This window comes from Brevibacillus sp. FW301-21C12A (assembly GCF_058788915.1).
Genome location: NZ_JBYTBG010000026.1, coordinates 1 through 56,181, shown reverse-complemented (window position 1 = coordinate 56,181; position 56,181 = coordinate 1). Strand labels below are relative to the sequence as shown.

Sequence of the window (56,181 nt, the reverse complement as noted above, 5' to 3'; positions counted from 1 at the left end):
CCAGCGAAGCGGACACCGAAATCATGCCTTGCTTGATGAGATAGCCCATGTGCTGGCCGATGACCTCTTCCTCGCGAATGCCCGTAATGCGCTGGTACGCCTGGTTGACAAACAGCGTGACGCCTGCCCCGTCCGTAATATAGACGCCGTCGTACAGCGCATTGAAAACAATCTGGCAGACCGGGCTTTCAAAAAAAGCGCGAAGCTGCGCCTGCGAGCTGGCCTGCCTCTGGCGGTCCGGCAGGTTCACCTCGGGCACGACGTACTCGACAATCGGGCGCGTCAGTTCCCCGCGATGAATGGCGTGGGCGATCGCTTCCACCGTCAAATAGCCGAGAAACTCCCCCTCTTCGCTGTACACTTCCTGCACTTCATTTTGATCTGGCGAAAAATGCGCGACTGCTTCCTCAACCGTCATCGTAGGACGCAATGAATACATGGGCTACTCTCTCCTGGATGTCATGACCTGATAAATGAACGAAAAGCTTTCTCTATCATTTTACACGCTCCGCCCTCGAATCAAATATCCCTTCGATCGCGATTCCATTTTTACGTTTGAGCAGAAACATAAAAGGAAAATAAGAAATAAGGCTGAAATTCAACGCCCCAAACGTGTACGCCAAGATCGTGCCTGCCAGCGCGAGCAGACTGTCCGGGATACTCGTCGCGGCCGCAGTGCTCGTGTGGTCCACCGCGCGCATCAAAAGCAGGACAACCAGTTGGAAAAGCCCGACCAGCAGGCCGAGAGAAAAGCCGGCCCCTACACACAGCTTGAGATAAGAAGAAATTTTCAAATATTTCACAGTCAACGACGTGTACATGCAAGCCCTCCTTTGCCTTCATCCAATATTTTACACGTCAACCTGAATGGAGTCCTGTCTTTTCTCGAAAGTTTTTGCGATTACATACAAATAGCGAGGTCGCTCATGAAAACTTTTCACGTCAGCCATGCCCGAAAACTGACCATCCTCATCCTGTTAATCATCGTCGTCGCCTTCTCTCTGTCCGGCTACATCATGCGCTCCCAGACCAATCGGATCATGAAAGTCGAGATCGAGAGCAAGCTGACTCTGCAAAGCCAGGCGCTGGCGGAGCGAATGAACGCATTTTTCGCCCAGAAAAGCTTTCTCATCAAGCAGATGAGCACCAACCAGTCGATCGTTCGCTACTTGCAAACCGTCAAAACGCGGGACGATGCGTTTTCCAACCCGTATTACCCGGATGTGGCCGCCGCACTGGACGGCATCCAAAAGCTGGACCGCAACCTGGGACTCGTCTGGATTTCCAGCCAGGCGGGCAACTTCACATTCGGCAACACAGACGAGCTTACGGGGACAGACTGGTCGCTCCAGCAACGCCCGTGGTACCAGGACGCCGTTCGCACAGACGAAGTCGTTTTTTCTGAGCCGTACGAAGATTACTTGACCAAAAAAATGGTCACCAGCGGCACCATGAAGCTGAAAGAGGACGGGAAGCTCTTGGGCTTCGTCGCCATTGATATTTTGCTCGACGACATTCCGGAAATGCTCGGCAGCTATCCCATCGGCGAATCCGGCTATGCCATCCTACTCTCCAGGGACGGGACGATCATGTATCACCCGAACCCCGCGCTTGTCAGTCGGCAAAAGCTGACGGAGCAGCCCGGGGACATGGGAAAAATCGCCCACAGCATGATCGCGGGCCAAAAAGGGCTGCAACGCATCACCATCGACAACAACAGCTACTACATCGGCTATGCGCCCGTCGCTTCTACAGGCTGGTCCGTCGCAGCGGTTTTGCCTTCGAGCGAAGCTCTCGGCCAGTTGAACTCCGTACAGGAGCTGTCCAGCCTGATTACCGGGCTGTCGATTTTTATTCTGGTCGGCATGCTTTCGCTTTTGCTGCACATTATGCTTCGGGAGCAGCGGCGTATCCAGGCGGAGCTGTTGGCCGCGAAGGAAGAGGCGGAAGAAGCGAGCAAAGCCAAAACCGATTTTCTGGCGCGAATGAGCCACGAAATCCGCACTCCGCTAAACGGGATCATCGGACTGTCGCAACTGATGCAAAAAACGGTCATGACGCTGGTGCAAAAAGATTACCTGGACAAAATTCTCTCTTCCTCGCAGGTGTTGCTGCGGCTCATCAACGAGATTCTCGACTTTTCCAAGATCGAAGCCGGAAAGCTGGAGCTGGAAAAAGCCAGCTTTGACCTCGACGACTTTGTCCGCCGGCTCTCGCACATGCTGAGCATTTACCTTGGGACGAAGCAAATCGAGATCATCGTCGAGCTGCCGCCGAAAATGCTGCCCAAGCTGATCGGGGACCAGCATCGGCTGGAGCAGGTTTTGCTCAACCTGTGCCACAACGCGATCAAATTTACCGAGCAGGGCTACGTCGCCATGCGCGTCACGCTGGTGCAGGAAGACGAAAAGAGCCTGCTTTTGCACTTTGCCGTGGAGGATACGGGCATCGGCATGTCTGCGGAGCAGATGGACAAGCTGTTCGAGCCGTTCACCCAGGCGGACGGCACGACGAGCAGAAAATACGGCGGCACCGGACTGGGCCTCGTCATTTCGCGCAGCCTCGTGGAAATGATGGGCGCCACTCTCGAAGTCACGAGCACGATTGGCAAAGGAAGCTGCTTCTCCTTTACCCTCGCGTTCGAGCACGCGCCCTGGCAGGAGAACGAAAGCCCCGGCTCACTGCTTCCTCCCGGCTACGCCAACCAGCGCGTCCTGGTCGTGGAGGACCATGACAAAATGCGGAGCAGCCTGGCGGACATGCTGGTGAGCCTGCGCTTTGCTCCGACCTGCGCCGCCTCGTGGCGAGAGGCGTTTGCGCTGCTGGAAGAGGCGGACGAATCCAACCCGTTTTGCTTTGTCTTCGTCGACATGGAGGCGGAAGACATGTACGGCGTCGAGTCGCTCTGGCGCCTGCACACGCTCGCCGAAGCATGCGATGCGGCGACCATCGCCATGACGACCGAGTACGGACGCGACGAGCTGGCCTCGCTGGAGGAAGCTGTCCAGCCTGACGCCGTTCTCATCAAGCCGATTAATCGCATGGACGTGACGCGCGCCCTGCTGGGAGCGCAGGAGCATAAAGAACTGCACACCGCCCACGTCGCGGCTCCCGCGCAGAGCGCTTCTTTCGAAAACGTCATGTTTCCCGGACATCGCGGCACCATCATGCTGGCGGAAGACAACGAGATCAACCAGCTCGTGGCTGTCGAATTTTTGCGCCGGGAAGGCTATGCCGTCACGATTGCCAAAAACGGCCTGGAAGTGCTGGAGCTTTTGGACACGAAAAAATGGGATCTGATCCTGATGGACGTCCACATGCCGGAAATGGACGGCTGCGAAGCGACGCTGCGCATTCGCCAGCACAAGCAGTACGCGAGCCTGCCGATCATCGCGATGACGGCGAGCGTCATCAAAGCCGAGCACGACAACTGCTACCGCTCAGGCATGAATGGCGTCATCACGAAGCCGATTCATCTGGGAGAGATGAAAGAAACGTTGAAGCGGGCCATTCCTGTGCCTTGTCTGGATGTGTCGCTCGCGCTGGAGCGGCTGGATGGAAAACTCCCGATCTACACGCAAATTCTCCGGACGTTCACCCGCGAGTACGCGAATTTTGCCGAACGGCTGCAAAAGACGCTTCGCGCAGGCGATACCGAGGAAGCCCGACGCATGGTGCACACGCTGAGCGGCGTAGCCGGGAATCTCTCTGCCCAGCGATTGCTGCTCGTAGCAAGAAAGGTTGAGAGTCTGCTCTCCCCATCGGCAAACCGGAGCGATTATGAAGAATGTATGAGCGAGCTTGCGTGGCAACTGGACGAAGTATTAGCTCTCGCAACCGAGTGGCTGGAAACTCTGGCGAACTCCTAACAAATTTTTAGCATTTTTCGTGAAATTAGGTCCATTCTCCTCATTTTTTTGCTAAAATATGAGAAAAGTATTAGGAAATCATGAACCATTGCTAGCTCTTTCCCATCTTTATGAATAACTTTCTCCCAGAAAGAGTGAGGAATCTGATGTACAAACTATTGATTATCGAAGACGATCAGATTATGAGTGAAATGCTGGCCATGTATTTAACCGAGGAAGGTTATTCTGTGAAAATAGCAGATCATGGACAAAAAGGTCTGGATCTGGCCCGATCGTTTGCACCGGATGTCATCCTTCTCGACATGATTCTGCCGGATATGAGCGGTACCCGGTTGTGCGGCGAGCTGCGCAGCTTTTCGCTCGCTCCCATTCTCGTCGTCTCGATGAAGACAGACGTATCCGATCGGGTGGAAGCCTTGCAAGCAGGAGCGGACGATTACATTTGCAAGCCGTTTTCACTGCGAGAGATTTCAGCAAAAATCGGAGCCATAATCAGACGAACTCACCAATACCAACAGCAGGCCGCCTCCGTGGAGAACGCCGAGCAGGCGGATACGACGATCACTTGCCCGGAAAATACGTTTCTGCTCGACCTGGAGCGCAGGGCGATCTACGTCAACCAGTTCCACGTCGAGACGACTTTTTCCGAATTTGAAATCATGCGCCTGTTCATTACAAACGAAGGCAAGGTGTTCAGCCGAGAGGAGCTGCTCTACGAGCTTCGCGGTTTTGATTCTTTTGTCACAGACCGGGCGATTGACGTCCACATCGCCAACTTGCGCAAAAAAATCGAAGACAATCCGAAAGAACCGAAATACATTCGAACCGTCTGGGGTGTGGGGTATAAATTCGTCTCTAGGAACTAGCAGACAAACGCATGGGATGGTGCTCTTTTTTTGAGATTATTTCACACTCTCCTAATACATAGACAGAAACTTATCTAATACATCAGGTGCATAATCAATCCCAGAAGACTTGGACTGCATATGGAGGGTAAAAAATGGAGTTTACACCGCATGCGACATGCGAGGACCTGGAGCACAAGCTGAGATTGGCCAATGATCTGCAAGAGGCATTGCCTCTTCAACAACTATCCTTGCACTACCAACCCCAATTCGAGACCGGATCTGGCAATGTGCGCGGCTTTGAGGCTTTGCTCAGATGGAATCATCCGCACTTTGGACCGATCTCCCCCACAGAATTTATCCCGCTCGCCGAGGAGACAGGACTGATTTATTCCATCGGAGACTGGGTGATCCAGACCGCTTGTCAAAAGAACAAGCAAATTCAGGAAAAATACATGCCCAACTCCGTCATGTCCGTCAATTTGTCTGGCTTGCAATTGCAAGATTCCTTATTCTTTGACCGGGTGTGCGGCATTTTGCAGCAAACCGCTCTCTCCCCGCAATCGCTGGAGCTGGAACTGACCGAACGGGACCGCATCTCGCTCAAAGACAGACGGATCGACTCACTGAAAAGATTTGCCCATCACGGTATCAAAATCGTATTGGACGATTTCGGGACGGAATACTCCTCGCTTGAATACATCACGACTCTCCCCCTTTCTACGATCAAAATCGACCGCTCGTTTGTCACACATATCAACAATCATTACGAAGGGACCGTTCTCGTCGAATGGATCATCTCGCTGGCGCGAAAGCTGGGATTCACCGTCGTCGCGGAAGGCATCGAAACATACGAGCAGCTTCATACCTTGCAAAAGTGGAAGTGCGATTTTGTGCAAGGCTATTTGCTGAGCAAGCCGCTGCATGAACAGGAGCTGCCGCTGTTTTTTCGCAAGGTGGAATGGAAGCAGGAAAACAAATTCTAGCATCCAGGTGTCCTGGAATCATCCCCCTTGCCCGACCAGCTTCAGCACACGGCACAGGTCGTACAGAGCGTGGACGCCGCGCATTTGCCAGCCATTGACCTGATGCAAATAACGCAAGGTGTCCATGGCGATTTTTCGCGCCTCCTGCACATCTTCTTCCTTCATCTCGGCGACGGCGTTTTTCAGCTCTACGACGGAGGGCGAGTACACCTGCGCACGCAACGCTCGCAACAGCATGATTTTGTGAATGTGCGAACGGTTGAACAACTGATAGCCGTTTTTCGGATCGCGCGCGGTCGTAATCAGCCCGGTTTTTTCCCAGTGGCGAATCGTAGAGCTGGGAAGTCCTGTCTCGCTGGCGGCTTGCTTGATTCGCGATTGCCACACCCTCCGATTGGCGCTGCCTGATAACCTTCCGCTGTGAGGCTGCTGCCTCCAAATTTTATCGATAGGGCGGGATGACCAACTTCCCGGTATAATCTAAATAGCCATCGAGACCCCAATTGATGGCGTACAGACCGTTACGATCCATAAGAGAGCCATATGGACTTTGATAGGTACCAAAATAACGTGGACTTACAAGATACTCTCCTTTGCGATTGATAAAGCCCTCCCTGCCGTCGTGCAGGCGAACCATGGCTATACCGTTATAAAATCTGCCTATAGCTGAGTATTTGGGTTCGAGAATGACCTCTCCTGTCAGGGTAACAGCACCCGCGTAAGATTGACCGTCTTCTTTGTTAGTGTAGTACCTGTAAATGCCTTCCTCTACATCCGATGATCCTGCAAAAGGAGTAAATTCGCCTGGCGGGATGATCCATTCGCCTTTTTTATTGATCAATCCTCCTCCAAGCGATTTTCCGTCCGCTTTCCAGCTCGAAGCATAGGCTATTCCGTTCCGGAAGGGAACGGTAAAATAATAGATCGGTGCGATGATGTACTCGCCTTTGCTGTTAATAAACCCAATCTGCTTATCCTTTTCTTGGACAGCGGCTAATCCGTCAGAAAATTCTTTTGCCAAGACGTACTTAGGGGGGACCAAAACGGTTCCTTTCGCATCCATATATCCGTAGTAAGGACCTTGCTTAATGAGGATCGGATCATTGGAATACTGCTGCCGTTCGGGAATGTAGCCTACGTAATCAAAGGTAGGCTGCACGATCCAATTCCCCTTCGTGTCGATGAGTCCCCATTTTTTATTCACAGAAGCAGCTGATCGTCCAAAACGGAAACCTACTATTCGCTCATACTTTGGAGGGATGACTTCCTTTCCTGTACGGTCGATCACCCCGCTTCTTTCCCCTATCTGAAAGCTTGCAAGCCCTTCGGAGAAACTGGAAATATAGTTGTATTTATAGGGAACAATGAGCTTGCCAGTATGATCTATCACTCCCCACTTTTCTATGCTCGTGTTTCGTACAAGGCCGAGGCCATCTTTGAATTCCTGTATCGTACCGTATTTGGGCAAAGTAAATCTCGCATGAATCTTGCCGTTACGATCACTCAAAGCCCATTGATTCCCGGTAGGTTTTCTTAGTGGGTACAGTTGCTGGTTTGGTTCGCCTGCACCTTGTGCGGATACACCAGCAAGGCTGAGACACGCCAGAATCATAGCTAGGATCGTTACCAAAAATTTCTGCATAGTAGTACATCCTCCGAGAGTCTAATGAGTTAGTTGCCCTAATTATAGGGTAATTTGGAATTAAAACCAATAAGGGGGGTTGGCTACACGGGGACAAGGAACTGTTCTTTTGCGTGCGTGTCGGTATTTCGAAAAATTTACCATCTCAGTAAATACTGATATCAATAGATTCTAAACATTTATTCGGAATCTTTATTAACGATAACGATTTAATGGAGGTGTATCCATTCATGCAATCTCTGACAGCCGTTTGTTAATGAATGACATTCTCTCCGTTCCATATCGATTTGATTTCAATCTACTAGACATCCATGCTTCTTTACAAAAACATCCCCATTCTTATTATCATCAAAAAAGATCCGTCTAAGTATGTTCGTATCCATATTCTAATCCTACCCTAAAGAAAGAAAACAGGACAGCCTTTCGACTATCCCAAAACTTATAAATTCCTATCTGTTGAAAAAAACCTTGAAGCTTTCTTCAAGGTTTTTTTCGCCGCGAGCCACTAACCGTTTTCCTTCAACGCAACCCCGTTGATTCGCAAATGGGCGCGGAACATTTCCATGATCGACGGCATGTCCGCTTTGTCCGCCCACGAGTCCGTATTCCACACGCCAGCCTGCTTGAATGCGCGCGGGCAGTGAATGAAACACTCTTCCACCTCGACGACGACACCGAGCCCGAGTGTTTTGCCCTTCCAGTTCTGCGCGGCGAGCAGCTCGGCGTTTTTCGTAATCGTCGCTTTTCCGTTGATGCGCAGCACTTCTTCCAGCCCGGGAATGAGAAAAATCATGCCGACCTGCGGATTCGCCAAAATGTTCAGCAAAGAATCGACCCGCCGGTTTCCCATTCTTTCCGGAAAAATAACGTGCCGCTCGTCCAGCACTTTGACAAAGCCCGGCTCATCGCCGCGCGGAGAAACATCGCAGCGTCCATCGGCATCTGCTGTCGCCAGGAAAAACAGCGGCGACATGGACAAGTAATGAATGACATGCGACTCTACCTGCGCAATGCTTTTGTTCGCAACCGTCTCGTGCGGAACCCCTACCAGACTTCTCAGTTCATCCGCGCTGGCAACACGGTCCTTTTGCCACTTTTCTTCCCACATCTTTGTCTCTCCTCCAGGCCCTGTATTTTGGATGACAAACGCCAAGAGCGATCGGGAACCGTTCTCATCCATTTTTCCCATCTTATCGGCTGCGCAGGCGGATTGCAAGACTGCTGAGCGAACGACGTACCGTCTGCTCGCCTTTTTTCCCCGCGCACAATAGAGGATAGCTCACGCGCTATCGCGCAAAGATGCGACTGCCCGTCGCACGCCAAAAGGGATGCCGCCTGTGCATCCCTCTTCGTGCGTGTTTCCCGCTCTTTGTCCGTTGCCTTTGCGCGGTTACACCATAATTTTGCAAATGTCGTTCGTAAACTCGACCGGGTCTTCGATCGGCAATCCTTCGATCAGCAATGCCTGATTGTAGAGCAGGGCGGTGTACAAGTTCACCTTTTCCTTGTCCTCGGCAAAAGCTGTCTTGAGCGACTGGAACACGTTGTGGTTGACGTTGATTTCCAGCACCTTTTGCGCTTTGACGCCCTGGCTGTTCGGCATAGCGTTCAACACTTTTTCCATCTCAATGGTGACATCGCCCTCGGTGGACAGGCAAACCGGATGGGATTTCAGCCGCTTGGACGCTTTTACGCTGGTGACTTTTCCTTCGAGCAGGCTCTTCATGTACGAGAACAGCTCCTGGTTGTCTGCGTTTTCTGCGTCTGCCGCCTTGTCCTGGTCGTCCGCTTCGATGCCCAAATCTGCGCTGGATACGGAGCGGAACTCTTTCTCCTTGTAGGTGCGCATCATTTTGATCGCAAACTCGTCGATGTCTTCCGTGAAGTACAAGATTTCATAGCCTTTGTCGGCAACCAGCTCGGTCTGCGGCAGCTTTTCGATGCGCTCGTTGGATTCTCCGGTTGCGTAGTAAATGTATTTTTGGTCTTCCGGCATTCTCTCCACGTACTCGGCGAGCGTCACCAGCTTTTTCTCCTTCGAGGAGTAGAACATCAGGAGGTCTTGCAGCGTGTCCTTATGCGTGCCGAAGTCGCTGTACACGCCGTATTTGAGCTGGCGGCCAAACGCCTGATAAAACTTCTCGTACTTCTCCCGCTCGTTTTTTTGCATGCTTTGCAGTTGGCCCTTGATTTTGCTGGCGATGTTTTTCGCGATCAGCTTCAACTGGCGATCGTGCTGCAGCATCTCGCGGGAAATGTTGAGGGACAGGCTTTCCGAATCAACCATCCCTTTGACGAAGCTGAAGTAGTCTGGCAGCAGGTCTGCGCACTTGTTCATGATGAGTACGCCATTGGCATACAGCTCCAGACCTTTTTCGTACTCTTTGGAGTAATAGTCGAACGGAATGCTTTCCGGGATGTACAAAATCGCCTGATAGACGACGGCTCCGTCCGCGCTGACGTGGATGTGCGCCAGCGGCTTGTCAAAGCCGTAGTGCTTGCTTGCGTAAAACTGCTCGTAATCTTCATCCTTCAGCTCGCTTTTGTTTTTGCGCCAGATCGGCACCATGCTGTTGATGACCTGTTCTTCGCGCGCTTCCTCAAACTCGTTGTCGCTGCCCTCTTTTGGCTTGTGGGTAGTGACGTCCATTTTGATCGGGTAGCGGATGAAGTCGGAGTATTTTTTGATGATCGCTCTTAAGCGATACTCTTCCAGAAACTCGTCGTAGCGCTCTTCTTCGGTGTTCTCCTTGATTTTGAGGATGATCGTGGTACCGACCGTCTCTTTTTCATACGGCTCGATCGTATAGCCATCTGCGCCGCTGGATTGCCATTTGTAGCCTGTCTCTGCCCCGAGCGCCTTGCTGATAACGGTCACGACATCGGCGACCATGAAAGCGGAGTAGAAGCCCACCCCGAATTGCCCGATGATGTTGTAGCCATCCTTCGCTTCGATTTCTTTTTTGAAGGCGAGCGAGCCGCTTTTCGCGATCACGCCCAGGTTGGTTTCCAGCTCTTCAGCGGTCATGCCGATCCCCGTATCGGTAATCGTCAGCTCGCGGGCGTCTTTGTCGATGGTGATTTTAATGAAGTAATTGTCTTTATCAAAAACTAGCTGCGGATCGGTCAGCGATTTGTAATAAATTTTATCAATCGCATCGCTCGCATTGGAAATCAGCTCACGCAGAAAAATCTCTTTTTGCGTGTAAATGGAATGGATCATCATTTCCAACAGTCGCGTCGATTCCGCCTGAAACTGCTTCTTTTCCATCGGACATTCTCCCTTCTTCTTTTGCACGACACACTTGTTAGCACTCTAGCATGGTGAGTGCTATCCACTATTTTTTATAGCAGTCCTAGATTTTTCTGTCAATATATCGGCCTTGTTTTTTCCAAATTCTGCCGACTGTTGGAAGCTTTTTTTCCATAAAAAAAGACCATGCGAAAATGGTCCTCTTCCTCGTCGCTATGCTCCTTTTTCACTGGCCGCATACGCTTCTGCGGCGATCGCCAAAAGCGTGCCCATGATTTTTTCCAGTCGTTTTTGCCAGGCCAGCAAAAGCCGTTCCTGCTCTTGCAAAAGAAGTTCCCGCTCCGGCTCGCCGTCGAGCAACTCGCGAATTTTTTGCAGCGGAAAATCCAGCTCGCGATAAAACAAAATTTGCTGCAGGCGCTCCAGCTCTTTTGTGCCGTACAGCCGATAGCCCGCTTCGCTGATCTCGCTCGGCACGAGCAAGCCGATCTTGTGGTAATGGTGCAACGTTTTGATCGTCACCCCGGAAAGCTCCGATACTTCCTTGACCGTGTACAGCACGTGTCCGCCCTCCTTTCCCCTTTAGTGTAAAGACTCCCCCAAGCGGAGAGTCCAGCGTTTTTGCCCAAAAAAATCCCTCGCTGGCTAGGGCGAGGGTTGAAAAAGGTGGTTAACAGTGTATGGGACTCAGTGTGTCCCGATTTTGCCATTATATACGTCCGTTTTCCCGGCGAAGCCAAAGGGGCAGGCGGCGCGGGCAGCGTCTGCATGCTATGCTGTTCGAGTCGCTTCCGCACCGCTCCATGGCAGCCTTTTTACCCGACCGCGACCAGATCGAGCACCACTGCGTTGATCCCGTTCAAAAAAGCAAGTGCGCTCGCTTTGATAATGTCCGTATCCATGGCGCGGCCCGAGTACGTTTTTCCCATGTACTCGATACGGATATTGACGCGGCCGACAGCGTCCTTGCCGCGGGTTTCGTCCCATTCAGTTTGCGCGTTCACGCGGGAACGCGTCCGTGCCGTCGCCAAACAGCCATTTCAACGCATTCATGAAGCGAAACGCGAAGAAAAAAGAATCGTGCGTCCCGAGCGGGTCCGTCTCGAACTTCAGATGTTCCGGCGGAAAGCCTTTTTCGAGCAGGAGACGGTGCGCCGCTTTGGTCTGCGCGACCATTCCCGACTGGATCGTCTTTTTGTAGACGCCTTCCAGCTCGCCGACGTACATATAGACGCGATGCTTCTCAGCAGGCAAAGCCCTCTCCTGCATGTACGAGATGAAGCCTTCGTACCAGAACGAAGCGGATATCCAGGCGCTTTTGCCAAACGTCTCCGGGCGATTGAAGTACGCGTACGCACTGACCAGTCCGCCGAGCGAGCAGCCTGCAATCGCGGTGTGCTCCGGTTCCGGCATGGTCAAATAATTCGCGTCGATGTGCGGCTTGATCTCGTCTGCGACCGCTTGCACGTAGCGGCTCGCTCCGCCGCCAAACGACGGCCTGTCCGCCACAAGCGCCCCTTCTGGCCACGGCGTGTAGTCGTGATTCCGGTCGTGCGGCTTGATGCCGACGAGAATCAGCTCCGGAAGCTGCTTGCTGTTAAACAAATGATCGAGGTAATTGTACCCATCCATCGCGACTTTGCCTGCGTCCTGCAAGTAGACGACAGGATAGCGTTTGTTTTCTTCTGTATAGCTGCTCGGCAAATGGATGGACAGTTCAAAGCCCGCCACTTTCTCCGTAATGAATCGCTTCCGCATGCTCGGACCTCTTTTCCTCGGTTTTGATGGAGTCTCCCCAAAATTATAAGGACAGTCCGCGCAAGTAGCCATGCACAAAATCCAGATTCGCCGATGAAGCTTTTCCTGTGCGGCAAAGGTCACGGCGTAGCTGGCCGTTTTCATCCAGTGAATGGAGAGGATCGGCCCGACGCTCGTTCCGGCAAACAGGATAAACGTATAGACGGATACCGCAAGCCCGCGCAGCTTCCCGGCCAACTGACCGATCAGCAAGATGAGAGAAGGAACGGCGAGAGCGATACCGCTGACGTACACAAGTGTCATCCCGATGAGCACCGGCAAGGAGGCGCCCACGCCCAGCAGCGCAAGCCCGGCAACGGCGAGCAGCAAGGAGAAGCGCAGAACGCCACGGACGCCAAAGCGTTTGGACAGGCGCCCGGCGAGCGGCGACAAAACCATCCCGCCAATGCCTGCCGCACGGACCCACACAATTTGTTGCGCATCAAGACCATAGGCTGGCCCGCTCAAGTATGCGCCGAGAACCGTGTACATGCTCACAAAAGACAGCAACAGCACAAAGGCAATCACGTAGCCGAGCAGCAAGTTTTTGGCCCGAAAAACGTGCCTGATCTGCCGGAACGGTTCCCAGACGCTGGCGTCCGGATACAGGCGCTCGCCTTTTGGCAGGAACAACCAAATCAACAAAAACGTGATGACGTATGCGACAGCCAGTACGTCAAACAAAAATCGCCAGTCGTACAGTTGGCTGAGCCAGCCGCCAACCACCTGCCCGACAATCCCGGCCACGAGAAATCCGGTACTGATGAAGCCAATGGCAGTCACTCGTTTTTCGAGCGGAAACATTTCGACGGCGTAAGCCAGCGCGACCGGGGAAAAACTGGCGGCCGCCGCTCCCTGCAAGCCTCGCAGCACGATCAGCCAGCCAAAGCTGTCCACTGTGCCCAGCAGGAAGGAAAGCACAATCAACACAAATAGCCCGCTCAAAATCACCTGTTTTCGCCCGTATTTGTCTGACAGCGCCCCGTACACCAGGCAGCCCAGCGCAAAACCGAGCGAAAACACACTTCCTGTCGCCGCCGCTTCCGCCAGGGACACTCCGTAGTTTTCCGCAAACAGAGGCAAGAGGGGAATCGTGACATACAGGCTGGTCATGACAGCCATTCCCGCCCAGCTTAATACGGCTGTCATGAGCGCGTAGCTTTTTTGGTGGATCAATTCGGTTTTCATGAGCAAATGCCACCTCTTTTTGATTATTGTTTTCGTCAAGCGTGAATCATGGAGAGATTTTTTCAACCCAGATGGCTAGCGGAACGAATTTCCATCCAGGATGAACCTACGGAAAGAGATGTAGTTAGATAATCTAATTATTTGTCGAAAAAAATTTACCTCCCCACTCCCAGCCTGTTCTCCATCGTCCGGTTCAGCTTGACCAGCACGTTTTCCAACACATGCAGTTCCTCCGGCTCCAGCTCATGGAACAGCGAGGAGCAAACTGACCAATAGGCAGGCAACACTTTTTCTACGAGCGCGCGCCCTTCTGCCGTAATTTTCACATGCACCCGCCGACGATCTGCGGAGTTTTGCTCGCGGACGATCCAGTTTCTTTTTTCGAGCCAATCGAGCAGCGCCGTCGCTGAAGCCCGCCGAATCCCCAATCGTTCCGCAATCGCAGACGGGGTAATCAGTTCTTTTCCGTCGTGCAGCGTGAGCAAAAGCAGCAGATCAAGCTTGCTCTCTGTAATGTCGTACGGAGCCAGCTCCTGGTCCATGACATCCAGTACGTGGTCGGACAGCCACAGCATCAACAGCCCCATGTACGCAGTATGCTGGTTGGTTTCGCTGGCAGCCGTCTTCGCCAGCAAATCGGCATACGGCTTTACGCCCAGCTTTGGCAATGAGTGATCCGGCGTGTGATCTTGCTGATTTTTTTTGCGCATCAGGCACCTCAACAAAACAAATTAGATTATCTAACAATATGCTCACTATATGGGATTTCTCCGTTTTGCGCAAGTGGCTTGTGCGTCAATTTTTCCTAGCGTTTAATTCCCTTGTTGACACTTGGAATTATAACGCCTAAAGTAGTTTGTATAACAAATCCTTCCAACTGCCTGATTGCGAGAAACCGCCAGCCTGCGAATAATCGTGGCCTCACCCGTTCCGCACGCGTTGCTCGCTTCATGAAAGGGGTACGTCTTGTGATCCGGCGGCTTGCTGCGGAAGGATTGGAGCGAACATTCCAAAAACGTTGACGAGGTGGGCACATGGCAAACGATTTGATTCAGGCAATCACGCTGCTGAAAGAAAAGGAATGGGTCGATCTGACGCACACGTTCGGCCCGGAGTCGCCGCATTTTGCCGCTTTCGACTCAGCCGAATTCAAGACGCTGTTCACGCATGACGACGGCTTTTTTTCGCAGAGCTTTACTTTTGCCGGACAATACGGCACACACCTGGATGCGCCAATCCACTTTGTGCGCAACAAACGCTACCTGGACGAGCTGGAGCTGAAAGAGCTCGTCTTGCCGCTCGTCGTGATCGACAAATCAAAAGAAGCAGAAGCAAACAACGACTACGTGCTGACCGTGGAGGACATTTTGCAGTTCGAAGCCGAGCACGGCCGAATCGAGAGCGGCAGCTTCGTCGCCCTGCGCACCGATTGGAGCAAGCGCTGGCCCGATGCGGAGGCGTTCAACAACAAGGACGCCGACGGCAACAACCACGCTCCCGGCTGGGGACTGGACGCCTTGAAGTTTTTGTTTGAGGAAAGGCAGATCAAAGCGATCGGGCATGAGACGTTTGACACCGACGCCAGCGTCGACTTCCAGAAAAACGGCGCGCTATTGGGCGAGTATTACGTGCTGGCCCAGGACACCTATCAGGTCGAGCTGCTGAAAAACTTGGACAAGCTGCCTGCCAAGGGTGCCGTAATCGTCAACATTACGCCGAAGCCGGAAAAAGCCTCCGGGTTCCCTGTGCGTTCGTTTGCGATTTTGCCGTAGCCATCGTTACAAAATCCGTCTTGCACTGAAAAAGAAAGTTCCCAAGCCAACTGACCTGGGAACTTTCTTTTTTTAAGTGAAACGATCGTTGTCCACTTTCTTTATCTCTAAATAACTGCCCAGAAACCATGCCATAAAGCCGAATAAGCACCAAACCCCCGGTCATCCGCCCGGGGGTCATGCTCGTTACCCTTGCTGTCTCGTCGGCGCCAGCACAATCTCGCGAATATTGACACTCTGCGGCTGGCTGAACGCAAAGTAGATCGTCTCCGCTATCGTTCTCGGATCGAGGCCGCCTGCGATCGAGTGCTTCCAATCCGTGTAGCTCGCTTTGATCGCCTCGTCGGTCGTATGGCTCAACAACTCTGTCTCGACGACGCCAGGGGCAATCGTCATGACGCGGACGTTGTGCTTCGCCACTTCTTCGCGCACGTTTGATCGAGTGAACGGCGAATTTCGTGCCTACGTAAGCCGCATGGTCGGCAAACGTCTTTTTGCCCGCAATCGAGCTGATGTTGATAATCGTGCCCGTCTTACGCTCGATCATCGACGGCAGCACGGCCTGCATGCCGTTTAGCACGCCGATGACATTGACCGCGTACATGTCTTTCCATTCGCTGCTGTCCTGCTTGCTGATATCGCCGAGGAGCATCCGCCCCGCATTGTTGACGATCGCCTCCACCGGGCCGAACTGCGCCTCCGCTTCCGCGATCGCTTTTTCAGCGCCTGCTCGTCCGTCACGTCGACCTGCGCCTTGCGGACCGTAGCGCCCTGAAATTCCTCCAGCCGCTCCACGCGCCGCGCGAGCAAAAGCACGTTGTGTCCTTTTTCGATAAACAGAGCGGCTGTCGCTTTGCCGATGCCAGACGAAGCCCCTGTAATGACGACGAATCCCTTCTTCATCCTCGGTCCCCTCTTTCCCGATTGATTCATGGTAAAGTGAGTATATATGGAGCGCCCGCGACTCCGCCAGTAAGCACTTTGAAGTGAGCTACTAACCTGCACGTAAGAAAGGACAGCGCCATGACGAAGAAAAAGTACTTGAACGAATTTGACGCCACTTTGCAAATCATCCAGGGCAAGTGGAAAGTGATGATATTGTACGAGCTGTACGAACACGCGCCCAGGCGCTTCGGCGAGCTGCATCGCTACATCCGCGACATCTCCCACAAAACGTTGACCAACCAGTTGCGCGAGTTGGAAGAAGACGGCCTCGTGTCGAGAACCGTCTATCCCGAGGTGCCGCCCCGCGTCGAGTACGCGCTGACGGAAAAAGGACTCTCGCTCATCCCGCTGCTGGAAATGATCTGCGACTGGGGACTCGCACACGTGGACCGCGAGCAGATGGAGCGTTTGCTCTGCGAGGAAGACGAGATCGAAGAAGCAGGGTGGTAGCACGGGCCGCCTGCTACGCTGCGCCGCCCCCCCTGCGTATGCTGCAAGATTGCGCCGATAATAACGTCCCAGTCGCCTTGCGGAAGCTCATGCCCGGTTCCTTCCAGCGTCACCAGCGCGGCGCCGGGAATCGTCCGCGCCAGCGCGACACCGTGCGGATACGGAATGATCGGGTCTTCTGTGCCGTGAATGACCAGGGCAGGGACCGCGATTTCTGCCGTCCGGGCCAAATACGGTTCGCTGCCGGGAATCAGGGCGTGATTGTTGATGTTTGCCATCTTGCGGCTGCGTTTTACTTCCGCTGTCACCAGCTCATACGTCCGCTGCTCGTCAAGCGGGTGCCGGGAGCCGACGAGCACTTTCCACTTCGCGACGGAAAAGTCGATCACGTCCTGCTCCTTTTCCCAGTCTAGCTCTTCTACATTGCTGAAAAATTGCACGATCTTCTCCTCCATTGGCGGCAAATCCGGGGCGAAATTGGACGTTGCCAGCAAGCCGATCGTCCGCACTCTTTCCGGATGCCGCAAAGCGATGATCTGCGTGATGATCCCGCCCATCGACATGCCGACGATGTGCGCCCGCTCGATCTTGTAGGCATCGAGTATGTGAATCGCGTCGTCTGCCATGTCCTCGAACGTATAGCCCGGATTGCCCAGCTCAAAAGTGGTAGAGCGGCCGACATCGCGATTGTCGTAGCGAATGACAAAGCGGCCCGCGTCCGCCAGCCGCTGGCAAAATGGTTCCTCCCACCAGACGAGCGACGCCTGCGCCCCCATAATCAGCAAAATAGCCGGATCGGCCGGATTGCCGAAGCTTTCCGTGCAAAGCTCCACGCCATTTCGATTCACCATTTGTTCGGTCATTCGTTTCTCCTCCTTCAACATGCGGTCTTTTCATGAAACGACTGGACTTTTGCCAGGCCGTTTGCGCGCGGACAGTCAAGGCTGCCCGAGTGAAAACTTGGCTGCGCCAAGCCGTTGGCGCAGCCTTAGTTGCACTTATAAATCTTACAGTACAAAAAAACACAGGCTGGCTGCCTGTGCTGGTGTAATCGAAAAAGCAGAGAAAAAGAACCGCGCCAAACGCCGCAGACTTGCCGCGTTGAAGCACGCCGCGCAAAAAGCAGAGCCGCTTTTGCAGCGCGCAATGGCAAACGGCAGCGGGCGAAACCGTGAAAATGACCGTTCCATTCGCTTCCTTCTCTTCTTTTGTTTTTCAGGGCAAGCGGGGCCGTCGCTTGAAAAACTTCCCCTACCTGTCCTGCAAACCGGTTACCATGCAGGCAAACCATTTTTCGATTACCGTACGCACACGACTTAGCCTTTTTCGTGCTATTTCCAATCATTGTGCCACGAATGAAACCGAAAAATTAGTTTGCCACACGTAACCCTCCGTTCCTCTCAATTGCGTCCATCCTACCATGAGCCGCTGTGAACTGTCAATGACTGGATAATCGTCCAACACGCGCGCCCGTTGTCCCTCATGGCCTTCATGCAGACGCTACGCCGTAATTTTCCACCCGCTCGTTCTTCGCTGCAGCTCCCACAGCCGGGCGTACAGCCCGCCTTTTTCCAACAGCTCCTGGTGCCGCCCCTGTTCCACGACCTTGCCTTTTTCCAGCACGATGATGTTGTCGGCGTTCACGACCGTTTTCAGCCGATGGGCGATCATGATAACCGTCCGGCCTTTGACCAGCCGCCCGATCGCCTGCTGCATGTCGGCTTCGTTTTCCGGGTCGAGCGAGGAAGTCGCTTCGTCCAGGAGCAGCACCGGAGCGTTTTTCAAAATCGCCCGGGCGATGGAAATGCGCTGCTTTTCGCCGCCGGACAAAGTGGAGCCGCCCTCGCCGACCATCGTGTCGTAGCCGTTCGGCAACTTCATGATGAAGTCGTGGCAGCACGCTTCCTTGGCTGCGGCCTCAATCTCTTCCTGCGTCGCATCTTCCCGCCCGTAGCGAATATTGTTGCGGATCGTGTCCTGGAACAAGTACACATCCTGGAATACCATCGAAATTTTTTGCATGAGCTTCTCCGGGTCTATCTCGCGTTCATCTTTTCCGCCGAACAGCACCCGTCCCCCGACCGGATCGTAAAAGCGCGCGATCAGCCGCAGCAGCGTGCTTTTTCCGCTGCCGGACGGCCCGACGATAGCCGTCAGCGTGCCTTTTTTCATCTCGACAGACACGCCGTCCAGTACGAGCGTGCCGTCGTCATAGCCAAAGCTCACCTCTTCCAAGCGGATGTCGTGCTCCTCAGGCGCTGCCTGCTCGCCTTGCATGATCGGCTCGGCCAGCAGATTGACGATGCGCTCTCCCGCCATCGCATCGTACTTGAACGCAGGCAGGCGCATGATCGCGACAGACAGCGGGTCGAAAATGCGCGCCCCGACCAACAGGAACATTGCGAACAGCGGAACCGTCAACTCGCCGCCGAGCACGAGATAGACGCCGACAATCGTCAACAGCGATACGCCCATCTGCATGAATGCCATGGCAACGAGGAAAAACGGGCCGAGCACTCCCTCCAGCCTGATGCTCTCTTGCATGTAGCGGTAAAACGACTGCTTCAGCCTTTGGAAGTTGTCGATGCGCAAATTGTACGCCTTGATGACCTTCATGCCGTACAAATATTCTTGCAGGCAGTTCGCGAGGGCGACTTTGGCCCGGGAATGGCTCGTGCCGAGCCTGCGTTCCAGTCGGGAGACGCCCCACAAAATGAGGATCGTGACCGGGAATCCGGCCAGCATCGCCACGGCCATGCGCCAGTCCCAGAACAGCAGGCCGAAAAACGCGAGAAACGGGATCAGCACACCGCTAATCAACTGCGGCAAAATCGACGTTCCGGCATTTTCAATCTGGGTAAAATCGTTCATGATCGCATGACCCAGCTCGCCTGCGTCCTTGCGCATGAGAAAGCCAAGCGGCAGCTTGCGCAAGTGCTCGGCCAGATTCGTCCGGCCCTCGACAGACGCTTCGTACGCGCCGCGATAGATCGCGCGATACGCTTTTCGCTCACAGTAGAACACGACGATCAGAAATACGGCCATGCCTCCCCACGCCAGCCATAAGCTTTGCGTATCGAGCGCAGCCTGCTCTTTGGCATAGTAGGCGTAAACGAGGCTCACGGCCCAGGCCAGACAGCCAAACGGCAGCATGTTGGCGAGATTCGCCAGCACGGCCCAAAGGATCGGCTTCCACATTTTCCCGGGGTTGCCGGCCGTAATGTCGTACAGCAGCTTGCGCATCAGCCGTACACCTCCTTCTCCTGCCTGAGATCAATCGTCCAGTCAGCCGAGCTCGTATAGGCAGCCCACATGTTTTTGTACAATCCGCCGCGGGCGAGCAGCTCGCGATGCGTGCCGCTGTCCTCGATTTTGCCGTTTTTCAGCACGATGATCTGATCGGCTTCGCAAATCGTCGTCAGCCGATGGGCGATAATCAACACCGTCTTGCCGCGGATCAGCTCTCCCAAGGCAAGCTGCATCTCGTATTCGTTTTCCGGGTCGGCGTACGCTGTCGCCTCGTCGAGAATCAAAATCGGCGCGTTTTTCAAAATCGCGCGAGCAACCGACACCCGCTGCTGCTCCCCGCCCGACAGGTGCACGCCGCCCTCGCCGATCAGCGTATCGTAGCCATGCGGCAACCGCTCAATGAACCCGTGACATTGCGCCGCCTTCGCCGCAGCGTACACTTCCTCTCTCGTCGCACTCGGCCGACCGGACAAAATGTTGTTGTAAAGCGTGTCCGTAAACAGGAAGCTGTCCTGAAAAACAAAGGACATGGCGTCCATCAGCTCCGCCGTCTTCATCTCGCGGATGTCTACGCCGCCGATGAAAATCGTCCCTTTTTGCACGTCCCAGAAGCGTGGAATCAACTGCGCAACGGTCGATTTGCCCGAGCCTGACGGACCGACGAGCGCCGTAATTTTTCCCTGTGCCGCGACAAAGCTGATTCCCTGCAGCACCTCGTTGCCGCCCTCGCCCTCGTACGAAAAGGAGACGTCGCGAAACTCGATGTCATAGCCCGTCGGCTTCGCACCGTGCTCCGGCTCCGGGATCGCTTTTTCTTGCAGCATCTCGTCAATGCGTTTTACGCCCTCGGCAATCGTCGTCATCGCCGAGGCGAAGTTGTTCAGCTTGAAAATCGGCGTGGATATCCCCGGAGCGAGCACGAGAAACAGCATCAGCGTAGCAGCAAAAGCGACGTGATCCGGGTCCTGGCTGATGAAAAACAGGCCGACCGGAAAGAAAAACGTCGCCAGCGAGAGCATGACTACCTTGAAGGACACGTAGCCCAGCTCGAAATTGTCCGTGTAGCGCAGGCTGAAATCGCGGTAATGCAGCATGTCCTGGTAAAACTTGCGGAACGAATGCACCGTCTGGCCGAAAATTTTGATCGCCGGCATCCCGCGCACGTATTGCACCGAGGACGTGCTGATCGCCTCCAGCGCGTCAAAGTATTCCTTCAGCCCCGCCTTCGCCTTTTTCCCAGCCATCATCGAATATTGGGCGGCGAAGCCGAGCACCATCGGGATGATGCAGGCCAGCGCCAGCCATACATCGAGCGAAAACATCGCGACCACGATGACGACGAGCATCACCGCCGTATTAATCAGGTCAGGCAACTGGTGGGCGATGAACAGCTCGATTCGCTCCACGTCCAGGTCCACGACTTTTTTGATTTTGCCTGTGGCATTTTTGTTGAAGTAGCCGAGCGGTAGCGCACCGATATGGTCGGCCAACCGCACCCGGATGCCGTACAAAATGCGAAAGGCGGCAATGTGCGAGCACATCCCGCCGACGTACATAAACAAATAGCCGAGCAAAAGCCCTGCCACGCCCCGGACGGCCCAGGCAATGACATAGCTCGCATCGACGGCCGAAATGTCTGCGGCATGCCGCAAAAGCTCAGCCAGGACGTAGTAAATCGACAAGTACGGGACGAGCAGCAAAAAGACGCTTACGGTAGACAAAACTGCCGAGCAGACCATCAGCGTCTTTTTTTCACCTGCCAGCTCCAGCAGTCGAGCCATTCCTGTTTTTGGCTTACGTTTCAACGGTTCTCACTCCTTGTTCCGTGAAAATCGTCTCCACATCGTGCGTTGCTTTCAATTCCACAATCTGATCGCTGGCCAGCCCGGACAAAATCTGGTCGTGCGTGACGATGACTACCGTTTTGCCAGCCTGGGCGAGCTTTTTCACCCACGCTGCCACCTTGAGGACGCCATCCCCATCGAGTCCGCTCGTCGGTTCGTCGAGAATGATCCACTCTGCGTCCGAGCAGTAGGCGGCCGCCATCGTGACCCGCTGCTTTTCTCCGCCCGACAAGGACGCCGGATGCCTGTCGCGCAAATTTTCGATGCCAAACGCCTCCATCGCCGCATAGGCGCGCTGGCGCAGCTCCTCGTCCAGCCGTCTGCCCATCACGATCTCGTTGCCCACGCTGTCGGCGTAGAGCTGATAGTCTGCGTCCTGCATGACCAGGTAGCTCGCTGCGCGCCTTTTGCTCGCAAAATAGCGGGCGGAGCCGTAGTGGACCGTGCCCTTTTGCTCGCGCAGCAGCCCGCACAAAATTTTGCTCAACGTCGTCTTTCCGGCCCCGTTTTCTCCCGTTAGCGCCGTGACAGTTCCTTTTGGCAGCGTAATGTCGACCTCCGAGACTCCGTCGCCTTTTCTGCGGTAAAAATACGAAAGCCCTCGCCCTTCCAGCGCGATTTCGGACGGTGTGGCCTTCTTCGCCTGATCCTCCGCCTTGCTGGCACAAGCCATGTCCGGGTGGCGCAGCCCGTACGGCCGCACCGCTTCCATCGGCAGTTCGGCAAACTCATCCCTCGTCCACGTCTGCGCGATTTTGCCGTTTTCCATGCACACATACCGATCCGCTACAGGCAAAAACGGCGTCAGCCGATGCTCGCAAATGAGCAGAGTCGTGCCGTTTTGCTTGAGCCTTCCCAAAATTTCGATCAGATTTCGCGTCGAGGACTGGTCCAGATTGGCCGTAGGCTCGTCTAGCAGCAGCAGCGGCGGGGCCAGGACCGATGCAGCCGCAATCGCTACGCGCTGCTTTTGGCCGCTGGACAGCCTGTGCAGCGAACGGTCGAGCAGATGGTACACACCGAGCTGCTTCGCTACTTTGTCGATCCGCTCCCTGATTTCTTGCGGGTCCATCCCGATGTTTTCCGCTGAAAACGCCAGTTCGTCGCGGACGTTTTCCATAAAAAACTGGCTTCGGGGGTCCTGGAACACGACGCCCATCAGCCGCGTTCTCTCCTGCGGCAAAAGCTCCGCGGGACTTTTCCCGCCCACGCGGACCGTGCCGCTGAGCTTGCCTGCGTAAAAGCCGGGGGCGAGGCCGTTGACCAGCCGCATCATCGTGCTTTTGCCGCTGCCCGAACGCCCGCACAGCACGACACACTGCCCGGCTTTTACCGACAGGTTGATCTGGTTGACCCCCGTCTCACTGCCGGGAGTCCCGTCTTCGCTCTCATAATGGAAGGTGACATCTGTCAGCTCGATCATGCCATCATCCCTCCCGCTCCGTAAATAGCTGTCGCCGCTATAATGTAGATGACCAGCGCCACTGCGTCCGCTGTCCGGAAATGAAACGCATGGATCGACGTCCTCGCGCAGTCGCTCTCGATCCCGCGCAGCTCGGCCGACGAAGCCAGCTCGGCGGAGAGCTTCAGGCAGCGCACGACCAGCGGCATGAAATAGCATTCGTAAGCCATGGCCGGATGGAGCAGCGTGCTGTACCAGTGCGGAAAAATCCCCCTCGCGCGAATGCCGTCGCGAATCGCCTTCATCTCCAACAGCACCACCGGGAAAAAGCGGATCAGAATGCAAATCATCACGGTAATCGGCCGCGGCACTGACATCCGCTCCAGGACGCACATGATGCTGCCGGGGGGCGAGTACATCAGCGTCGCCCCGATCATGACCAGCGGCATCATTCTGGCAAACGAATAAAAAACAAGCTTCATCGTCCCGAGCGTCTCCGGCATGGCAAAAGAAACAGCCAGAGACAGGACATAAACGAGAATAAAGGGAAGTACCTTTCTGGACAGCCGATTTAAGACCAAGTACACTACACTTAAAGCCACCATCATATGTACCTGCAGGTCGTCCTTGATGAGGATCGTCAGGATGCTCGCCAGAAGAAGCACCAGCAGGTGTGTCTTTGGACCTGGCTGCCTCATGCCAGCTTGGCCTTTTTCACATGTTTTCTGAACAGCATGTTCCCGATCATGACACCGACAAGGCCGCCCGCTGCCGAAATCAGGCACATGGTGATCGCCATGCTCGGAGTCCCGTAGTAGTAGAGCATTTCATCCAGCGCCACTTTGGAGTAGCTTTTGGACAGAGTCGCAATGTACTCGTCGCGGAAGAAAATGAGCGGAACCATCCCGCACAGCGAGTAGCCTACATAGAACAAGGCGTAGGCGATGGCGTTGCGCACAGGGTTTTTATAGCCTTCCTGGCCCCACAGAACCAGTTCGCAAATGATCCCCATGACGCCGAGCACCAGCAGGAAATACGCATAGCCATAAGCGACAAAATACAGGCCCGTAATGATAGCGGATAAGAACAGTACGCCTCTTTTGTTGATTTTATTCGCCATGACCACATAGAGCGGTCCGTTGAGCAGAGCGGTGATCCCGCCGACAATCAGGTAAGAGGCGAAGGTAAAAATCGGGCAGAACGTAATGATGATGAGCATGACGACATTGAAGATGGCGAGTGTGATGAAATCCCGCAACGTCCATCTGTTTTGCAGGGGTGAGACTTGAGCTTCCATGATCGTTCCTCCTTATGTCCTATTGCAAAAATGTAGAGAACTGTAAATGAGATCAATTTTCATTTGCAGTGACTTGGTTCCATTTTATTTTTATCCAACTTGGAGGGTCAATGAGCTGGGCGCAGGTGCGTCTTTTCGTGGTATGTTTTCGTCCGATCACGGTATTTGGAGGTGAAAGCAAATGAAGGACATCGTGACCGAAATGCATGTGCCTTGCTTGATGCAATGCGGTTTTTACCAGGATGACAGCCAGGTGCCCTACAGTCAGGCAGGGACGTGCTTTTCCGTCTCGCCCGAAAAAGGCTCCGGTCACTACTGGACGTACTCCCGGGAGAACCTGTTTGCCATCTCGATTCTCGACTTCGTTTTTTATGAGGATTTGTTCCTGGAATTTCAGCAGCCGAAGTATTTGAGCCTGAACTACTACGACTCTGTCTCGGGCGAAGAGCTGCACCCGTACAAGCGCCTGTCCTCCGGCTGCATCCGCGTGCATTTTGGCTGCAACAACGTGTATCGGGCGCGCTACCATAAAAATATCCCGATCCGTTCGACGGGGATCGAGATTACGCCGGAGTATTACGAAGATTATTTGAAAACAAAATACCCGGATGAGTACACGGACCCGCGCTCGTCTTTTCTCAGCGTGGACGGACTGACGAATTTTCCCGAGCTCGTCTTTCTGTTCCGACAGATCAGACAGTTTCGCGGCACCGGCATCGCGGCCAAGCTGTACTACGAGGGCAAGGTGGCGGAGGCAGTCTCGCTGATCGTCGAAAAAGCCCAGCAGCAAAAAAAGACGTATCCGAGCAAATACGTGTCCAAAGCGGATTTGGACAGTCTGCAGGCTGTGACCGCCTATATCGACGACCACTTTGCCGAGGACATCCACCTGGAGTCGCTCGCCCGGATCGCCTGCATGGGGACGACCAAGCTCAAGAGCACGTTCAAGCTCGTTTACAAATGCACGATCACGGAATATATCCAGAACAAGCGGATGAGCCGGGCGGAGCAGTTGCTCAGCAGCACGGACATGCCGATCAACCAGATTGCGCAGCTCGTGGGCTACCACAACTCCAGCCGTTTCTCCGAGCTGTTTCGCAAAATTACCGGGATGCTGCCGAACGAGTACCGGAGATACTGCGCTACGCTCTTGTAGGTCAGACGGTCGGGGGAAGCTGGTCAGAAGCTGGTCAAGCGTGTTGACGGCGTTTGCGGTCCCGCCTGAACGCTGTGCCTGGTCTTTTTTGCGCGGTGCTGCTGCATGGCGCAAGTCGAAGCGTTTGCGCTCCGCTGACGTCCATAAAGCCGGGCTTTCCCTGCCGCATGCCGATCCGCTAGGTACAAAAAAAGCTGTAGCCGCTCACACGTACGGCTACAGCTTCTTCGTTTAATTCAGGCGATGCACGATCTCGTACCGGTTGCCGCACGGGTCCTGGAAATAGACTGCGTAGTAGGTGGGGCTGATGGGAAAAAACTGCGGCCCGCTGTGAATGGTCCCCCCGGACTGCTCCACGAGCGCGGCCATCCGGTCTACCTCGTCCCGGTCGCTCGCCCAGAAGCCGATCAGATTGCCGTTCGGACGTGCTCCGGGTCTTCGGTGATCGCAAAGTACGGCACACTCGGCAGCTCGCCTTCCGCTGCAAACACGCGCCGGTTCACACTGTGAAACGTGCGCGTAAACCCGAGCGCAGGCAGCAGCTTTTCGTAAAAGGGCAACGATTTTTCCTAACTTTTCACTCGCAAATCCATATGGCTGAACTTGTTCATTGGACACTGCTCCCCTCGTTTTCCTCCGCGCTCAGGCAAGCTTTTTCCTTCAGTTTTTCCAGCGCTTCCTCCCACTGCTGCTTCATCTGTTCGCGCGCCGCTGCGTCCGGGAGGTTTTCCTGGTGAAAGCTGATCGTCGTTTTCCCGTTTTTGGCGGCTAACAAGCGGATTTGCAAAGTCGACGGCTTTTCCCACTCCGGCTTGTTCCACCTCAGGCGAAGCTGCTGAAACGGCTTGACGACCTTGAACTCCCCGGAAATCCCTTCTGCACAAGCAAAAGCTTCTCCCACCTGAAAGGCAGGCGGCGGCAATTCGCCCAGCCACAGCTTCAAGCCCTCTTGTGACGTCAAAAAAGTCCAGGCCCCTTCGCTCGATATCGGCAGCGTTCTGCGCACGCCGATCTGGAACCCGGTCGCGGCGGTTTGTCCAACCATTTTCGGTAATGCCAAAGACGGTTTGCTGTTCACTTTCCCACCTCACCATTTGCGTACATTTGTTAGCGCTAACTGCCAGCATGCTTGCAAAAAAATTACGGAGTCAACGCCTTGACGAACAAGTCGATGCTCGATTCCATGAACCGCTGCCTCGTGACGTTTGTGATCGTCTCTGCCCCGTACAAATGCGTCATGAACGCCCCGTAGTTCATCCACATGAAGGTGATCGCCTGCGCTTCGGCATCTGTGGCGACCAGCTTGTTTTTCTCCTGCATGAGTTGAAAATATTGCGTCAAAAGCTCCAGCAGCTTGCGCGGATGCTTTTGCGCCTTTTCGCGGATGGCCAAGAGATCGTCATCTTTGAGCACGATGAGAAACAGCTTGCGATTGCGCTCCATGATCTCGTGGTACATCCGGCTCATCATCAAGAGATCAGCCCGCAGCTCCCAGACGATCTGTTCCGCGAAAATCCGCTCCATCTCCACGGAGTAATGGTAGCGCTCCACTGCCTGGTCGAGCAGATTTTGCTTGCTGCCAAAATGGCGAAACAGCGTCATTTCGCTAACCTGGGCAGCGGCGGCGATTTCTTTTGTCGATACGCCTTTGTAGCCTTTTGCCGCCATTAACTCGATGGCTGCTGTCATCAGCTTTTCTTTGGTGTCCGTAGCCATTTGTCCCTTCACTTCGTCCTCCCGTCATCGTGGAATTTCGCTTTTGTTTAGTTAGTACTCACTAACGTACGTAACCATAGCTTATTTCTTTTTTTTGGAAATGTCAATAGCGATACGGCAAAAACCCTGGCTGACCAATCCTGGGCTTTTGTCTAACAATGCAAAGATGCTTCTCCACTACTGCCTACTGCCGCAGCGAAAACAGCTTCCGCACCCGTTCGTCCCACAGCCAAAGCCCGCCCCAGGCGAGAATCGCCAGGTAGAGGGCAAACAGCGTGTGCGTGAACAGGGGCGCATCCATGCGAATCTGTGTCGCGATCACGCCGCCAAAATACCCTGTCAACAGCACAGCGCCCCAAAAAGCCGTTCGCGGCAGCGCATACAACACCGTAGAGACGAGCGCGAGAATGCCCAGCAGGGCGATATGGTGCTCGGCATAGCCAAGCTCCAGCGTGCCTGTTATTACCGGCTCGGGCTGGATGAGTTTGAAGATACCGTCAAACAGCATGAAGAGAATGACAAGCCCGCTCATGATCCGGGCTACCCAGAGGCGGGTTTTGGAAATGTTTTGCGCCACCATCCGTTCCACCTTTCTTCCTGAAAAAATTACGATTGCGCTTTGCTGCCTTTTTACGAAGCCTATGTCCCCTGTTGCTATCATCAACAAAGAAAAGGGTAACACAAACCGATTCGCGACATTTCTCATGAATTGCTCTGTTGGCAGCCGGGTTTCTCCAGGCAAAAAGAAACAGCCCGCGCAAATAGACAGATGTCCATTGCGCGGACTGCGGACTGCAGAAGCGGCTTGCTTTTCCACCATTATTTCATGCGCTGAATGTCGTAGCCTTTTTGTTTCAACTGGTCGAGAACCATTCCTTTCATCGCGTAATGGGCAGAGCCGATCACGACAAAAGAGGTGTGTTCTCCTTCCTGCTCCAGGAGCTGTACCAGCTTGCTCGCCATGTTGCGGTCCCGTTCCCCGAGCAGGCGCTGGTTCACTTCGCCAGCCCCGAACTGCCCGTAGGTTGTCAAGGTGTTGGTCAGCCCTTCCAGATCGCCTTCCACCCAGTCGCGCTGCATGTCTTGCAAAATTTTTCCCTGGTCGGCCAGTTGCTCGCCAGAGAGGATGCTGTCCAGCATAGTGTTCAATTCTTTTTCCTGCTGCTCGGCAGGCACGCCAGAGAGCAAGTCCGCCTGCAGCTTGATGCCTTCCAACTCGTGGATCGGCTTGTCGGCAAGCAGCGCTTTCGTCAGGAAGTAGCGGTCAATGCCCGTAATCAGGCCAACCTCGCCTTCCGCCGGATCGGAGAAGTAGCCGAATGTCGGCAGCGACAGCGTAACGGCAAACGGCTTCAGCGTATCAAAGGCGTTTTCCGGCAGCCCCAGGCTTGCCAGCACCTTTTGCAGCTTGCTGTACGTCTCGGCGGATACGTGGTCCTTTAATGTCGTACCGTCGCTGTACATCATTTTTTCGGTCATGTAGTCCATGTCGCCGCCGACGATGTCTGCCTCGACCCACAGGTCGTCAGAAGCTTCGAAGGCGTCGCGGATGCTTTTTTTCATCGGGTACATGTCCGTAATCCCGAGGTGGACGGAGCCGAGCAAGTACAGCGTGTTTTTGCCGTTCGTCACCTTCCACATCAGACCTGCGGCACCGCTGCCCGCTGTATCGTAGGCGAACTCGACGACCCGGCTTGCGAGCACCACTGCCTGTTCAACCGTCGCAGGCTGCTGCAGGGCCAGACCCGCATTACCCGTTCCTTTCACCAGCCCTTTTTTCTGCAAGTACGCCAAAGAGTCTTGCCCCGTCATTTCGAATGCGGCCGGCAGCTCGTAATTCGCCAAAAGCTTGTACAGAGAGGTCATGACCGTTTCGCGCGTGATGACTTTCTCTTGAGGAACCGACACAGCCGCTGCTTTTTTCTGCAAGCCAAGCGCATCGAGCTTTTTCTCCGTAGCCTTCATCAGTTCGGCAAACCGATCAGCAGAGATCGGCTGCAGAAATGCTTCGTCCTGGTACCACTGCAACGGGAAAATCCCGTATTTCTCGCCTTCGTTCAAGGTCGTCACAGCCCATGGGCTGACGCTGGGAACTGACGCTGGCGTCTTAGCATGAACCGGGTAGACTTGCCCCAATAAAATGGACAGGCTGAATACCCCTGCTCCCGCCCACCGGAAAAACTTGCTCCATCGCTTGTTTTTGTTCATAAAAAGAACTCCTCTCATGCTGTCAAGCAGACTCGCTCGTTATTTTCTATCAATGGTAGATTATACCACAGCAAAAAAATGCAAGTAACCCAAATGCTAGATTTGATTGGCTCATTTTGCGTTCATCCGCTCGACTCGTCCGGCTTTATGCCGCTTTCCTCCCGGCGCTTATCTGTTATAGTAAAAAAATAACAACATCATTTAAGGAGGGATACGATGGAGTACGTCCGTGACTACGCCATGTACGCCGCAGTCTTTGGGCTGTTCAGCTTCTCCTGGTTCGGCTGGGCGCAGGAAAAGCCCCGACCGGGCTGGCGCAACTATCTCGGCATGGCTGCAGGCGCCGCGCTGCTCGTCTGCCTCGTGGGCGTCTACCTGAGTGTAACCAATTGGCATGCCCCTTCCGCGCTGTCTGACCGGACTGCTTTTCAACGTTACTTGCTCCTCGTGTCTGTCGAATTTGCCCTTGCTCTGGCGGGAGCGCTTGTGCTCTTGAAAAAGCGGCGCAAGGACGAGATTGCCCCGTGGATTGCCTTGATCGTCGGCCTCCATTTTTTCGGGCTGAAAAATGTGTTTGCGGATGCGGGTTTATCCGTTTTGGCCGTGCTGCTGATTGTCGTCGCCCTTGTTTCCCGTCCGATCGCGCGCAAGCTGCAAGTGGCGAGCAGCGCGATTACCGGCATTGGCGTGGGGACGGCATTGTTTGCCTTTGCCATTTTGGGGCTGATCCGGTTTATGTCGGTGTAGCCGGTAGCTGGCCTTGAACAGCCCTATTTTTCCGAATCGTCTGACCACACTTTAAAAAGAAAGCCAGCGCGCTCTGGTTTGTCCGTTTTCATGCCCATTCCCCCTCGTTATGACTCGGCAAAATCGTTTTGCCACGAGTATGCTAAGCAAAAGGCATCTCGAATCATGTCAGCTTTCGATAGAGCCATCACTTTTTTTCGATAAAAGGAGCCAAAACACATGGATATAGATACCATCCGGGCTTTTGTCACGGTCGCCGAGCTGAAGAGTCTGTCTGCCGCCGCCTTTCGCATGAACCATCTGCAATCCAACATGACAGCGAAAATCAAAAAGATCGAAACGCATTACGAAAAGCAGTTGTTCATCCGCAGCTCCAAAGGAATGGAGCTGACCCATGAGGGAGAGAGGCTGTATGCGCACTATAAAAAGTTGCTGACCCTCTGGGAAGAAGCCGAACAGGAGATGCAGCAGCAAGACCCCAAGCTGCGGCTTGGCACGATGCAATCGGTCATCGGCTCGGAGCTTACGGCGGCGTTCACGGACCTGTACGATAAATATCCGCGGCTGTCCGTCACCTTGAAGACCGGCACCACCGAGGAAATGGAAAAAGCGCTGATGTCTGGCAGCATCGACCTCGCCTATACGATCGGCACATCCAGCAAGACGGAGCAGCTCCACTTCAAAAAAATCGGGACAGAAGAGCTTGTATTGATCGGCAAAAAAGCAAAGTCGGGCGTTTCGCTCCAGCATTTTCTGCAAGGCGAAACAATGCTCGTTTCCTCCAAGGAATGTCTGTGTACGGCGATTTTGCTGCAGCTTTACTCCGACCTTGGTTTGCCAGCAGCCCCCTTGACGGAAGTAGCCGTGCTGGAGACACTGTTTCAGTTTGCCGCTTTGGGCATGGGGATCGCCCTTTTATCCAAACGGATCGTCAGGCAGTTTGGGCTGACAGACTTTGTGGAGCTGCCCGCAGAGCATCGGTATGTGGATAAATATGTGGTCACGCGGCAAGGCTATCAGCTCTCGCCGCTGGAAAGGCAATTTATCGAAGCGAGTCATTTCCTGTAGCCGTGCGCTTTCCGGGCACGGCTCTTTTTTTATCTGTTTCTGGCCTGGACAAGCGGTACAATAGAGGGAAACTACTTCACTTGCTGGAGGGGAAAAGCCTTGAGCTACACAAGTCCGAATTGGCACACGTCCGCACTGGTTACGATTGACACGCAAAACGATTTTACTCTGCCAAAACGCCCCGGCGGAAATTCCGGGCACTGCACAGGTGCTGCCGCATATACACAAGGCGCTGGAGGCTTACCGCGCGAGTCGTTTTCCGATTATTCACGTAATTCACCCATGCAAAGAAGACGGCTCCAACGCCGACCTGTGTCGCCGGGAAGCGATTGAAAACGGCGCGAAAATAGCCGCGCCAAATAGCGAAGGCGCAGAGCTGGTCCGCGGGCTTCGTCCTTCTGCCTACACCGCCCTCGACTCCGCTGCGCTGCTTGCCGGACGATTCCAGGCGGTGGGCGAGCAGGAATGGGTCATGTACAAGCCGCGCTGGGGCGCTTTTTATCAGACGGGGCTGGAGCTGTTTCTGCGGGAGCGCGGTATCGACACGCTCGTGTTTGCTGGCTGCAATTTTCCCAACTGTCCGCGAACTTCCATTTTGCGCCAGGTAGCCTGCTTTTCCGTCATTTACTCAACAAAAAACCAGGCGGCCCCGAATGGAGCGCCTGGTTTTTGCCTTTTTCCGCCTGCAATCCCGCTTTTGCCTAGCGATTGCGGCTTCGGTAGAGCAAATAGAGGAAAAAAGGGGCGCCTACGCCCGCTGTAAAGACGCCTGCCGGAACGTCGAGCGGTTGAAAGGCGAGCCGGGCAACCGTATCCGCAGTCAGCAGGAGCAGGCTGCCGATCAGGGCCGCCACGGGAATGGCGCGGCCGTGGGACGGGCCGACAAGCTTTCGGGCGATATGCGGGCCGATCAGCCCGATAAAGCCGACGGCGCCCGCGACTGCAACTGCCGCCCCTGCCAAGGCGACGCTGATAAACAGCAGAATGCAGCGGTGAAGCTGCACGCGCGCACCAAGCCCTGTCGCCAGCTCGTCCCCCAGCTCCTGGACGTCGAGGATGCGGGCGTACAAAAGCGCCAAAGGAATGAACACGATCACCCAGGGCAGCATGGCGTACACGTTTTCCCACGACGCGCCGTATATGCTGCCCGTCATCCAGATGTACGCCTTGCTGGCCGCCGTAATCGGACTGAGGACGATCATCAGCATGGTCAACGCGCTGGTGACGGCAGCTACCCCGATTCCGACCAAAATCAGCCTCGTGGACGTCACCCCTTTTTTCCAGGCCAAAAAGTAAATCAACAGCGAAACGAGCGCCGCCCCGCAAAAAGCCGCCAGCGGAAGCCATCGCACGCTGACCGTTCCCGCCGTATAGGTGATGAACGCGACTGCGGCAAAAGCAGCTCCCCCCGTCACCCCGATCACATCGGGCGAAGCGAGCGGATTGCGGGCCACGCCCTGCAAAATCGCCCCCGAGACGCTCAGCGCCGCGCCGACGAGCACGGCGAGCAGAACGCGCGGCAGCCGGAGCTTGCCGATGACCAGGGTCTGCTCCGGTGTACCGTAGCCAAACAGCGTGCGCACGACGTCCGACAGCGGAATCCATTTGCTGCCCGACTGCACGCTGACGACCATCCCGACGACGGTGCACAGCAGCAATCCCGCAAGAAGCAGCATCGTCTTCTGCGGCAGTAGCCGCGCAAAGCGTCCGGTCCAGCTTCGGATCGAAAATAGCCGATTCATTGCGATGCTCCTTTCGCGCGGTACTCTTTACGGGCCGTATAGACAAAGAAAGGCGCACCGACCAGCGCCGTCATGACCCCGAGCGGCATCTCGGCGGGCATAATCAAAAAGCGGGCTGCAATATCTGCACTCACCAGCAGGATGGCGCCCAAAACCGCGCTGTACGGAATGACCCAGCGATAGTCGATGCCGACCAGAAAGCGGGCGATGTGCGGAATCACCAGCCCGACAAAGCCGATCGAGCCTGCGACCGCGACCGAGCTGCCCGCAAGCAGGATCACGGTGAGCGCAATCAGCAGCTTGACGAGGCCCGTTTTTTGTCCCAAGCCTTTGGCAACCTCTTCGCCTGTCGCCAAAATGTTGACAGACCGGGCCAGCCATAGCGCCGCTACTCCGGCGAACAGCATGTAGGGCAACACCGGAAGCAAGCTGTCCAGCTCTTTGCCGGACACAGAGCCTGCCAGCCAAAACAGCACATTTTGCAGCCCGGACTCGTCCAGGACGAGCATTCCTTGTGTAAACGAAGCAAACAGCGCGGACATGGCCGAGCCTGCCAGCACGATTTTCAGCGGCGTCATGCCCCCTCGGCCCATCGAGCCGAGGAAGTACACGGTGAAAGCAGCTACGCCCGCTCCCGCAAAAGCGATCCAGACCAGTTGGTTCAGCGAGGAAATCGGCAGGACAGCCAATGCCGCCACCACAAAAAAGACAGCCCCGGAATTGATGCCGAAAATGCTGGGCGACGCCATCGGGTTTCGGGTCAACGCCTGCATGAGAGCGCCTGCCACAGCCAGGTTTGCTCCGATCACCGCAGCAAAAACGGCGCGCGGAAGCCTGGTCGTCATCACGATGACATGCTCCTTGAGCGAGGCGTCATAATCGCGAAACGATTCGATGACGGTCAGAAAGCGAATCGGCGTGCTGCCAAGGGCGATGCTTGCCGCAAACAATCCCCCGAGGACAATGAGGCAGCCGATCAAGCCGAGCGCCTTGTAAACAGACTGATGCAAGTATGAGCGCACAACAATCCTCCCTCGCTTTTTCGCGAAGCGATCGACAAGAAAACTGCTGACGCTGCTTGCGGTCAACAGTTTCCTCTCGCGTCCTTATTTCAACTCGTAAAATTCGTACAAGTCTTCGAGCATGCCCAATGCCGCCAACGGGCCGGAGCCGTTGTTCCAGATCGCCGAATCGACCTCGAATACGCGATTGTTTTTCACCGCCCGCAGATTTTTCCAGAGCGGGTGCTCCGTCCACTCTTTGCGCAAATCCAGTCGTCCGTCATCCCGGGTCGTGCTCGTCTGGTCGAAAATGATATCCGCGTCCATTTGCGCAATGTTTTCCTTGGAGGTCAGCTTCACTCCCCACTCTTCGCCTTTCTGGTTCGTCGGCCGCGCTACGCCCAGCTCGTCCAGAACGAGAGCGGAAAAGCCTGTGTACACGATGCGGGCGTGGTCCGGGCGGAAGTCGACAATCCCGACCTGCAGATTGAGCTTGTCGCCCATTTTTTCCTTGAACGCCGCTACCTTTTGCGCCCATTCCTCTAAAAACTTGGCCTCTTCCGCTTTTTTGTTCAGCGCTTCTGCACTCAGGCTCAAGGTGTCTTTCCAAATATGCACCTCTTCGGTCATCACCGTCGGCGCAATCGCGGACAGTTGCTCGTAAATTTTTTCGTGACGGGTCTTGGAGGCAATGATGAGATCCGGGTGGAGAGCCACAATCTCTTCCAGGTTCGGCTGGTTTTCCGAGCCCAGGTTGGTCACGCCGTCCATCTTGTCTCGAATGTAGTTGTACCACGGCTGCTCAATCCACGACTCTACTGCGCCTACCGGCTTGACGCCAAGCAGCAGGGCGGCATCGGTAGCGCCCTGGAACAGCGTCACGACTTTGGTCGGCGTGCCTTTTACTTCTGTTTTTCCCATCGCGTGGGAAACGACCCGGACGTCCTGTTGTCCCGCGTCTTTAGCTGGTTCGGCCGCTGCTTGCGGCTGGCTTTGCGCCGGTTGTGTCTCCGTCGTCCCCGCTGTTGCCGTTCCTTGCCCGCTCGCTCCGCAGCCTGCGAGCACGAAGGCAACGAGAAGCACGGCGCTGAAAATGAACGACCATTTTTTATCGATCAACACTGCTGTTTCCCCCTTTTGTTTTTCCGACGATTTCCTTGTCAATAGAAAGCTCACTGGCGCTTTTCTGCGCTTTCGTGCAGCGGACCGATATGCGGAAGCACCATGAATTTCATCCATAGCTGGTTTAGGAGCAGCAAAACGGCCGAGCCGACAAAAATCAGCGGCAAGCCGAAACCGCTCGCAATCGCTCCCATGGCAAACGTCCCCGCCATGCCGCCCAAAAAGACGGCACAATTGTGGTAGCTGTACGTCCTGCTCTCCATTCCTTTTGGCGCGTACTGCCGCAGGAGAACGTGCAGAGAGGGCATCATCCCGCCCAGGCATGCTCCCGTGCAAAAGCGCAGGGCGATGAATTGCCATAATTGTTGGACAAAGGCTTGCGGCACCAAAAAAACGATCGAACCGAACACGGCGAGGTTGAAAATCCGGTGGGAGCCGAACTTGTCGCCCCACTTTCCGAGTTGGGGAGCCGCGAGCATATTGGCAAGGCCCATGACCGCCGTCGTCACGCCCGCCATGATAACTACGTTGTCCTGATCGGGAAGCAACTGTTGGACGTACAGCGGGATGAGCGGCAACGTACCGACCATCGCTGCCCTGGCGATTGCGGCAGAGACGAACAGCGCGCCGAGCGGCTTTTTGCCCGCGATGTGCCGCAAATCGGCGAGAAAGTTCGTTTTCTCCACAAGCCGCTGCTCGTTTGCCACACGCTCTTGCACCCAAAAAACGATCATAATGGCGGCAAGCAAAATGCACAGACCTGTGTAGCAAAAGACGGCGCTAAAGCCGAAGCGGACAGCGAGCAGACTGCCCAAAAGCGGGCCGCAGATCGTTCCCCCGACCGCGCTGGCGTGCAGGATGCCGAGCGCATAGCCGCTGCGCTCCTGCGGCGTATTCGTTGCGGTAAAAGCGACAGCAGCCGGGCTGAAACCTGCCATCATCCCGTTTGCCAGCCGCAAAACGAGCAACTGCACAGGACTGGTGACAAATCCCATCAGCGTAATCGTGACCGCGAGACCGAAGCCGGAGCGAACGATCATCAGCTTCCGGCCGTGCCGATCCGCCAGCTTGCCCCACAGCGGCGAAAACAAAAACGCCGTCAGCAGATTGGCGACGTAAATCGCTCCTGCCCACCAGAGAACTTCGCCGGGATCAGACACGCCCATCTCCTGCAAATAGAGCGGCAAAAACGGAGTAACGCAACTGAGCGAGGCCATCGTCAGAAATTGCCCGGCGCACAAAATAAACAGATTCCGTCTCCACTTTTCCACCGTGCTGACACGATCCTCTCTCGCTGTCATCGGCTTTTCGCTCTCGGGCAAGCCGAGCAGAAGCCTTCGCGCGAAGAAACCTTGTAATGATAGCAGCACGTCTTGCGAATCCGGCCCGGTCGCGCTGTCGCTGCTCCAGGCTCGCTGTCGCCAAACTCGCAAAACTGCGCGAACGGATTTTGTGCTTCCCCGAACCATGGGGCAGGCGCGTGCTTGAGCAGGCAGGCAAAGTCAGCCTGGACGCGCTCCCGCAGTTCGCTTCCCGCCTCCGCTTTGATCCGCTTTTCGTACAGCGAAAACAAACGGACCGCCGTGTTTTCCCACAGCACCATGCGCGGAATGTTCGCCACGCGGGAAATCGTGTGCCACAGCGGCGCGATATGTCCGGCGAACAAGCTGCGGATGATCTGCTCCCGCCACTCGCTCCTGTCCCCGGCAGCGAACGCGCGAACGTCCGACGCGCGTACATGGAGCCGCGACAACCATGGCTCGCCCGGCTCCTTTGCCAAAACGAGCTGGCATTGCCCGATGTCCAGCGTGACTGCTTTGTTGTACACCGTCATGGCGTACAAGATGGGGGCAACGGTCAAAAACGCGTACCTTTTGGCAAACAGGGAGGCGGTCACTTTCAGCGAAGGGGCGTGCAAATAGCCGCTCATCCGCGCGAGACAGTCCGCGCACGTCTTTTCATCCAACAACTCTGTGACCGGAATCAACTCTCCCGAGCGCACGGGTACGCCATGGGTCAGGCGAAAATGCTCCGCCAAATACGCCGATTCGTCCGCTTCTAGCCAGTTTTTGTTCATCAAATGCTCTCCCTTTGCGGGCAGAGATGAGGCGGTCAGGACAACAGCGCGTCTGCAATTTCATCCACTACCCGGTTAATCGCGACAGGCCCGTAAAAGCCGATCCACATCGTCGTGTCGAACGTGCGCACATGGTTGGCTTTGACCACGCTCAGGTTTCTCCAGAGGGCGGACTCCTGGTAGGCGCTGGTCAGCGCGGCGTTCGTATCGTCCTGCAACACAAAGAGGTGGTCGGCATTCAGTTCGGTCATGGCGTCCAACTGGATGTACGAGCTGGTCCGCTTGCTGTCCATCGCCATCGGTGGCGGCGCGATGCCGAGATCGCGGTACAAAATCCGTGCCGTCCGGTGCGCCGTCGTGTGCAGCCGGATCATGTTGTCGCGCGGCCGGATCAAGGAAACCGTCTTGCCCCCCAGCTTGGCCGCAATCGCATCTTTCAGATGGACGATCTTTTGGTTGTACGCGTCAATCACGTGTTGCGCCTCCTGCTCTTTGCCGAGCATTTTTCCCAGCACAGGAAGCGTCGTCCGCCAGTCGTCGTTTCTGCCGAGCATCACCGTCGGGGCAATCGCGACCAGCTCGTCGTACAAATGCGCATGTGTATCCGTGCAGACAATCAGCTCCGGCGACAGCTCGGCAATCGCGGTCATATCCGGATGATCCTTTGTCCCCAGCCTTTTGATCGCGCTCATTTTCTCGCCCAAATATTCCGGCAATCCGGACGGGCTGGTCGTGGCAAATACGCTGCCTGCTGGCAAGTGGCCGAGTGCGTACATTTGATCGATGTACTGGTAATCGAGCACCGCAATTTTTTCGGGCAGTCGGTCCAGCTCCAGTTCGCCTCGCAGATGCCTGATGTACTTGCTTGTCGTTTTTGCCACTCCCCCCTCAGGGTCTGCCTGTTTTGCACGCTTGCTCCTGTGCGCTGCCAGAGCAGCCGAAGCAGGTGCTGTTTTTTGTTGAGAATGACTCCCATTCTCGTTGTTAATACTATACAAGGGCACGCTTTTGCCGCCAATGAACGATGGCGACAAGCCGGATGGATTTTGACGACAAAGTTCGGGTTGCCCGGCCATTTTTCTGAATTGGCTGGGGGAGATGCCGACGTATTTTTTGAACAGGCGGCTGAAGTAATAGCTGTCTGTAAAACCGACAGCCTCGGCAATGTCCATCAGCGGCACATTCAGTTTCAGCAGCAGGTCCTTGGCCTTTTCCAGCCGGACGCGGAGCAGGTATTCCATCGGCCCCACCGCAAGCGCTGCCTTGAACAGCCGTTGCAACTGCCGCTCCTGGCAGCCTACCTGGCTCGCCAGCGCATGCAGCGTCATTTTCTCGGAGAACTGCTCCTCGATCAAGCGGATTGCCTTGTCCACCAGACTCTGGACAGTCGGCTCTTCTGCCTGCTCCTGGCGCTGCTGCAGCCATTCGTACACAAACTGATGCAAGAGCGCCTTCGCGTGGAGCCTGTCCAGCATGCTCGCCTTCTGCCATTTCTCGTGCATCTGGCGGACTGTGCCAAACAGCGGCAGCGGATAGCGCGGCGTAAAGCTGTGCGCGAGTTGAAAAGGGTCTCGCTTCTGCTGCAGCCGCAACAGCTCCTCGCGGCACGGCAGAGCCAGGGTCGCCTTGTATTGCAGCAAATAGTACTCGAGTGCTTCCTGCACGTAATCAATCGCGAGTACCGTGCCTTTTCCGGCGTGGCAAACATGATAAGGGCCCGCCTGATACTGCGCTTCGTCAAGCAGCACGCAAGCCTTTCCCTGTACGGTACACAAAAATGAGCCTGCCGTAAGCTGGTGCGCGCGCAGGCTGTCGCCTGGCTGGATCACCGCACGGCGGACGTCCACTACTTTGAGAGCTGCGTGATTCCATAACAACAAATCGTCCTGAAATGACAACTCCCTTTCCCTCCTGTTCTGTGCTGTGGCGTCGTGGAATTGGATGTGGGTCTATTATAAAGATAATGATTCTCATCATCAATAAAGAATCGCCCCTAGGGACAGTTGGCGTATGCGCCTGGCGATGCGCATTAGAAAATTTGGCTGCGCCACTGGCTTGACCCAGCCTTCGTTGTCTTTCTACTGGATAAGAATCTTATCCATTCTTGTCTGTATAAAAAAACACAGCCTTTGCGATAGCTGTGCGGTGACCAAGCGTTATTTGCTCTCGACAAACGTAATTTTTTTCATCAGCCGCCGGATTGCTTTTGGCCAAAAGTAAGCGGCGGGAAACGCCAGCGAAAAAGCCATCGGCCATGCCTTGAGCCAGCGCTCGAGCAGCATGGAGTTGAAGCCGAAATTCACCAGCATCATGAAGAACGACAAAATACAGGACATGCCCAGCGCCATTAAAAACGTAAAGACAATCGCTTCGTATTTTTTCGGGATTTTCACACGCATCACCTCGCTGATTTTCCTGTTTCTTCCTATTAAAAGGCAACCGTTCTGCGCGACGGTTACCCGATTAATTATGGTAGCTCAAAGCAAAATAGCGAAGCCGTCAACGCTGCAAGTGTCGACGGGACAAGAAAAAACCTTTGCTGTATCGCAAAGGTTTTTCAGCAACGCTGCTCTTGTTATTCCCTCATCCGGCTGGCGACGGCTTCCGCCAAATCTGTCGTCAATTGCGGGACGTGTGACTTCAGGATCGAGTTCACCATGGGGGCCTTCAAGCCTTTTGCCGTAATGTCGAGAAACCCGGTCATTTTCGTGCGCTCCTCCCCCAACGCCTCTGCCCGAAAGTAGCCTTCTCCCGTAAAATTCTCGTTGATTCCGGTCAGTGTAAACTTCACTTCCGTCGGCTCGTTCCACTCGGTAATGTCCACCTGCAGGCTGATTTGCTTTTTCATAATCCCGATGTCGCCGGTAAACGTCCAGGTCACGCGCCGCTCATGGATCACTTCGTGGCTGATGTAGCCTGGCACGAGCGGAACCCAGTTCTCCAGCACGCTGACAAATTCCCAGATCGTCCCGATCGGCAGCGGCAGCTCGATATCGTGGATGCCTTGAGGCATGGTTGCTCATTCCTTTCCCCTGGTTGTTTCGGATGTCTCGTAATATGTATGGCTTTAGGGGGCAGGATATTTCGGGAAAATGTGTCGTTGTCTTTACACAAGCTGCTTCCGGTCGGGCTTGCCCAGGCCGGTGTAGGCGATGCTGTCAACGAACACAATCTCTTTTGGCAACTGATACCTGGCGACTCGCGGGCGCAGCCAGCCAGCCCAGCAAAGCTTCCTCGGTCAGCCCGGCATGGCTCGCAGGATGCACGAAATGCCCCGGGAAAGAACTTCCTTGATGGGTTTCGAGTATTCTGGGTTTCGGCGAAGCCTCTGGGAACTCATTTATGTTTGTATTCGTATCCTTCGGGTTTAAGCGTTGCACTAAGAGGTATTATCTCTCCGTTTTTTTCAGTATAAAAGTATCTTACATCGGGTTCATCAGCAAAAATAACTTCTACACTAAAAAGCGGAAGCTTCCCAAAAACGCCATCTACACTAGCTATTGTTTTCTCATCGAGATTTTTCTCCGTAATGAGATATTGGCGTACTTGATTTTCTAAGCTTAACAAAGTTCCTTGAACATATATAACTGGAGCAGCGATCAGGATTAAGATCAGGAAAACTATAATCATTGTTTTTTTGTGCATTTTCGTTATCCCCCAAAAAACTGGTTGTAAAATGATGCTTTTTTTTCCCTAAAGAGTGAAAGCGATAATGGGCGCCCTACTATCGTTAATCAACTTTATAGGAGGAATTTTATATGGCATCTGATAGACCACAATATCCTGGTACTAACACGGATATGAAGCCAGGAGACGTATTGTACTCGAAAAAAAGCATCTCGACTTTTTTTGTTGGACACGTGGCAATTGTAGGACCAGGCTACAATGTAATTCACGTTCATCCAAAGGGACCTGGGTTCGTTGACGATATCAATTACTATGTAAATCGATTTGATGACGGCGATAAGATCCAAGTTCTCCGCCCCAGGAAAGGAGCTTCTAAGGCTGCTAAATGGGCAACCAACCATATTCGTGACGTAAAGAAATATTACTTCAATATGGACTTGAACAATATCGAGCTTAGTTATTGTTCTAAGTTCATCTGGCACGCATTTTACTATGGTTATGATCTCGATATTACCGGCACGGGCCTTACCGATCGTAGTAGAGCAACTCATATTTATCCAAGCGATGTTCGAGATTCAGAGGACCTTGCATCAGTAGTAACTATCAAAGTTTATAAGTAATAAGGTTGAATAAAACCTCGCATTAGCGGGGTTTTATTCCTTGCACAGATTTCCCAACTCTGTAATTTATACTCCAAGCGAAGAAGAAATCCTCTTTTTACCATCTAAGAACAAAAAATGTATTGATTAGTTAAAATAAGTTGCTTTTTACTTTGTTCATTTACCTATAAGATGGGATGGTGAGAAGCATGAATGATGAACTACTAAAAGAAGAGTGTAGGAGAGTTATAAAAAGGATTGCTTGGCGGTTGCAGTATCAAGCAAAGAAGATTTCCGCCCGAGAGCTTCCGATCATAGAAAATATATGTGGGCAGAATCAAATATTTTCTGTAGATTCTAAGTTGTATGTAGAAGAAATGTTGAATTCCCTTCCATCCAAAGCAAGATTCATTATCGAGCAAGTAGTTATCAATGGGGTTCCAGAAGAAATAGTAGCAAAGCATTTAGGTATATCCCAACAAGGCGTAAATAAATACAAACGGAAATATTTAGGGTTGCTTCGGAAAAAAATAGAATCTGACTCTTGAGACTCCCACGTCTAAAGCCGCAAGCCTTCCACTTTACGGTGTACGGGTGGGATTCTTGAATGACTAAGCGTTCGCAGTCCATTTCTGTTTTGAACAGCCTTCAAGATGAGGGCATCTCATTGCCCCTCCTAAGACAGTGCATATAGCATCTTAGGCTGATTGACTGTTACCATCAATCACAGGTGCATATCGAATGTTCATAGCACCGACTAAATCACGATGTTTTTCGAATCCACATTTGCATTTATACTTACGGTCTTGTGCCTTATTCTTCTCAGAGCATTTAGGGCATGTCTGACTTGTGTATCCAGGATTCACATGCTCAACTCTAATACCAACTAAATTCGCTTTATATTCAATGAACTGAGACAGGCGATAAAATGACCAAGTATGCAGATTCTTTTCGTTTTTACGGCTTGTTCTTGCCGTCTTTTGATAGGGGTGAATGGCCGGAAGCGGCGAAAATCGCTTTCACCAGCGCCATGTGGTTTTGGCATAGAAAGCCGACCTTTTTGCCGCGGACAAGTCCGTATTTCTCTCTGCATGCGGATGTGTCGTTGTCTTTATACAAGCTGCTTCCGGTCGGGCTTGCCCAGGTCGGTGTAGGAGATGCTGTCAACGAACACAATCTCTTTTGGCAACTGATACCTGGCGACTCGCGGGCGCAGCCAGTCCAGCACAGCTTCCTCGGTCAGCCCGGCATAGCTCGCAGGCTGCACGAACGCTTTCAGCCTTTGCCCAAACGCTTCGTCGGGAATGCCCACCACAGCCGCGTCCTCTACGCCCGGATGCTCGGCCAAAATGCGCTCCAGCTCGATCGGATACACATTTTCTCCGCCGGATACGACCATGTCGTCTGTCCTTCCGCATAAAAAATAATACCCGTGCTCATCCCGATAGCCCAGATCCCCTGTCTCGACCCATCCGGTCCGGGTGGAAAAAAGCGCTCTCCGCCTTCGCACGCAAAGCTGCCCGATCTCGCCTGCCGCGAGCTTTTGCCTGTCCCTTCCCCGTACGTGCAAGCCGACACCGCCAATTTTTTTGCCAATCGTGTGCGGTGCAGCCGCCAGGTCTTGCGGAGTTGCGACGGCACAAAGGCCCGCTTCGGAAGTGCCGTACAGGTTGAACAAGACCGCTCCCAATTGGCCGGACACTTCGGCGGCAAGTGCGGGCGTTAGCGGCGCGCCGCCAGAAGCGATGCAAGCGAGAGACTGCAAGGCGCTCGCGTTGTGCCGCAGCATTTTTCTCAGCATGAGCGGAACGACCGTCACGGCGTCGACCTTGTGCTTTTCGATCAGCGCACAGGCGTTGGCGGCGTCGAAGCCGGGCGTTATCACGACTTTTTTGCCCAGCGCAAGGAACAAGAGCAAGATCGCCAGCCCGTATCCGTGGCAGATGGGCGTAGCCACATAGGCAGTATGGCAGCGCAGCAGCCGAAGCCGCGTCAGCAGCGCCAAAAACGGCGGCAAATAGTGGAACAGCGACGGCTTGTGCGCGACTTTTTTCGGCTGCCCCGTCGTCCCTCCTGTCAACAGCATGATGTGCCCGGCAGATGCCCGCTTTGGCGATTTTGGGGTGGCGGCAGCCGTTTCATGCCACTCGTGCAGCAGCCGATTGATGGCGGGCAACTGGTCGTAGTAGCTGTGCAGCCGCACGGTCCTGTGCGCCGCCTGCTCAATGCGGGCCGTCCCGTTGGCGTCGTGGACGAGCAGGTCGAGCTTCGTCTCGTCCAGCAGTTGCGCGAGCTGCCTTGCGCTCATCTCCGGATTGAGCAAATAAATGTCGCACCCCGTGCCGGAAGCGGCGAAAATCGCTTTCACCAGCGCCATGTGGTTTTGGCATAACAATCCGACCTTTTTGCCGCGGGCAAGCCCGTATTTCTCCCTGAACGCCCAGGCGAGGCGTTCGGAGTCGCACCACAACTGCCGAAAGCTGACGGCTTCCCGTTCGTCGGCCAGGGCGATCTTTTGGCCGTACGTGCGCTGCGCGACCTGCAACAGCGTCATCAGGTTGGTTCCGTATCGGCAGATGGCGGCGAGCAGCCTGCCGATTCCTGCTGGCGTCAACAGCTTCATTTTGTACAGCGTCGCAAGCAAAAACACGATCCGCACCGTCATCCCCCCTTTTTTCGCAGCCAGCGCGGAGTGAGGCGCTCCAACAGTCCTCTGCCCAACACCGAGGCCAGCTCCCCGAACAAAAGCCACCACGGCCGCCAGCTTTTTCGTCTCGTGCACATGGATTTGGCGATGACCCGGGCGGCGTGCTCCGCGCTCATGGCGGGCATGCTGCGGTAGGCGGCAGTCGGCGCGATCATCGGCGTTTTTACCAGCGGAAAATAAATCGCAGTCGTGGCGATTCCTCGCGCGTTCCACTCCGGTGCCGCCGAGCGAAACCAAGTGTCAAAAGCTGCCTTCGAAGCTTGGTACGCCGCCCAGTACGGCAGCGGAATCAGCGACGTGTTGATCGTCGAGATATGGATGATTTGTCCGTTGCTTCGGGCAAGCTGCGGCAGAAGAGACAGCAGCAGCCTGACCGGGGCGAAGTAATTGATCGCCATCGTGCGCGTAAAATCGTGGTGGCGGTCGAGCGAGTCCATGATCGAACGCCTGATGGACAAGCCCGCGTTGCTGACCACGATATTTATCGTGTCAGCCTGCTCGCACACCCAGGCGAGAAACGACTCCAGTTCAAGCGGCTCGCGCAAATCCGCCCCGAAAACGCTGACTGCAGCCGTTCCGTGCTGCTCGATTTCCCGCTTGAGCTGGCGAAGCTTTTCCTCTCTTCTCGCCACCAGAAGCAACTGCACCTCGCAACGCCCCAACAAATATGCGAGCTGCTCGCCAATCCCGGAGCTTGCCCCTGTAATGAGGATCGTCTTGCCTGCAAGCGAGCGTGCCAGCCTTTTTTCGTCCAGGACGGCTAGCCAAAACAGCAGTTTTTCCAAAAGACTGTACGTATGCATCGGCATGACCCTTTTTTGGCAAGTAGTAGATTTCTCCTTATTTTCCTCGACTCTGCCCCGGGAAACAAGAACATGCAAACCTATGACCTGAACAACCATTTGGAGTCGGCACCTAAGCACATCGGGGCGCTGATGGGATTTGAGCGGACAAAAGTCTTGCAGTTGCAGTTGCGCGCCGGAGCGTTCGTCCCGGAACACGATACGGATGCAGACGTGCTCATTATCGTGCAAAAGGGCACAGCCGTGTTCGACTTTTCCGGCAAACAGGTGGAGCTGACTCCGCAGACGCTTTTGCACATGCTCCCTCTGGAAAAGCATAGCGTGCGCGCTCTGGACGAAGATGTAGAGATGGTAGTCATCCGGATTGAACGCTAGTCATAAAAGCGCCATGCCAGCGGCGGAGCTTGCCGCAACCCGTGTAAGTTCCACCCGCCGCCAAGCCACGCCTGGACGAAGCCGGTCTCGTGTTTCTGCGATACCGGCTTTCCATCGTACATTCCCTCTCGCTTTTTCTCCTTGCCCACTCTCCCCGCCTGCGAAAAAGGCGCGAAAACAAGAAACCGAACCTCTCCCTCAATCGTCTCTCTATTACTATACAAAATCTGACAATGAGATCGAGGTGCAGGCAATCATGGAATCTATCTCTATCGTCCTTTACCGTCCCGAGCTGGCCGCGGCCGTCGCGGACATGTGGAACGCCAGTCGGGACAGTTGGGGAGGCGGAAATTCAATCACGACAGCGGAACAGATCAGACAGGAGGAAGCTCACTCCGATGCGCTCGCTGTCTACCTGGCGATGGACGGCGAAACCGTCGTGGGCTATTGCAGCCTCGCCGAGTACCGCGAAGATACCGGCGCCCTCTACATCCCCCTGCTCAACGTCCGGCCGGAATACCATGGCAAAAAGGTAGGACGCATGCTGCTTGCCCGCGCACTGGACAAGACCGTCGAACTCGGCTGGCCGCGGCTTGATCTCTACACATGGGCGGGCAACACGAAGGCTGTCCCCCTGTATAAAAAGTTCGGTTTTTTCTGGGAAGACCGCGACGATAGCACGCATTTGATGAACATGATGCCCACTGTGCTGCGGACGGAAGCCATCGCGCACTACTTCGAGGAACTCGACTGGTATCGGGACTCTGCCCGGGAGATTGTGGTCGAGCCGGACGGTCGGAAAGAAAACGGCTTCGACTACTTCACCTACTCCTGGACGAAAGGCGAAAAAAGCCTGCGCGTAGAGTTTGAACGGCGCGGGCGCGGCATGCGGCTGATCGAAACGGAAGATTACTTGCTCGCTGCCGAGGTGGAGCAACTGGAGCTGGTCTTCGGTCGCACGTACCAGATTCACTATCGGATCGTCAACAAATCAGGCAAGCCGTTGCAGCTATCTTTGACAGGAGAGTCTGACGAAAACATCCGCTTTGACTATCGCCAAGAACTGGAAGTGACGGGCGAGACGACGCTGTCCGCCAGCTTTTTTGTCGGAGAGATTACAGAGGAGCAAAGCGTCTGGCGCACGCATCCGCGAGTCTGCACACACGTCCTGATTAACGGCAGGCGCGCCTTGTTCCAGGTCGGAATCTTGCCCAAGTTTCCCGCTTCCCTCTCCCTGCACGTCCCCGGCTTGTCCTATCCTGGACAGACCGCACCGTTTTATCTCGATGTGGAAAACAACTTTGCCGAAGAAGCGCAGTTTTCGTTCACGCTTCCGGAAGCGCCGTTTTTGCGCTTCCATGAACAGCAATTCACGCTGACGCTGGCAGGCAAGGAGCGCACCTCGCTGCCGCTTGCGGCCGATTTGCTGCAACACGGCTTTTACGAAGCGGACGTTCGTGTACAGGCGCAGCTTGCAGACGGCAGTACAGTCTCGTTTGTGAAAAAGCTCGGGGCTGCCTTCACTGGCCTTGGCGCCATGCTCGCGGGCGAGACGGAGCAAACCTGGCAAGTGCACCACGGCCGCCACTCGCTGTTTTTGACCAAGGACGACAACGAGCTGACCATCGTCGGCGCAAATGGCGGCGAACCGAGCTACATCGCCTATCCGAAGCTTGGCAAGCCGTATTCCAGCGAGTTTTCCAAAAAGCGCGCCGAGCAGGTCGAGTTTGTCGCGGAAAAAGGAGCGATCGGGATTCACGCCACGTATCACTCCGGCAGTTACCCCGGACTTGTCCTGGTGGAAAAGACGCTGCTGTTCGGAGACGGCTCCGTCGAACACTTGCTGGAACTGGAAAACCGCTCTGCCGAAAAAATGGCGGCGGAGCTGTGGCTGATCCAAGGCTTTTCCCATACGCTGCACCGCCCCGTTTTGCCGTATCAAGGCCGCTATGTCGAAGTGCCTTCCTCCTACGGCAGCGATTTGGACTACTGGGACGGCAAGCTCGTCAGCGAAAACTGGCTGTTTTCGCGGGAGGAAGCAGTTCCGTGGGGCATGTGCTGGCCGAAGGAGTACCGGATTGACTTCCAGGTCCGGCAGCTCACGCTGGAGACGTGCCTTGGCAGCCTGGAGCCGCACGACAAAAAGAAGTTCGGCCCGATCCACATGACGCACGGTGCGTATGCGGACTGGAAAGACTTCCGCGCCTTTGCGCAAAAAGAAGCTTTGCCATCAGCAAACTTGTCCCTGACGCCACATCTGGAGCTTGTCGCCAACGATCACAACCCGTTTGTCGCAGGAAAAGAAGTGCAGGTACAGGTCAAAGAATACAAACAGCAATATTTGGAGGGCGAGCTGACTGCCTCGCTGCAAAGCGCGCCTGCCGGAAAACAGGCCCACCGCTACACGGAAGAGGCGGAAGCGACAGAATCGCGCTTTTCGCTCGCTGCGCCGACAGGCTCGCCTGACCTCGTGCGCGTAGACGGACGCTTCGCCACCCACGACGCTCGCTTGCAGAGCGCGATCTTCCCCATCGGACAAGGCGAGATTGCCCAGGAGACGACCGAGGAAGCGGGACAACAGGTGTACGTCGCGGACAACGGCTTTATCCGCATCAAAGCCGCCCCGGACTTCGCTCCGGCGCTCTATTCGCTCACCGCCGGAGGGCAGGAGTGGCTGGCCAGCTCCTTCCCCGAGCGCCAGCCGAAGTCGTGGTGGAATCCGTGGACAGGCGGCATCAGCAACCACGTCGAGGAGCTGAGTGCGTTTTCGCTGGTCAAGGAAGAGCGGTCCGCTTGCTTCGCCCAACTGACCGACAACAAGCAAAACGTCTGGCAAGGGATCAAACTGAGCTACCACGTAAAAAAGCAGGAAAAATATCGAGGCCTCACCTGCCATCAATATTTCCTGCTCATGCCTGGCGTCCCGCTGCTCTGCCATACTATCGAGATCGTGCAGCATACGGGGACGTACTTTGCGAACAAAGATTGGACGACAGAAATCTTTTTGCAAACCGAAACTGCTACAGGCCCACTGTGGCTGAACACGGCAGGAAAGCATGGCGAGAAGCTGCACTACAAGCTGGGCCAAGGGGAACTGTTCGCCTACGAAGCGTCAGACTATACGTTTGGCAGCCCGTCGCGCAAGGAAAAGCTGCAAATCGTCACGGACCTGGAGACGGCAGACATCGACCTCTACGCCAACAAAGAAATCGCCCTCGCCTCCCTCTCGCGCGAGCTGAACCTGCCGCACGACCGCATAGCCTTTACCGCCCCTGTCTTTTTCCTGTTTGCGGACGAGCCGCTGCCAGCCGATTCGCTGTCGGCCTTGCGCGCCATCCGGTTTGCCAGCGAAACCGAAGGGAGGATTTCACGATGAAAATTATTGATGCCCACATGCATCTGTCCCACATCGAAGAATTCAAGCGCACAGCGGCCGAAAAGTCGTTCGTCGACTACTCCGTCCAGGGCATTTTGCAGGAATACGCGGAAAACGGCGTCGTGCTCGGCATCGGCATGGGCCTGACCGAGACGCAAAAGAACGGCTTTCCCGACCCGGAGGCGGCAACACCAATGGGCCTCGACCTGACAGACGAGCTGCCGCCACAGCTCGTCTACTGCCTCGGGATCAATCCGTACCATCTGGACGAGGCGGCAGTCGCCCGCCTGGAAGCCGAACTGCAAAAGCCGCAGGCCGTCGGCTTGAAAATCTATTTGGGCTACTATCCATTCTACGCTTACGACAGCGTCTACGATCCGGTCTACGCGCTTGCGGCCAAATACGGGGTACCGGTTGTTTTTCATACGGGCGATACGTACTCGGAGCGCGGCCTGCTCAAATACTCCCACCCGCTCACGCTCGACGAAGTAGCCGTGAAGCATCGGGACGTGAACTTCTTGATGGCGCATTTCGGCGATCCTTGGGTGCTGGATGGCGCAGAAGTCGTGTACAAAAACCGCAACATGTTTGCCGACCTCTCCGGCCTGATGGTCGGTGACGCCGCCAACTGCCGCAGACTGGCCGAGTCGCCGCTGTTCTTCGCCCACCTGCGCCACGCGATCACCTACTGCGACCATTACGAAAAGTTCCTGTTCGGCACCGACTGGCCGCTCGCGCCCGTGAAGTCGTACATCCAGTTCGTGCAGGAGCTGATCCCGGCGGAGTATCATGAGGATGTGTTTTATAAGACGGCGTTGAAGGTGTTTCCGAAAATCAGGACGATTGTTGAGTAAACTGGAAGGTTGATAGTTGGAATAACTACAAGCCCCATGCTGTGTCACGTGGCAGTTTGCCCGTGAGCCCGTGGGGTTTTTACTGTCAACTTGGCGGAAAAACGGTTTACATACTTCCATCCCGCACAGGTCGCCAAACAAAAAGAAAAACGCTTGGGATTGAACGGTTCCCTAAGCGTTTTCGTATTTTTAGCGCGTCTCTCCTGGCCTGTCTGTATTTTTTATAAGCGGTTATTGCTTGCCCAAAAAACCTTCCTTAAAAATGTTCAGCAAGTACTCCAACGTAATCGGGTCACTGTAGGTAGATGCCTCCGTGTCGATGACGATCACGTGGTTGTTTTTCACAGCAGGAATCTTTTTCCACGTCTCGGAGTTCAGGAACGCATTTTCGCCGCCTTTGCGCTGGCTGAGTACGATGTAGTCTCCGGCATACTCCGGAATCACTTCCAGGGAAAGCATGTAGTAGCCCGGGCCGAGGGCGTCCTTCTTCACTCTTTCCGGCATGGCGAGGCCCATTGCCTGGTACAGAATCTCGGTTCCGCGAGCCCAGTTGTTTCCGAAGACATAAAAGTCTTTTGCGTCGTGCTCAAAGACGGACACGGTTTTGTCCTTGCCGATTTTCGCCTTGATTTCTTCGCCGGCCGCTTGCGCGCGCTTCGTGAAATCGTCAATCCACGCTTGCGCTTCCTGTTCCTTGTTCAGCAACTTGCCGATCTCGCGCTGCTGCGCCAAATAGTCCAGCTTGCCCCACGTATAGACGACCGTTGGCGCGATCTCCTTCAATTTATCCAAGTTTTTCATCCACGACCCGGCAATAATCAGGTCAGGCTGGAGGGCGAGAATTTTTTCCATCGTTTCATCGGATACCGTTTCGACATCTTTTACCTTATCCGCGAACAACGGGTTCTTTTTCGTCCATTCGTCGACCCCGACCAGTGTTCCGCCCAAAGCAAGAACGTTCGGCGCATTGGTCAAACCGACAATTCGCTTAGGACTCGCAGGAACCTCGATCGGTCCGTTCTCCGACTGGTACGTAATCGTCTCCGGCTTCGCTTCGGCTTCCGGTTTTGCTTCTGTTGTCGCTTCCTGCTTTGCTGCGTTGCCACCAGCAGCGTTCTCCGTTGGCACCGATGCATTGCCGCAGGCGCTCAGCAGCAGTACGAGCGACATCATGATAGAGGTGAGCCACTTTTTCATGTTGCATTCTCCTTTTTAACAGATGAAAACCAACAATTGATAATGATAATCATTTCCGAACCATTACATACTATAAACAGTTCTCTATTCCCTGTCAATATGGAGCAAGACTCGATCTGACAACTCGGCAAGCTTGATTTTGTCAGCGTTTGCAGATTGCGGCAGCAGCCAATCCGCGAGCGCTGCCCGTCTGTCGGACGAAGCATTGCATTGCATTGCTTTCCTTGCCTGCACGCGGCCATGGCGTCCGAATCATTTTCCCACAAAAAAACGGCCATTCAGCCGTTTTATCCGCCTTCCTGACCGTGCTGCACTGTACTGACGACATTGCCTTTTTTATGCCCTTGTTCTACGTACCAATGGGCTTCCGGAACCTGTGCCAACGGATAGCGCCTGTCGATCACCGCTTGGAACTGCCCTGACGCCATCAGCTCCGCGAGAAATTGCAAGTCTTCCGCCCGCTCTTTTGCCACCCCTTGCCCATCTACGGTGATGAACTTGCCGTTTGGCGCGAGCGCCTGCTGGCAACGGGCTTTCGAGCTTTTTCCGACGGCGTCGAAAATGAGATCGTACTGCTTGCCTGTACGCGCGAAATCTTCTTTTGTATAATCAATCGCTTCATCGGCCCCGAGCGACTTGACCAGCGCAAAATTGACGCCGCTGCACACCGCGGTCACGTTCGCCCCGAAGTATTTGGCAAGCTGCACGGCCGCCGTCCCTACCGCCCCGGACGCTCCGTAAACGAGGACGCGTTGCCCGCGCTGCAGCTTTCCTTTGCGAAAAAAATGCAGGGCTGTCGTCCCCCCAAAAGGCACAGCGGCGGCCTCTTCGAAGGCTACATTCCCGGGCATGTGCGCGATCACGGCGTCTTCTCGCAGACAGACGTACTCGACATGTGCGCCAAAGCGCATCCCGCTCAGCGCGTACACCCGCTCCCCCGGCTTGAAGCGCTTGACCTGATCGCCGACCGCTTCCACTTCTCCGGCCAGCTCGACACCCAAAATCGGTTGTCGAGGCTTCGTCCAGCCCAAAAACAGGCGCATCGGCAACCAGTACAACAGCGGACTGCGAAAAGCCCGCCCCCTGCAATCTCCGGACGTAACTGTCGTCGCATGAATTTTGACCAGCACTTCCTTGTCTTTTGGAACAGGCTTCGCTACTTCCTGCAACACGAGGACATCCGGCGATCCGTATTTGGGGCAGACAATAGCTCTCATGGGCTTCCTCCTGTATTTTCATTTGCCGTGAGTCGGCGCAAAACAGCTACTCTCCTTCATCGAGCGACAGCCAGGCCGCAGGCTCGGAACTGCCCGCGAGCCACTCGCTGACAAGCGTTGTTTTCCCGTAGCCTGCGGAAACAGAAACAAGCATCAGCCCGCCGAGGCAGAAGCAGACGTCACCTTCGTCCAGCCGCGCAATCAGGCACAGACGATGGACTGTTTTGGCCGAGGCTTAGGGACGTGCAGTTTCGCAAGCAGGACGTCTGTTCCTAATCCCACCAAAAATACCACACATCCTGTTTCAGCAAAGAATCGGCGTAATGGCCGAGTGTCGGCTGGTCCTCCAGGACGTACTGGCAAAAAATGAAGTGCTCTTTTGCCAGTTGCAGCGCTTCTTCTGCCGTTTGCGGCCGTCTGCTTGCCTGCAGTACCCACGTATCGCCTGTCACCGCGAGAATGTTTGCGCCGTACTGCTGCTGAAAATGCCGGAAGATCACGGACTGGTAAACAGGCAGCGGACATTCGTTGTAGCCGCCCATCGGCACCCACAAAGGCGCCTCGTATCCGCGCTCAGACTGTGCACGTCCGCAAGCTGCTGCTCTACGAAGGCAGGCAGCGATTCTGCTTCGTCACATGCCTCCTCCATCATTTCCAGCAAGTTGTAGCAGGGCAAAACGAGAATGCTGTGCTGTCCCGCTGGCAGCGCTACATCCTCCGCAGCCACCACTTCGGTTTCGCACCCTTCCAAATATTGGACCAACTCTTCAATCACGATCGACACCTCTTTTTCTTTTGGCACGCCTGAAGCGCTTTGTCTGTTTCACCCTGATTTCCTTGGAAAAATAATCCACACACGTTTATCGTACACTATCTTTGCTTGAGAAAGTAGAACGATCCGCAAGAATCTTGGGCCACGCCAATCCTTTTGCCAAGCGCTGATCGCAACACGGCTGCAGCAAAAAAGCTTCCCTCGCAACTAGGAGGGAAGCTTCTTCGCCATACGATTATTTTTTACGACAGCTTTACGAGGCTGTAGTTTTTCTTGCCTTTACGGATAATGATGAAACGCCCGCCAATCGCCAGGTCAGCCGTTACTTCCAGATCCAGCTCGCTCACCCGCTCGCCGTTCATGGAAATCGCGCCTTTCGTAATGTCCTCGCGCGCCTGGCGCTTGGATGGCTCGATGCCCAGCTCGACGAGCCAGTCCACGATGTTTTTCGCTTCCTTCGTCGCCTCGTAGGTCGGCATTTCCTTGAAGCCTTGCTCGATCTCATCGGCGGTAAGCGATTTGATATCGCCCGTGAACAGGGCGGCTGTAATGCGTTTGGCCTGCTCCAGCAACTCTTCGCCGTGCACGAATCGCGTCATTTCCTCTGCGAGCATTTTTTGCGCTTCGCGTTTATGCGGCTCCGTCTCGACTTTTACCGCCAGCTCGTCGATTTGCTCTTTGGAGAGGAACGTAAAGTATTTCAAGTATTTCACGACGTCGCGATCGTCGGTGTTCGCCCAGAACTGGTAAAATTCGAACGGCGTCGTTTTGTTCGGATCGAGCCAGACGGCACCGCCCGCTGTTTTCCCGAACTTCGTCCCGTCCGCTTTCAGCATGAGCGGGATTGTCAGGCCAAACGCTTTCGCCTCAGGCCCTTCTTTTTTGCGGATCAGATCGAGACCGCTCGTAATGTTGCCCCATTGGTCGGAGCCGCCGATTTGCAACTGGACGTCCTCGTGTCTGTACAGGTGCAGGAAGTCGAGCGACTGAAGGATTTGGTAGGAAAACTCGGTAAAGGAAATGCCGCTCTCCAGTCTGCTTGCCACGACATCCTTGGCGAGCATCGCGTTGATGCTGAAGTTTTTCCCGTAATCGCGCAAAAATTCGATCACGTTGATTTTATGCGTCCAGTCGTAGTTGTTAACCAGGCGAATCTGGTTGTCGCCTTCTGTGATGAACAGCTTTTTCATTTGTGCGGTGAGGGCATCCACATTCGCCTGCACCTGCTCCAGCGTTTGCAGCGAGCGCTCGGACTGGCGGCCGCTCGGATCGCCAATCGTCCCTGTCGCGCCCCCGATCAAAATAACCGGACGATGGCCCGCAAGCTGGAAACGTTTCAGCATGATAAAAGGAATCAGGTGCCCGATGTGCATGCTGTCTCCCGTCGGGTCCACGCCACAGTACAACGAGATCGATTTTTGCTCAGTCAATTCACGAAGCCCTTCGGCGTCTGTTTGTTGGTTAATGGCGCCGCGCCATTCGAGTTCATCAATAATGTTCACAGCCAATTCACTCCCTTAGGTTCGTAGATCTCCTATACCGAATCACCGTTGTGCGTGACAACAAAAAATCGCCCCTTGTCTATTGTAGACACAGGGACGATTGTATAACCGTGTTACCACCCAGATTGCACCAATGGTCACCCCATCTTCCGGATGCCATTCATGCCACTCTCGGCGAGATATCGTTCGCCATTCCGCTCAGCATTACCCGAGATACTCCAGAGTTGTAATTCGCGGGCTTAGTGTGTACCGGGTTCCATCCACCCCCGGCTTTCTAGGACAGGGACCAAGCTGCTACTGGGCTCTTTCAACGTATGTCGCATATAAGATTACAGACAGTATAGTGAATTGGAAGGGCGGTGTCAACTGGCAGTTTGCCCTCGCAGCCCCTGCTGTTCTGTCGGCAGGAAAAAATGTGGTTGCCGTTGTTTGACTCATAGATGAAATCTTTCAAGCTTTTGCTTGTGTACACGGAAAAATCGCCCGCGATAGCAAGCTTTGCCTTGTACGTGACGAACTTTTGCAGAATTTCTCCTTCGACTACCATCGCAAAATACGGCCCGGATCGTCTTGCGGCAAACAAAAAATCGCTCTCTCGCAATATTCGCAGAACGACCAAGTAATTTCCATTCCCACTTGCAACTCTTCCCCAATAAATCGCCGGAAGCATATTTATTTCATCTTTATTTACGTGTATGATAATAGGAAAAAAGAAAGAGGCTGTTTTATGGATTCAACCTATGCATCCAGATCTGCATCCAAAACAAAAATGCTCATCATTCATGCTCTTTTTATCGCTTTTACCCTTGCAGCCACCATGTTCATCAACATCCGTCTCCCGTTCATAGGCAACGGTGGCCTGATTCACCTTGGTAACGTGCCTCTGTTCATTGCCGCTTTCGTGTACGGCAGAAAAGCAGGAGCGATTGCAGGTGCCTTCGGGATGGGCCTGTTCGATCTGATTTCCGGCTGGACGGTATGGGCACCGTTTACCTTCGTCATTGTCGGGGCCATGGGCTATGTCGCTGGTCTCATCGCGGAAAGAATGCCGGGCAAACGCGTCCTTGCCTATTCTCTCGCTATCGCTTGCGCCCTGCTGATTAAAATCGTGGGCTACTACTTCGCGGAAGTGATTCTGTACAGCAACTGGATTCTGCCGTTTGGCTCGATTCCGGGGAACTTCCTCCAGGTCGTCGTTGCTGGAATCATCGTGCTGCCGCTGGTAGGACGCCTGAAAAAAATTGTCGGGCAAGGATAAGGGAGAACCATGCTTTTTTGCACAGTTTGCGCAGAAGTGCTACGTATGACGCACTTCGGCAGGCTGTAACGATCAAAATCGCTCAGGAGATGCTGATTCCTGGGCGATTTTTTTCGCTTGCACTTTATCACTTTATATAGAAAAGTGTGCTATACAAGGATCACTGAGGCGTGTATTTTGCAAGTCAAAAATGCAGATTACAGCTATTTGGGATCGACATTTGCACCATTCCTACATCGTCAACATTAGGGGGAATAGTTTCCGACTTCGTGTAAAGATGAGGACTGGGGCCTACACCCCTCCCTCTACCACCTAACCAACAGCAGAATCGCCAGGTGGGGCAATTCCAAACTGGCGAGAGTAGGGCAAAAATATAGTCGGGGTTGACACAACTATTCAACTAATGTCGGAGCTTCCTTTTAATCTTTAAACTCCTCCCACTATCATTAGCGTTGCATAAAAAATGAATCCATCTATTGTCAAATTATTCTGAATGACATTTTCAACTTCACAACCAA

General features: G+C 54.5%; 55 protein-coding genes and 5 pseudogenes (1 of these 60 only partly in view). 18 read left to right on the top strand and 42 right to left on the bottom strand.

Features of this window, described 5'->3' with window-relative positions; genetic code table 11:
• Window positions 1-439 carry the 5' end (the start) of a sigma-54 interaction domain-containing protein gene (locus AC3WQH_RS16335; RefSeq protein WP_005829622.1) on the bottom strand. 1,163 nt of this gene lie to the left of the window's left edge, so 439 of the gene's 1,602 nt are visible here — the first part of the coding sequence; it begins with the start codon at window positions 437-439; its stop codon lies beyond the left edge, outside the window.
• A 55-nt stretch (window positions 440-494) separates the two neighbouring features.
• On the bottom strand, window positions 495-821 hold the full coding sequence (locus AC3WQH_RS16330) for a hypothetical protein (protein WP_005829624.1): 327 nt from the start codon (window positions 819-821) through the stop codon (window positions 495-497).
• Between the two features lie 105 nt (window positions 822-926).
• Between AC3WQH_RS16330 and AC3WQH_RS16325 the strand changes: the two genes are divergently transcribed.
• From AC3WQH_RS16325 to AC3WQH_RS16315, 3 genes are all read left to right on the top strand, one after another.
• A complete protein-coding gene (locus tag AC3WQH_RS16325) occupies window positions 927-3,869 on the top strand; it encodes a response regulator (protein ID WP_429776050.1) in 2,943 nt (980 codons plus the stop codon).
• 146 nt (window positions 3,870-4,015) lie between these two features.
• On the top strand, window positions 4,016-4,735 hold the full coding sequence (locus tag AC3WQH_RS16320; protein ID WP_492332158.1) for a response regulator transcription factor: 720 nt from the start codon (window positions 4,016-4,018) through the stop codon (window positions 4,733-4,735).
• A gap of 134 nt (window positions 4,736-4,869) precedes the next feature.
• Window positions 4,870-5,700: a putative bifunctional diguanylate cyclase/phosphodiesterase gene (locus tag AC3WQH_RS16315; protein ID WP_007778755.1), complete on the top strand. Its 831-nt coding sequence runs from the start codon at window positions 4,870-4,872 to the stop codon at window positions 5,698-5,700.
• 18 nt (window positions 5,701-5,718) lie between these two features.
• Here the strand turns inward: AC3WQH_RS16315 and AC3WQH_RS16310 are convergent, their stop codons facing one another.
• From AC3WQH_RS16310 to AC3WQH_RS16275, 8 genes and pseudogenes are all read right to left on the bottom strand, one after another.
• Window positions 5,719-6,087, bottom strand: a complete 369-nt coding sequence (locus AC3WQH_RS16310) for a MerR family transcriptional regulator (protein ID WP_310670487.1) — start codon at window positions 6,085-6,087, stop codon at window positions 5,719-5,721.
• Between the two features lie 55 nt (window positions 6,088-6,142).
• Entirely contained in the window at window positions 6,143-7,342 is a 1,200-nt protein-coding gene (locus AC3WQH_RS16305; protein WP_005829634.1) for a WG repeat-containing protein, read from the bottom strand.
• Window positions 7,343-7,847: 505 nt separating this feature from the next.
• On the bottom strand, window positions 7,848-8,450 hold the full coding sequence (locus tag AC3WQH_RS16300) for an MSMEG_1061 family FMN-dependent PPOX-type flavoprotein (protein ID WP_005829636.1): 603 nt from the start codon (window positions 8,448-8,450) through the stop codon (window positions 7,848-7,850).
• A gap of 282 nt (window positions 8,451-8,732) precedes the next feature.
• Window positions 8,733-10,613 carry a molecular chaperone HtpG gene (htpG, locus tag AC3WQH_RS16295; protein ID WP_005829638.1) on the bottom strand — a complete coding sequence of 627 codons (1,881 nt, stop codon included), beginning with the start codon at window positions 10,611-10,613 and terminating at the stop codon, window positions 8,733-8,735.
• A gap of 237 nt (window positions 10,614-10,850) precedes the next feature.
• Window positions 10,851-11,156, bottom strand: a pseudogene (locus AC3WQH_RS16290) (MerR family transcriptional regulator); the annotation flags it as partial.
• A gap of 254 nt (window positions 11,157-11,410) precedes the next feature.
• A pseudogene (locus AC3WQH_RS16285) lies at window positions 11,411-11,572 on the bottom strand (alpha-isopropylmalate synthase regulatory domain-containing protein); the annotation flags it as partial.
• 10 nt (window positions 11,573-11,582) lie between these two features.
• Window positions 11,583-13,580: an MFS transporter gene (locus AC3WQH_RS16280; protein ID WP_327953383.1), complete on the bottom strand. Its 1,998-nt coding sequence runs from the start codon at window positions 13,578-13,580 to the stop codon at window positions 11,583-11,585.
• 155 nt (window positions 13,581-13,735) lie between these two features.
• Window positions 13,736-14,290, bottom strand: coding sequence for a MarR family winged helix-turn-helix transcriptional regulator (locus AC3WQH_RS16275; RefSeq protein ID WP_005829646.1), 555 nt, complete (start codon window positions 14,288-14,290; stop codon window positions 13,736-13,738).
• A 324-nt stretch (window positions 14,291-14,614) separates the two neighbouring features.
• Between AC3WQH_RS16275 and AC3WQH_RS16270 the strand changes: the two genes are divergently transcribed.
• Entirely contained in the window at window positions 14,615-15,352 is a 738-nt protein-coding gene (locus AC3WQH_RS16270; protein ID WP_007778731.1) for a cyclase family protein, read from the top strand.
• Here AC3WQH_RS16270 and AC3WQH_RS16265 read toward each other — a convergent pair.
• Both AC3WQH_RS16265 and AC3WQH_RS16260 read right to left on the bottom strand, forming a co-directional pair.
• Entirely contained in the window at window positions 15,291-16,034 is a 744-nt protein-coding gene (locus AC3WQH_RS16265; RefSeq protein WP_374993169.1) for an SDR family oxidoreductase, read from the bottom strand. The genes AC3WQH_RS16270 and AC3WQH_RS16265 overlap by 62 nt on opposite strands.
• A complete protein-coding gene (locus AC3WQH_RS16260) occupies window positions 15,926-16,255 on the bottom strand; it encodes an SDR family NAD(P)-dependent oxidoreductase (RefSeq protein ID WP_374993168.1) in 330 nt (109 codons plus the stop codon). The genes AC3WQH_RS16265 and AC3WQH_RS16260 overlap by 109 nt, the downstream gene beginning before the upstream one ends.
• 120 nt (window positions 16,256-16,375) lie before the next feature.
• Between AC3WQH_RS16260 and AC3WQH_RS16255 the strand changes: the two genes are divergently transcribed.
• Entirely contained in the window at window positions 16,376-16,747 is a 372-nt protein-coding gene (locus tag AC3WQH_RS16255) for a winged helix-turn-helix transcriptional regulator (protein WP_025843959.1), read from the top strand.
• Between the two features lie 32 nt (window positions 16,748-16,779).
• Here AC3WQH_RS16255 and mle read toward each other — a convergent pair.
• A pseudogene (gene mle / locus AC3WQH_RS16250) lies at window positions 16,780-17,610 on the bottom strand (alpha/beta fold macrolide esterase); the annotation flags it as partial.
• A gap of 97 nt (window positions 17,611-17,707) precedes the next feature.
• Here mle and AC3WQH_RS16245 point away from each other — a divergent pair.
• Entirely contained in the window at window positions 17,708-18,067 is a 360-nt protein-coding gene (locus tag AC3WQH_RS16245; protein ID WP_157179498.1) for a hypothetical protein, read from the top strand.
• Window positions 18,068-18,247: 180 nt separating this feature from the next.
• On the opposite strand, the gene AC3WQH_RS16240 is transcribed toward AC3WQH_RS16245, so the two are convergent.
• From AC3WQH_RS16240 to AC3WQH_RS16220, 5 genes are read right to left on the bottom strand one after another with little or no spacing between them, the layout of a single operon-like run.
• Window positions 18,248-19,990: an ABC transporter ATP-binding protein gene (locus AC3WQH_RS16240; protein WP_025843957.1), complete on the bottom strand. Its 1,743-nt coding sequence runs from the start codon at window positions 19,988-19,990 to the stop codon at window positions 18,248-18,250.
• Complete coding sequence (locus AC3WQH_RS16235) at window positions 19,990-21,801, bottom strand: ABC transporter ATP-binding protein (RefSeq protein WP_025843956.1); 1,812 nt, start codon at window positions 21,799-21,801, stop codon at window positions 19,990-19,992. The genes AC3WQH_RS16240 and AC3WQH_RS16235 overlap by 1 nt, the downstream gene beginning before the upstream one ends.
• Window positions 21,791-23,263 carry an ABC transporter ATP-binding protein gene (locus AC3WQH_RS16230; protein ID WP_310670485.1) on the bottom strand — a complete coding sequence of 491 codons (1,473 nt, stop codon included), beginning with the start codon at window positions 23,261-23,263 and terminating at the stop codon, window positions 21,791-21,793. The genes AC3WQH_RS16235 and AC3WQH_RS16230 overlap by 11 nt, the downstream gene beginning before the upstream one ends.
• Window positions 23,260-23,940, bottom strand: coding sequence for an energy-coupling factor transporter transmembrane component T (locus tag AC3WQH_RS16225; RefSeq protein WP_005829662.1), 681 nt, complete (start codon window positions 23,938-23,940; stop codon window positions 23,260-23,262). The genes AC3WQH_RS16230 and AC3WQH_RS16225 overlap by 4 nt, the downstream gene beginning before the upstream one ends.
• Entirely contained in the window at window positions 23,937-24,539 is a 603-nt protein-coding gene (locus AC3WQH_RS16220; protein WP_007778710.1) for an MptD family putative ECF transporter S component, read from the bottom strand. The genes AC3WQH_RS16225 and AC3WQH_RS16220 overlap by 4 nt, the downstream gene beginning before the upstream one ends.
• Window positions 24,540-24,720: 181 nt before the next feature.
• Between AC3WQH_RS16220 and AC3WQH_RS16215 the strand changes: the two genes are divergently transcribed.
• Window positions 24,721-25,695 (top strand): helix-turn-helix domain-containing protein, encoded by a 975-nt coding sequence (locus tag AC3WQH_RS16215; RefSeq protein WP_005829666.1) that lies wholly within the window; start codon window positions 24,721-24,723, stop codon window positions 25,693-25,695.
• A 40-nt stretch (window positions 25,696-25,735) separates the two neighbouring features.
• Entirely contained in the window at window positions 25,736-25,930 is a 195-nt protein-coding gene (locus tag AC3WQH_RS16210; RefSeq protein ID WP_005829668.1) for a hypothetical protein, read from the top strand.
• On the opposite strand, the gene AC3WQH_RS16205 is transcribed toward AC3WQH_RS16210, so the two are convergent.
• The 6 genes from AC3WQH_RS16205 to AC3WQH_RS16180 form a co-directional block, all read right to left on the bottom strand.
• Window positions 25,927-26,064 carry a VOC family protein gene (locus AC3WQH_RS16205; RefSeq protein ID WP_007778708.1) on the bottom strand — a complete coding sequence of 46 codons (138 nt, stop codon included), beginning with the start codon at window positions 26,062-26,064 and terminating at the stop codon, window positions 25,927-25,929. The two genes, AC3WQH_RS16210 and AC3WQH_RS16205, sit on opposite strands and share 4 nt — an antisense overlap.
• 38 nt (window positions 26,065-26,102) lie before the next feature.
• On the bottom strand, window positions 26,103-26,255 hold the full coding sequence (locus tag AC3WQH_RS16200; protein WP_007778705.1) for a hypothetical protein: 153 nt from the start codon (window positions 26,253-26,255) through the stop codon (window positions 26,103-26,105).
• A 47-nt stretch (window positions 26,256-26,302) separates the two neighbouring features.
• Window positions 26,303-26,773, bottom strand: coding sequence for an SRPBCC family protein (locus AC3WQH_RS16195; protein ID WP_005829672.1), 471 nt, complete (start codon window positions 26,771-26,773; stop codon window positions 26,303-26,305).
• 62 nt (window positions 26,774-26,835) lie between these two features.
• Window positions 26,836-27,423, bottom strand: coding sequence for a TetR/AcrR family transcriptional regulator (locus AC3WQH_RS16190; protein ID WP_005829673.1), 588 nt, complete (start codon window positions 27,421-27,423; stop codon window positions 26,836-26,838).
• Window positions 27,424-27,595: 172 nt separating this feature from the next.
• Window positions 27,596-27,988, bottom strand: a complete 393-nt coding sequence (locus AC3WQH_RS16185) for a DoxX family protein (protein ID WP_238501377.1) — start codon at window positions 27,986-27,988, stop codon at window positions 27,596-27,598.
• 242 nt (window positions 27,989-28,230) lie between these two features.
• Window positions 28,231-29,619, bottom strand: a complete 1,389-nt coding sequence (locus AC3WQH_RS16180) for a TraB/GumN family protein (protein WP_122952598.1) — start codon at window positions 29,617-29,619, stop codon at window positions 28,231-28,233.
• A 216-nt stretch (window positions 29,620-29,835) separates the two neighbouring features.
• Between AC3WQH_RS16180 and AC3WQH_RS16175 the strand changes: the two genes are divergently transcribed.
• From AC3WQH_RS16175 to AC3WQH_RS16165, 3 genes are all read left to right on the top strand, one after another.
• Window positions 29,836-30,366 carry a hypothetical protein gene (locus AC3WQH_RS16175; protein ID WP_122952599.1) on the top strand — a complete coding sequence of 177 codons (531 nt, stop codon included), beginning with the start codon at window positions 29,836-29,838 and terminating at the stop codon, window positions 30,364-30,366.
• Window positions 30,367-30,585: 219 nt separating this feature from the next.
• Window positions 30,586-31,434 (top strand): LysR family transcriptional regulator, encoded by an 849-nt coding sequence (locus AC3WQH_RS16170; RefSeq protein ID WP_005829683.1) that lies wholly within the window; start codon window positions 30,586-30,588, stop codon window positions 31,432-31,434.
• Between the two features lie 145 nt (window positions 31,435-31,579).
• Complete coding sequence (locus AC3WQH_RS16165; protein ID WP_492332157.1) at window positions 31,580-32,197, top strand: cysteine hydrolase family protein; 618 nt, start codon at window positions 31,580-31,582, stop codon at window positions 32,195-32,197.
• Here AC3WQH_RS16165 and AC3WQH_RS16160 read toward each other — a convergent pair.
• From AC3WQH_RS16160 to AC3WQH_RS16120, 9 genes are all read right to left on the bottom strand, one after another.
• Window positions 32,136-33,176: a FecCD family ABC transporter permease gene (locus tag AC3WQH_RS16160; protein WP_007778694.1), complete on the bottom strand. Its 1,041-nt coding sequence runs from the start codon at window positions 33,174-33,176 to the stop codon at window positions 32,136-32,138. The two genes, AC3WQH_RS16165 and AC3WQH_RS16160, sit on opposite strands and share 62 nt — an antisense overlap.
• A complete protein-coding gene (locus AC3WQH_RS16155; RefSeq protein WP_492332156.1) occupies window positions 33,173-34,198 on the bottom strand; it encodes a FecCD family ABC transporter permease in 1,026 nt (341 codons plus the stop codon). Before AC3WQH_RS16155 ends, AC3WQH_RS16160 begins: the two co-directional genes overlap by 4 nt.
• Before the next feature lie 84 nt (window positions 34,199-34,282).
• Window positions 34,283-35,299 (bottom strand): ABC transporter substrate-binding protein, encoded by a 1,017-nt coding sequence (locus tag AC3WQH_RS16150; protein ID WP_007778690.1) that lies wholly within the window; start codon window positions 35,297-35,299, stop codon window positions 34,283-34,285.
• A gap of 50 nt (window positions 35,300-35,349) precedes the next feature.
• Window positions 35,350-36,600 carry an MFS transporter gene (locus AC3WQH_RS16145; protein ID WP_026557700.1) on the bottom strand — a complete coding sequence of 417 codons (1,251 nt, stop codon included), beginning with the start codon at window positions 36,598-36,600 and terminating at the stop codon, window positions 35,350-35,352.
• Window positions 36,597-37,376 carry an IucA/IucC family C-terminal-domain containing protein gene (locus AC3WQH_RS16140; protein WP_005829694.1) on the bottom strand — a complete coding sequence of 260 codons (780 nt, stop codon included), beginning with the start codon at window positions 37,374-37,376 and terminating at the stop codon, window positions 36,597-36,599. The genes AC3WQH_RS16145 and AC3WQH_RS16140 overlap by 4 nt, the downstream gene beginning before the upstream one ends.
• Window positions 37,377-37,411: 35 nt before the next feature.
• Window positions 37,412-39,274 (bottom strand): helix-turn-helix domain-containing protein, encoded by a 1,863-nt coding sequence (locus AC3WQH_RS16135; RefSeq protein ID WP_492332155.1) that lies wholly within the window; start codon window positions 39,272-39,274, stop codon window positions 37,412-37,414.
• A 258-nt stretch (window positions 39,275-39,532) separates the two neighbouring features.
• Window positions 39,533-39,775 carry a DUF2798 domain-containing protein gene (locus AC3WQH_RS16130; RefSeq protein ID WP_206699328.1) on the bottom strand — a complete coding sequence of 81 codons (243 nt, stop codon included), beginning with the start codon at window positions 39,773-39,775 and terminating at the stop codon, window positions 39,533-39,535.
• 176 nt (window positions 39,776-39,951) lie between these two features.
• Window positions 39,952-40,389, bottom strand: a complete 438-nt coding sequence (locus tag AC3WQH_RS16125; RefSeq protein WP_005829702.1) for an SRPBCC family protein — start codon at window positions 40,387-40,389, stop codon at window positions 39,952-39,954.
• 323 nt (window positions 40,390-40,712) lie between these two features.
• Window positions 40,713-41,021: a DUF3139 domain-containing protein gene (locus AC3WQH_RS16120; RefSeq protein WP_005829704.1), complete on the bottom strand. Its 309-nt coding sequence runs from the start codon at window positions 41,019-41,021 to the stop codon at window positions 40,713-40,715.
• Between the two features lie 113 nt (window positions 41,022-41,134).
• Here AC3WQH_RS16120 and AC3WQH_RS16115 point away from each other — a divergent pair, with 113 nt between their 5' ends.
• Window positions 41,135-41,623: a C40 family peptidase gene (locus tag AC3WQH_RS16115; protein WP_005829706.1), complete on the top strand. Its 489-nt coding sequence runs from the start codon at window positions 41,135-41,137 to the stop codon at window positions 41,621-41,623.
• Window positions 41,624-41,811: 188 nt separating this feature from the next.
• The gene (locus tag AC3WQH_RS16110; protein WP_005837207.1) at window positions 41,812-42,150 is read left to right on the top strand and encodes a hypothetical protein; all 339 of its coding nucleotides are present in this window, start codon (window positions 41,812-41,814) and stop codon (window positions 42,148-42,150) included.
• Window positions 42,151-42,300: 150 nt separating this feature from the next.
• Here the strand turns inward: AC3WQH_RS16110 and AC3WQH_RS16105 are convergent.
• From AC3WQH_RS16105 to AC3WQH_RS16095, 3 genes and pseudogenes are all read right to left on the bottom strand, one after another.
• Window positions 42,301-42,585 (bottom strand): annotated as a pseudogene (locus AC3WQH_RS16105) (zinc ribbon domain-containing protein); the annotation flags it as partial.
• A 128-nt stretch (window positions 42,586-42,713) separates the two neighbouring features.
• Entirely contained in the window at window positions 42,714-44,261 is a 1,548-nt protein-coding gene (locus AC3WQH_RS16100) for an AMP-binding protein (RefSeq protein WP_327990957.1), read from the bottom strand.
• Window positions 44,262-44,263: 2 nt separating this feature from the next.
• Window positions 44,264-45,112 carry an SDR family NAD(P)-dependent oxidoreductase gene (locus tag AC3WQH_RS16095; RefSeq protein WP_492332154.1) on the bottom strand — a complete coding sequence of 283 codons (849 nt, stop codon included), beginning with the start codon at window positions 45,110-45,112 and terminating at the stop codon, window positions 44,264-44,266.
• Window positions 45,113-45,184: 72 nt separating this feature from the next.
• On the opposite strand from AC3WQH_RS16095, the gene AC3WQH_RS16090 reads away from it, so the two are divergent.
• From AC3WQH_RS16090 to AC3WQH_RS16080, 3 genes are all read left to right on the top strand, one after another.
• The gene (locus tag AC3WQH_RS16090) at window positions 45,185-45,487 is read left to right on the top strand and encodes an AraC family ligand binding domain-containing protein (protein ID WP_165329007.1); all 303 of its coding nucleotides are present in this window, start codon (window positions 45,185-45,187) and stop codon (window positions 45,485-45,487) included.
• Window positions 45,488-45,743: 256 nt separating this feature from the next.
• Window positions 45,744-48,863 carry a GNAT family N-acetyltransferase gene (locus tag AC3WQH_RS16085; RefSeq protein ID WP_492332153.1) on the top strand — a complete coding sequence of 1,040 codons (3,120 nt, stop codon included), beginning with the start codon at window positions 45,744-45,746 and terminating at the stop codon, window positions 48,861-48,863.
• Window positions 48,860-49,717, top strand: coding sequence for an amidohydrolase family protein (locus AC3WQH_RS16080; protein WP_005828288.1), 858 nt, complete (start codon window positions 48,860-48,862; stop codon window positions 49,715-49,717). The genes AC3WQH_RS16085 and AC3WQH_RS16080 overlap by 4 nt, the downstream gene beginning before the upstream one ends.
• A 231-nt stretch (window positions 49,718-49,948) precedes the next feature.
• Here the strand turns inward: AC3WQH_RS16080 and AC3WQH_RS16075 are convergent, their stop codons facing one another.
• The 6 genes and pseudogenes from AC3WQH_RS16075 to AC3WQH_RS16050 form a co-directional block, all read right to left on the bottom strand.
• Window positions 49,949-50,914, bottom strand: coding sequence for an iron-hydroxamate ABC transporter substrate-binding protein (locus AC3WQH_RS16075; RefSeq protein WP_005828290.1), 966 nt, complete (start codon window positions 50,912-50,914; stop codon window positions 49,949-49,951).
• 287 nt (window positions 50,915-51,201) lie between these two features.
• Complete coding sequence (locus tag AC3WQH_RS16070; protein ID WP_005828291.1) at window positions 51,202-52,131, bottom strand: NAD(P)-dependent alcohol dehydrogenase; 930 nt, start codon at window positions 52,129-52,131, stop codon at window positions 51,202-51,204.
• 272 nt (window positions 52,132-52,403) lie between these two features.
• Entirely contained in the window at window positions 52,404-52,679 is a 276-nt protein-coding gene (locus tag AC3WQH_RS16065) for a DUF4253 domain-containing protein (protein ID WP_235694630.1), read from the bottom strand.
• Window positions 52,628-52,906 (bottom strand): hypothetical protein, encoded by a 279-nt coding sequence (locus AC3WQH_RS16060; RefSeq protein ID WP_290426887.1) that lies wholly within the window; start codon window positions 52,904-52,906, stop codon window positions 52,628-52,630. The genes AC3WQH_RS16065 and AC3WQH_RS16060 overlap by 52 nt, the downstream gene beginning before the upstream one ends.
• Window positions 52,907-53,145: 239 nt before the next feature.
• Window positions 53,146-54,405 (bottom strand): tyrosine--tRNA ligase, encoded by a 1,260-nt coding sequence (gene tyrS, locus AC3WQH_RS16055; RefSeq protein ID WP_005828299.1) that lies wholly within the window; start codon window positions 54,403-54,405, stop codon window positions 53,146-53,148.
• A gap of 362 nt (window positions 54,406-54,767) precedes the next feature.
• Window positions 54,768-54,940, bottom strand: a pseudogene (locus AC3WQH_RS16050) (DUF4180 domain-containing protein); the annotation flags it as partial.
• Window positions 54,941-55,132: 192 nt separating this feature from the next.
• Here AC3WQH_RS16050 and AC3WQH_RS16045 point away from each other — a divergent pair.
• Both AC3WQH_RS16045 and AC3WQH_RS16040 read left to right on the top strand, forming a co-directional pair.
• Window positions 55,133-55,663 carry an ECF transporter S component gene (locus AC3WQH_RS16045; protein ID WP_005828303.1) on the top strand — a complete coding sequence of 177 codons (531 nt, stop codon included), beginning with the start codon at window positions 55,133-55,135 and terminating at the stop codon, window positions 55,661-55,663.
• A 106-nt stretch (window positions 55,664-55,769) separates the two neighbouring features.
• Complete coding sequence (locus AC3WQH_RS16040) at window positions 55,770-55,979, top strand: ATP-binding protein (protein WP_309479914.1); 210 nt, start codon at window positions 55,770-55,772, stop codon at window positions 55,977-55,979.
• Window positions 55,980-56,181: the final 202 nt, after the last annotated feature.

Excerpts from the sequence above, each read along its gene's own strand:
- AC3WQH_RS16330 (WP_005829624.1), bottom strand. The coding sequence starts at position 821 with ATGTACACGTCGTTGACTGTGAAATATTTGAAAATTTCTTCTTATCTC.
- AC3WQH_RS16325 (WP_429776050.1), top strand. The coding sequence starts at position 927 with ATGAAAACTTTTCACGTCAGCCATGCCCGAAAACTGACCATCCTCATC.
- AC3WQH_RS16320 (WP_492332158.1), top strand. The coding sequence starts at position 4,016 with ATGTACAAACTATTGATTATCGAAGACGATCAGATTATGAGTGAAATG.
- AC3WQH_RS16315 (WP_007778755.1), top strand. The coding sequence starts at position 4,870 with ATGGAGTTTACACCGCATGCGACATGCGAGGACCTGGAGCACAAGCTG.
- AC3WQH_RS16305 (WP_005829634.1), bottom strand. The coding sequence starts at position 7,342 with ATGCAGAAATTTTTGGTAACGATCCTAGCTATGATTCTGGCGTGTCTC.
- AC3WQH_RS16300 (WP_005829636.1), bottom strand. The coding sequence starts at position 8,450 with ATGTGGGAAGAAAAGTGGCAAAAGGACCGTGTTGCCAGCGCGGATGAA.
- htpG (WP_005829638.1), bottom strand. The coding sequence starts at position 10,613 with ATGGAAAAGAAGCAGTTTCAGGCGGAATCGACGCGACTGTTGGAAATG.
- AC3WQH_RS16280 (WP_327953383.1), bottom strand. The coding sequence starts at position 13,580 with ATGAAAACCGAATTGATCCACCAAAAAAGCTACGCGCTCATGACAGCC.
- AC3WQH_RS16275 (WP_005829646.1), bottom strand. The coding sequence starts at position 14,290 with ATGCGCAAAAAAAATCAGCAAGATCACACGCCGGATCACTCATTGCCA.
- AC3WQH_RS16270 (WP_007778731.1), top strand. The coding sequence starts at position 14,615 with ATGGCAAACGATTTGATTCAGGCAATCACGCTGCTGAAAGAAAAGGAA.
- AC3WQH_RS16260 (WP_374993168.1), bottom strand. The coding sequence starts at position 16,255 with ATGAAGAAGGGATTCGTCGTCATTACAGGGGCTTCGTCTGGCATCGGC.
- AC3WQH_RS16255 (WP_025843959.1), top strand. The coding sequence starts at position 16,376 with ATGACGAAGAAAAAGTACTTGAACGAATTTGACGCCACTTTGCAAATC.
- AC3WQH_RS16240 (WP_025843957.1), bottom strand. The coding sequence starts at position 19,990 with ATGCGCAAGCTGCTGTACGACATTACGGCCGGCAACCCCGGGAAAATG.
- AC3WQH_RS16230 (WP_310670485.1), bottom strand. The coding sequence starts at position 23,263 with ATGATCGAGCTGACAGATGTCACCTTCCATTATGAGAGCGAAGACGGG.
- AC3WQH_RS16225 (WP_005829662.1), bottom strand. The coding sequence starts at position 23,940 with ATGAGGCAGCCAGGTCCAAAGACACACCTGCTGGTGCTTCTTCTGGCG.
- AC3WQH_RS16220 (WP_007778710.1), bottom strand. The coding sequence starts at position 24,539 with ATGGAAGCTCAAGTCTCACCCCTGCAAAACAGATGGACGTTGCGGGAT.
- AC3WQH_RS16215 (WP_005829666.1), top strand. The coding sequence starts at position 24,721 with ATGAAGGACATCGTGACCGAAATGCATGTGCCTTGCTTGATGCAATGC.
- AC3WQH_RS16205 (WP_007778708.1), bottom strand. The coding sequence starts at position 26,064 with ATGGCCGCGCTCGTGGAGCAGTCCGGGGGGACCATTCACAGCGGGCCG.
- AC3WQH_RS16180 (WP_122952598.1), bottom strand. The coding sequence starts at position 29,619 with ATGAACAAAAACAAGCGATGGAGCAAGTTTTTCCGGTGGGCGGGAGCA.
- AC3WQH_RS16175 (WP_122952599.1), top strand. The coding sequence starts at position 29,836 with ATGGAGTACGTCCGTGACTACGCCATGTACGCCGCAGTCTTTGGGCTG.
- AC3WQH_RS16170 (WP_005829683.1), top strand. The coding sequence starts at position 30,586 with ATGGATATAGATACCATCCGGGCTTTTGTCACGGTCGCCGAGCTGAAG.
- AC3WQH_RS16160 (WP_007778694.1), bottom strand. The coding sequence starts at position 33,176 with ATGAATCGGCTATTTTCGATCCGAAGCTGGACCGGACGCTTTGCGCGG.
- AC3WQH_RS16145 (WP_026557700.1), bottom strand. The coding sequence starts at position 36,600 with ATGACAGCGAGAGAGGATCGTGTCAGCACGGTGGAAAAGTGGAGACGG.
- AC3WQH_RS16140 (WP_005829694.1), bottom strand. The coding sequence starts at position 37,376 with ATGAACAAAAACTGGCTAGAAGCGGACGAATCGGCGTATTTGGCGGAG.
- AC3WQH_RS16130 (WP_206699328.1), bottom strand. The coding sequence starts at position 39,775 with ATGCGTGTGAAAATCCCGAAAAAATACGAAGCGATTGTCTTTACGTTT.
- AC3WQH_RS16125 (WP_005829702.1), bottom strand. The coding sequence starts at position 40,389 with ATGCCTCAAGGCATCCACGATATCGAGCTGCCGCTGCCGATCGGGACG.
- AC3WQH_RS16120 (WP_005829704.1), bottom strand. The coding sequence starts at position 41,021 with ATGCACAAAAAAACAATGATTATAGTTTTCCTGATCTTAATCCTGATC.
- AC3WQH_RS16115 (WP_005829706.1), top strand. The coding sequence starts at position 41,135 with ATGGCATCTGATAGACCACAATATCCTGGTACTAACACGGATATGAAG.
- AC3WQH_RS16110 (WP_005837207.1), top strand. The coding sequence starts at position 41,812 with ATGAATGATGAACTACTAAAAGAAGAGTGTAGGAGAGTTATAAAAAGG.
- AC3WQH_RS16095 (WP_492332154.1), bottom strand. The coding sequence starts at position 45,112 with ATGCATACGTACAGTCTTTTGGAAAAACTGCTGTTTTGGCTAGCCGTC.
- AC3WQH_RS16090 (WP_165329007.1), top strand. The coding sequence starts at position 45,185 with ATGCAAACCTATGACCTGAACAACCATTTGGAGTCGGCACCTAAGCAC.
- AC3WQH_RS16085 (WP_492332153.1), top strand. The coding sequence starts at position 45,744 with ATGGAATCTATCTCTATCGTCCTTTACCGTCCCGAGCTGGCCGCGGCC.
- AC3WQH_RS16080 (WP_005828288.1), top strand. The coding sequence starts at position 48,860 with ATGAAAATTATTGATGCCCACATGCATCTGTCCCACATCGAAGAATTC.
- AC3WQH_RS16075 (WP_005828290.1), bottom strand. The coding sequence starts at position 50,914 with ATGAAAAAGTGGCTCACCTCTATCATGATGTCGCTCGTACTGCTGCTG.
- AC3WQH_RS16070 (WP_005828291.1), bottom strand. The coding sequence starts at position 52,131 with ATGAGAGCTATTGTCTGCCCCAAATACGGATCGCCGGATGTCCTCGTG.
- AC3WQH_RS16045 (WP_005828303.1), top strand. The coding sequence starts at position 55,133 with ATGGATTCAACCTATGCATCCAGATCTGCATCCAAAACAAAAATGCTC.